Below are 55871 nucleotides of genomic sequence, written 5' to 3'. Positions count from 1 at the left end.
TGTTCCAGTACGAGATGGCCCTGTACGGTTAGATTAGCGCCCCGGGAGGAACGGTCCAGCAATTGACAGTTCAATGTCCGCTCCAAGGCCTGTAAACTGCGTGATAATGCAGGCTGGGTGATATTGACGATCTCTGCTGCGCGGGCAAAGTTACAGCTTTCAGCAATAGCAACAAAGTGTCGAAGTTGACGAAGATCGTGCATTTCTGTGCTTCCATTATGTCATGGCCCTTGGAGTAATAGAGCGAAGTGCTTAGCGCTATATTGCGTGTAAGCACTTGTATGTCTATCTCCAGTGAGTTTTTAGGTTATAGACGCTGACTAAGGATATTATTGTTGTGTTAGCTCACAGGTTGGTGGTTTTGCGAGTCGCTGGCATGATCTATGCTGTGTGTTGAGTCTGCTTTTACTTGTGGTACTCACACCGGGTTAAAGTTTGGTTGGGTGGCCTCTGTGAAGTAGAATTGGCCATCCATAGTAGTAAGAAAATTTGAAAAGTTTCTGTAATTACAGTGTTATCCCCTCCGATAGAATTGCGCCGAATTTATGATGCGGGTTGAACGATTTGACAGAATAAATGTTCTAGTATGAACTATGAGTGTGAGTCTATTTTTTAGCTCTAATGGTGTGTGCTGTAAAGTCTGTCTTAACGTTTTCATAATTTAATTGTTTACTGGATATGTACGGCATGGATCTTCCGTCGATCCGCACTTTATTTCGCTCGGCTCTATGTTAAGCGGCCTTGGAGCGATGCTATGCATGCCTTGCAAGACCCAGGGAAGGCATTACGTTTCTGTAGACTCAGCCGGATCAGAGTCTGGTTTTCCGCTCCATATTTAGTAAAAGCACCGCTCATTGAGCGGCGTTTTTGATCACGCGCTATTTGTGATACCTGTCAACTCGACGATAGAAAAGACCCACCAGTCTGACTGGACGGTCCTTTTACGTTATGTTTCGTCTTACATGGACAGAATCAGGCGTCCCGCAAACAGAATCAGGATCACCCCCATGGTTCGCTCGAACCAGTGGCCCATACGCATGAACATCAGTCGCACCCGAGCGCTGGAAAAGAACAGCGCAACTATCACGAACCACAAAGCGTTCACGAAACACATCCACAACCCGTACAGCGCCTGAACCTTCAACGGTGTCGAGGCGCTGATGATGGTGGTGAAAATCGCCAGGAAGAACAGCGTGGCCTTGGGGTTGGTGGCGTTGGTCAGAAACCCCGTGGTGAATGCCTTGAGCAAGGTCTGCTGCTCACTTGGCTCTTGTGCAACCTGGTCACCTTCAATCGCCGATTTGGGTTTGCTGCGCAGCAGGCTCACGCCGAGGTAAAGAATGTAAGCGCCACCCACGACCTTGGCCACGGTCAGCAGCCAGGGAGTGGTGTGCATCAGAGCGCCGACCCCAAGCAAGGTGTATAGCACATGCACCGAAATGCCCGCGCCAATGCCAAGTGCGGTGCATATCCCGACCAGACGCCCAAATCGCACGCTCTGGCGAATAGTCACTGCAAAATCAGGCCCTGGCGCAACGACGGCGAGAAAGTGGATCGTCGCCAGTGCAAGGAATTCGCCTAGGTAGTTCGAAAGCATTTCAACTCCAGAAAGTAAGGGGTGAGGCGTTGCCGCGATAACCGACAAAAAACGACAGACTCAATCGCGGGTCGGCCACACCCGGGGTCACCGAGTGCATGCACCGCGAGTTGAACATGATGAAATCGCCAGGCTCAGGGCGAATTTCCAAAGTGGGAGGGCCGAGCAGGGCGGGGTCGATGCCATAACTGTTGCCGCGCATTTCGTCAAACTGGTCCGGCGAGATGTCGTGGTCCCACATCTGTAGCGCGCCACCTTCGGTTGGCATATTCAGGTAAACGTTGCAGGCAAATTGCGCCTCCAGGCTTTTGGCCTGAAAGCTGTCGGGGGCGTCCTTGGCGAAAATGTCGTGATGGGCGAGAAAGCACACCCCGGGTTTGACCACGCGAGACAGGCCGACGTACATCTTGCGGCCGTAGAGGTTTTCCAGGTGAGCGCCCGCCGGCCAGGACTCGTCGAGCATGCAGCGCAGGGTGTCGACAGGTGAGGAGTAAGGCGCGCAACGGGCCCGCAGTTCGGCGATGTTGGAGGTGGCTCGCTCGAAATAGTCTTCGATCAGCAGGGGCTGGTTTTCCGCCTCATAGAACGCCATGCCGATACGACCGATGCTGGGGGCGTTGATGTAGCCTTCAAAGCCGGGGGCAAGAATCTTGTCGCCGATCTGGATAGCGAGCGGTTCTGCAATAAAGTTCTTTAGCCGAATGGCGAGTACTTCTTCGTTGGCCAGCTTTTGTATGCACGTCTCATCGAGACGCTCGACGTCAAGCATCATGTCTTAGGTCCATCTATCAGATTGTCGTCGATCCCGCGAGCGCGGGCTCCCCAGGCTTCAGTCCACGTCGTAGCGAACTGAAAGCGTGCCCTTCTTCTGCGAGAGGGACGCGATCGTGACCGTGCCTAATTCCTGTAGGCGCCGTACATGAGTGCCGCCGCAGCCATAGGCGGGCAACTCGCCGAAACCGATTTCCCGCGCGCCTTCACGCAGCGAAGTCAGGCGCGGCAGGTCGTCGGCAATCCACTGTGCGAGGGCATTTTGCATCACCTCGGCGTCGAGCTCTTGCGACGTTTCCCCTGGCTGGAACGTAACCCGGCCTTCGCCTGGCCAGTGGTGCGCCTTGATCGGCGTCCAGCCCTGGGTTTCGGCGAAGTGACCGATCAAGTGGCCGGCTGAATGCAAACGACTGTTGAGCTGACGGCGCTCTTCGTCGACCTTGATCGAAGTCATTCCCGGTTTTACCGGTTGGTCGACGTAGTGCACGATTCGCTCCGGCTCCTGGGCTACCCGCAGCACCTGGCTTTCACCGATCCAGCCGGTATCACAAGGCTGACCACCGCCCTGTGGGTGAAACAATGTGGCGCGCAGTACCACGGCGAACTCGTTCTCACAGGGCGTGCAATCCAGGACTTCCACATTGGCTTTGAGGTCATCACTATGGAAAAAGAGGCGAAGCGTCATATTCCATGCCCTTATTAAAGTTTCTATTTTTATTATATGAAGGCTGGAATAGCGTGATAATCCGTTCAAACATCAAAGGACTGTTGCGCTGTGAGCATAAATCTACCGCTGCCGTTGCTGGGTGAAATGGCGATTTTCGTCAAGGTTGTCGAGACCGGAAGCTTCTCGGAGGCCGCTCGACAACTGGGCTCGTCGCCTTCGGCGGTGAGTCGCAGCATCTCGCGCCTGGAGAAGGCGCTGGCCACGCGGTTGTTGCAGCGGACCACGCGCAAGTTACGTCTGAGTGACGGTGGCGAAGAGGTGTTCAAGCGCTGTCAGGAAATGGTCAGCGCCGCCCGGTCAGTGATGGAAATCAGTGGCCAGTTCACCCATGAAGCTGAAGGACTGGTGCGGGTCAGCGTGCCGAAGGCGGTGGGACGATTCGTGATTCATCCGCATATGCCGGAATTTCTGCGTCGTTATCCCAAAGTCGATGTAGAGCTGCTACTTGAGGATCGTCAGGTCGATTTGATCGACGATCATGTCGACCTGGCGATTCGCATTACTGATCGCCCACCGGCCGGGCTGGTCGGCCGGCAGTTGCTGACCATCGATCATTTGCTCTGCGCAACCCCGCAATACCTGGCTGAACACGGAACGCCGAGCCATCCCCATGACTTGCTCAATCACAGCTGTATCTATCTGGGCGAAACGCCGAGCGATGCCCGCTGGAAATTCAAGAAAGGCACCCAGGCGGTGACCGTCGGTGTCCGTGGCCGGTACGCTGCCAATCACACGGGCGTGCGGCTGGGGGCGGTTCTGCAACACATCGGGATTGGTAGCTTGCCGTACTTCACGGCGCGTTATGCGCTTGAACAAGGATTGATTGTGCAAGTCCTGCCGGACTGGACCTTTCTGGCGTCTTATCATGGCGGCGCCTGGCTGCTGCATTCGCCGACACGCTATTTACCGCCCAAGCTTCGAGTGTTTATCGATTATCTGGTGGCGTGCCTGGAGAAGGAGCCGACACTGAGCAAGCCGGGAAAGTTCAGTGGTTCGGGCAAGGTCGCGGCGGCGTATGAGTTGCCGGAGAGTGATGGATTGCTCTGATGTCCGGACACAATAAAAAGGCCCGCCGGGATAACCGTGCGGGCCTTTTGCATATCTGATCGGGGATCAGTGCTTGCTGTCCTGGTTCGACAGGGCCAGCAGTTGTTTTTCCTGGTTCCAGTCGAACGGTTCGTCATTCTGTTCGGCTTCGTAACGACGTTCTTCCAGTGCCTGGTACAGAGCAATTTCATCGTCGGGCATGTAGTGCAGGCAGTCGCCGGCGAAATACCACAACAGGTCGCGGGGGACCAGGTGGGCAATTTGCGGATAACGGGTGATGACCTGACAAAGAATGTCCTGACCCAGGTATTGGCTTTCGATCGGATCGATTGGCAGCGACGCACGCAGTTCGTCGAAGCGCTCCAGGAACAGGGCATGGCTTTCGTCTGGAACCTGCTCGGCTTCACCGACAGCGACCAGGATACTGCGCAGGAGGTCGAGCTGGACGAGAGTTTGGTCGAGCATAACGGGAGTCCTCTAGAACTAAAGCAAAACGGGCGCCGGAGTATATAGCTCCAGCGCCCGCTTTTCACCCTTGACCCGCCGGACGAGCCACCGCGTTAGCGGGTCTTGCCCTTCGCCAGCTCAAGCTGTTCCTTGGAAAAGTCATCGACGTCAATCACTTTGCGCCGCGCGGCTTCGGCCTCACGCAAGGTATGCGCTTCTGCTGCTTGCAGCACGCCGGCCTCCAGGGCGGCGTCGATGACAGGCTCCCCGGCACTCGGTTTGAACTGCCCGCTCTTGAGCGCAAAGTGCATTTTTTTCTGTAGCGGCTGTGCGGCACTCAGCAGGTCGCAGGCATGTTGCAGGGCGCCGACCGGGTCCTCGACCGATTGCGGACGGTAGCAACCCCCCAGCAACTCTTCGAGCGTCGGGTCGCCCTTGGCCCGGCCAATGACCGCAGCCACCTCGGCACCGAGTTTGTCCGACGGCCCTTTGTGACGGCGACCGAACGGGAACACGATCACCCGCATCAGGCAACCCAGCACCTTGCTCGGGAAGTTGTTCAGTAGTTCATCTAGCGCCCGTTCCGACTGGCCGAGACTCTCTTCCATGGCCCAGGTAAACAGCGGCGCCATGTGCTCTGGTGAATCGAGGTCGTGGTAACGCTTGAGGGCGGCAGAGGCCAGGTACAGGTTGCTCAGTACATCGCCGAGTCGGGCCGACAGACGCTCGTGACGTTTCAGTTCACCACCCAGCAACATCATGCTCAGGTCGGCGAGCAGGGCGAATGCTGCTGCCTGACGGTTGAGGGCACGGAAGTAGCCCTGGCTGGGTTTGTCTCCCGGGAGGTGTTCGAAATGCCCGACGCCGAGGTTCAGCACCAAGGTGCTGGCGGCGTTGCTCACGGCGAAACCGATGTGCTTGAGCAGCAGGCCGTCGAATTCCTTCAGTGCCTGATCCTTGTCTTCACGGCCGGCGAGGGCCATTTCCTTGAGTACGAACGGATGGCAACGGATCGCGCCTTGACCAAAAATCATCAAATTGCGTGAAAGGATGTTCGCGCCTTCCACCGTGATGAAGATCGGCGCGCCTTGCCAGCTGCGCCCGAGGTAGTTGTTGGGGCCCATGATGATCGCCTTGCCACCATGCACATCCATCGCATGGCTGATGCACTCGCGACCACGTTCGGTGAGGTGATACTTGAGAATCGCCGAGAGCACCGACGGTTTCTCGCCGAGATCCACTGCGTTGGCGGTGAGCATGCGCGCGGCGTCCATCATCCAGGCGTTGCCGCCAATACGGGCCAGCGCTTCCTGAATCCCTTCGAAGGCAGACAGCGGCACATTGAATTGCTCGCGAACCTGAGCGTATTGACCGGTCACCAGGCTGGTGAACTTGGCCGCGCCGGTGCCGACTGCCGGCAGCGAGATCGAACGCCCGACCGACAGGCAATTCATCAGCATCATCCAGCCTTTGCCGAGCATCTCCTGGCCGCCGATGAGGAAATCCAGCGGTACAAACACGTCCTTGCCGCCGTTTGGGCCATTCATGAAGGCGGCGCCGAGGGGCAGGTGGCGTCGGCCGATTTCGACCCCCGCGGTGTCGGTCGGAATCAACGCGAGGCTGATGCCAAGGTCCTCTTGGTCACCCAGCAGATGGTCCGGGTCATACGCCTTGAACGCCAGGCCAAGCAGGGTGGCGACCGGACCCAGGGTGATGTAGCGTTTTTCCCAATTCAGTCGAAGACCCAGGGTTTCCTGGCCTTCCCATTCACCTTTGCAGATCACCCCGGTGTCGGGCATGGCGCCCGCATCGGAGCCGGCGAGTGGGCCGGTCAGCGCGAAACACGGGATGTCGTCGCCGCGTGCCAGGCGTGGCAGGTAATGGTTGCGTTGTTCATCGGTGCCGTAATGCAGCAACAGCTCGGCCGGACCGAGGGAATTGGGCACCATCACTGTCGATGCCAGGTCGCCGCTGCGGGTGGCCAGTTTCATCGCTACTTGCGAGTGGGCGTAGGCGGAAAACCCCTTGCCACCGAATTCCTTGGGAATGATCAGGGCAAAAAAACCATTCTGCTTGATGTGCGCCCAGGCCTCTGCCGGCAGGTCCATCGTCTGGCCGATCTGCCAGTCGCTGACCATGGCACAGAGCTCTTCGGTCGGGCCGTCGATGAACGCCTGTTCTTCTTCGCTCAATTGCGCTTTGGGGTAGGACAGCAGTTTGTTCCAGTCCGGACGCCCGCTGAACAGCTCGCCATCCCACCAGACGGTGCCCGCATCGATAGCGTCGCGTTCGGTTTGCGACATCGGCGGCAGGGTTTTCTGAAACCAGTTGAACAGTGGGGCACTGAAGTATTTGCGTCGCAGGTCGGGCAGCAGCAGGGGCGCCGCCACGGCGGCCAGCGCGATCCAGAAAATCAGCAGCAGCCAGCCTCGAGCATGGCTGAAGACACCCATCGCCAGCAGATACACAGCCACAATGCCCAGGGCGGGCAGGGGCGCGATGCGGCGGTGAGCCAGCCAGGCAATCCCGACCACCAGAACCAGTATCCACAACAGCAGCATATTCAATCCTCCGTGAAGCCAGGGTCAAACCACCTTCAGAGCTTAGACGGCATCTGCAAAACAGGGTGGTCAGAGCAATGTGTTTGAAATCGTGGGAAACAGTGGTGAATTTCGTGAGTGATAGCGCTGACGGACGTTGTAAAAAAGCTTTGTTGCACGTACGACAAGCTCTCGAATTTGGCCGAAACGTCGTTATCTCTGTGCTAGGTCTGTCGATAGACTCATGGCTTCCCCAGGAGATTCTTCTCATGCATGAGTATCTGAGTCCCGGCCGCTTCATCGATAGTGACCACCCTGCGGTGGTGGAGTTCGCTGAACGGTATCGTGGCAACAGCCGTGATCCGGTCGAGCAGGCAGTGAGTCTGTATTACGCTGTGCGTGAAGCGGTGCGCTACAACCCCTACACTTTCAGCCGTGATCCCGCGACCTTGCGTGGCAGTTATGCGCTGGCCACTGGCGAGAGCTACTGCGTGCCCAAAGCCACGTTATTGGCCGGGTGCGCGCGGCACTGTGGAATCGCGGCGCGGATTGGTCTTGCGGATGTGCGCAATCACCTGTCGACCCCACGCTTGATCGAGTTGCTCAAGAGCGACGTATTCGCCATGCACGGTTACACCGAGTTGTATTTGCAGGGGCGCTGGGTCAAGGCCACGCCGGCGTTCAACCAGAAACTTTGCGAGTTGTTCGATGTGCCGGCGCTGGAGTTCGACGGGATCAACGACAGCGTCTTCCACCCGTTCAATCGCCAGGGGCAACAGTCAATGGAGTACCTGGTCGACCATGGCCAGTTCGCCGATGTACCTGAGGTGTTCTTCTTCGAGTACCTGGAAAAGCTCTACCCACACTTATTCAACGATCAGTCACCGGCATTGCTGGGGGATATGCAGAGCGATTTGAGTCGTGCCTGATCCGGCGTAGACTGCCCCGGCATTCATCCATTGAGGAGCGGTCATGCTGAAGATCTGGGGTCGGAAAAATTCGTCGAATGTCAGAAAGGCACTGTGGTGCGCCGAGGAACTCGGGCTGACTTACCAAACGCAGGATGCGGGCGGGGCTTTTGGTGTGGTCGACACGCCGGAATACCGGGCGATGAACCCCAATGGCCGCATTCCGGTGATTGAAGACGACGGATTTGTGCTGTGGGAGTCCAATACCATCGTGCGTTACCTGGCTGCCCGTCACGCGGCGGGTTCGAACTGGTCCCCGTCCGATGTGCAGGCCCGGGCGAGTGCGGAAAAGTGGATGGACTGGACCACTTCGTCGTTTGCCGAACCTTTTCGCCACGTGTTCTGGGGCGTATTGCGCACCCCGGCAGATCAGCAGGATTGGGTCGCGATCAACGCGGCGCAGAAAATCTGCGAGCAATTGCTGTCGATGGTCGACCAGGCATTGGCGCAGAAGCCGTATTTGTCCGGCGACGAGATCGGCGTGGGCGATATTCCGTTGGGTAGCTTTATCTATGCCTGGTTCGAGATGCCCATCGAGCGAGCGCCAATGCCTCATCTGCAAGCCTGGTATGCGCGCCTGAAACAACGCCCGGCTTATCAAAAAGCGGTCATGACCGCGTTGACTTAATACTGACTATCAACACACTTGACTGTACTTGTGCGGCATCGCCAAGCACCATTGCGTTCATGCGCCGCGGTGGCATGGGTCGCCGCTCGCCCTTATTCATTCCTGACTTCCCTTCTTGGTGCGTAAATCCGATATGAGTTCTGCTCTGTCCATCCGGCAGCTAACCAAAACCTACGGCAACGGTTTCCAGGCCTTGAGTGGTATCGATCTGGATGTCGCCGAAGGTGACTTTTTCGCCTTGCTCGGCCCCAACGGTGCCGGCAAATCCACGACCATCGGCATTCTCTCGACCCTGGTGAACAAGACCAGCGGAACGGTGAATATCTTTGGACATGACCTGGACCGCAACCCGGCCGCGCTCAAGCGCTGCATCGGTGTGGTGCCGCAGGAATTCAATTTCAACCAGTTCGAAAAGACCTTCGACATTGTCGTGACTCAGGCCGGTTACTACGGTATCCCGCCCAAAGTCGCCAAGGAACGCGCAGAGCAATACCTGACTCAGCTCGGCCTGTGGGACAAGCGCGATGTGCCGTCACGTTCACTGTCGGGTGGCATGAAGCGTCGACTGATGATCGCGCGTGCGTTGGTGCATGAGCCGCGTCTGCTGATTCTCGACGAACCGACTGCTGGCGTGGACATCGAACTGCGCCGCTCGATGTGGAGCTTCCTCACCGAGTTGAACCAGAAAGGCATCACCATCATCCTCACCACGCATTACCTGGAAGAAGCTGAGCAGTTGTGCCGCAACATCGGCATCATCGACCACGGCACCATCGTCGAAAACACCAGCATGCGTAACCTGCTCAGCCAACTGCATGTCGAGACGTTCCTGCTGGACCTGAAGAACGACATGGCGATAGCCCCGCAGTTGAACGGCTATCCGACCCGCTTGCTCGACAGCCGCACCCTGGAAATCCAGGTCGACAAAGCCGTTGGTATTACCGCGTTGTTCGGTCAGTTGGCCATGCAGAACATTGAAGTATTGAGTCTGCGTAACAAAACCAATCGCCTCGAGGAGTTGTTCGTGTCTCTGGTGGAGAAAAATCTGGCGAAGGTGGCCGTATGAGTTCCGAACTGAAACCCAACCTCGTCGCGCTCAATACCATTGTTTATCGTGAGGTCCGGCGTTTTACCCGGATCTGGCCGCAGACCCTGCTGCCGCCAGCCATCACCATGGTTCTGTACTTTGTGATCTTCGGTAATCTGATCGGCCGGCAAATCGGTGACATGGGTGGCTTCACCTATATGGAATACATTGTGCCGGGCTTGATCATGATGTCGGTGATCACCAACGCCTACGGCAACGTGGTCTCGAGCTTCTTCGGCAGCAAATTCCAGCGCTCCATCGAGGAGCTGATGGTTTCGCCGGTGTCGCCGCACACCATTCTGATCGGCTACACCGTGGGCGGGGTGCTGCGCGGTCTGGCGGTGGGCGTGATTGTGACGCTGCTTTCGCTGTTCTTCACTCACCTGCAAGTTCACCATTTGGGGATTACCGTGCTGGTGGTGGTGCTGACGGCAACGATCTTTTCGCTACTGGGCTTCATCAACGCGGTGTTTGCACGCAACTTCGACGATATTTCGATTATCCCGACGTTTGTGCTGACACCGTTGACCTACCTGGGCGGGGTGTTCTACTCGATCAGTCTGCTGCCACCCTTCTGGCAGACCGTATCGTTGGCCAACCCGGTGTTGCACATGGTCAACGCTTTCCGTTACGGCATCCTCGGCGTTTCGGACATCAAGATCAGCGTCGCCATTACCTTCATGCTGGTGGCAACCGTGGTGCTGTATATCGGTTGTGCGCGACTGCTGGTCAGCGGGCGCGGAATGCGCACCTAAACGCACATCTGCTCCAGCGCCTACGAATCAATAACGGCACCTAAAAGGTGCCGTTATTGCATTTCTACATCCGTCTTTGCTTGCGCCGCTTCCATAGCCGACTGACCCACCAGCGCCAGTAGGTCATGGTCAGGCAGTAGGCCAACGCGCCGAGCAGCAGGCCAACCACCACCGAGCCCAGCAGGAACGGTTGCCAAAGGGTCGACAGCTCACCGCTGATCCAATCCCAGGTCAGCTCATCCGGCAGGCTGCGGGCGGGTATATCCATCAGCCAGGCGCCGGCTTGATAGGTGAAGAAAAACACCACGGGCATGGTGATCGGGTTGGTCAGCCAGACCAGACTCACCGCGATCGGAATATTGCCGCGCACCCAAATGGCAAGCATTGCCGCCACCAGCATTTGCAACGGAATCGGTAGAAAAGCGGCGAACACCCCAATGGCCATGGCGCGCGCAACCGAATGCCGATTGAGGTGCCAGAGGTTCGGGTCATGCAGCAGCGTGCCGAGAAAGCGTAAGGATTTGTGTTCTCGAATGCGGGTCGGGTCTGGCATGTAACGTTTGAATAAGCGCCGGGGCATAAGGCTTCTCGGTCAGTTCAAGCGGCAAGTATGCCCGGATTCTACTGAGCGCCAATTCAGACTTTGTGACAATTAATAAACGCGGACTTTTGTAACTCGGCTAATCCAAGAGAGGGGACTCTCAAGGACGAGCTAATGCGCACAGGGATGTTGGCGCTCGCGTCGGGTCTGTTGACCTTGCGTTTTTTACCGGTGCTGCCACCGGTCGGGTTACTGCTGTTGTTACCCGTACTGGCATTGATGCTGTTGCCGTTTCGCACATACCCGCTGGCGTTTTTTCTGTTCGGCTTCAGCTGGGCGTGCGCCAGTGCGCACTGGGCGTTGAATGATCGTTTGGCATCGGGCCTCGACGGGCAAACCCGCTGGGTCGAGGGGCGAGTTGTCGGCTTGCCGCAGAACACTCAAGGTGTGGTGCGTTTCGAGTTGGCTGATAGCGAGTCGCGGCGCACACGATTGCCGGGTTTGATGCGGTTGGCCTGGTACGACGGTCCGGCTGTCAACAGTGGCGAGCGTTGGCGACTGGCGGTGAAATTGAAGCGCCCCACGGGGTTGCTCAATCCGCAGGGCTTTGATTACGACGCCTGGCTGTTGGCGCAACGCATCGGTGCCACAGGCAGCGTCAAAGATGGACAGTTACTCCGACCTGCGCAAGGGGCCTGGCGTGATGCTGTTCGCCAGCGCTTGCTGGCGGTCGATGCTCAAGGGCGCGCGGGAGCGTTGGCGGCGCTGGTGCTGGGTGACGGGTCCGGCCTGAGCAGCGAAGACTGGCGCGTATTGCAAGACACCGGCACCGTGCATTTACTGGTGATTTCCGGGCAGCACATTGGATTGCTGGCCGGGATGGTTTATCTGCTGATTGCCGGATTGGCGCGTTACGGGCTGTGGCCGCAGACGTTGCCCTGGCTGCCGTGGGCCTGCGGCATGGCATTCGCCGCAGCGCTCGGCTATGGGCTGCTGGCTGGTTTCGAGGTGCCGGTGCGCAGAGCCTGCGTGATGATCGGTCTGGTGCTGTTATGGCGCCTGTGGTTTCGCCATCTGGGTGCCTGGTGGCCCTTGCTGCTGGCGTTGAATACGGTGTTGTTGCTTGAGCCGCTGGCCAGTTTGCAACCGGGGTTCTGGCTGTCATTTGCAGCAGTGGCGGTGCTGATCTTTACCTTCGGCGGCCGCCTGGGCGCCTGGCGCTGGTGGCAAACCTGGACGCGCGCGCAATGGCTGATCGCGATAGGTTTGTGTCCGCTGCTGACGCTGCTGGGTTTGCCCATCAGCCTCAGTGGTCCGCTGACGAATCTGTTGGCGGTGCCCTGGATCAGCCTGATGGTGTTGCCCCCGGCCTTGCTGGGGACGTTGCTGCTGCCGCTGCCTTATGTCGGCGAGGGGCTGTTGTGGCTCGCCGGCGGTTTGCTCGACGTTCTGTTCAGCGGTCTGGCATGGGTGGCCGGGCGGCTACCGGCATGGGTTGCCCCGGTGATTCCCCTTTGGGTCTGGGGGATAAGTACTTTCGGCGCTTTTCTACTGTTGCTGCCCAAAGGCCTGCCCATGCGGTTGTTGGGCTGGCCGATGCTCCTGTTGATCGTGTTCCCGCCGCTCAGAACCGTACCTGACGGCATGGCTGAAATCTGGCAGCTGGACGTCGGCCAGGGCCTGGCCATCGTGGTCCGCACTCGCCATCACGCGTTGCTCTACGACGCCGGCCCGCGCTTCGGTGATTTCGATCTGGGCGAGCGGGTGGTGTTGCCATCGTTGCGCAAGCTCGGTATGCACAAGCTGGATGTGATGCTGATCAGTCATGCCGATGCCGATCACGCGGGTGGCGCACGCTCGGTCTCAAATGGATTGCCGGTGGCGCAGGTACTCAGCGGTGATCCCGAAGCGCTGCCGGCCGAGTTGCACGCGCAAGCCTGTGAGAGCGGTCAGCGCTGGGAGTGGGATGGTGTGAGTTTTGCGCTCTGGCAATGGTCCGAGGCGAGCGAAAGCAATCAGAAATCCTGCGTCCTGCAGATCGAAGCCAACGGCGAGCGTCTGTTGTTGACGGGCGACATCGACGCCCGAGCCGAGCAGGCGTTGCTCGAAACTCCGCTGGCGGTCGCGACCGACTGGCTACAGGCGCCGCATCACGGCAGTCACAGCTCATCGTCTATGGCCTTTCTCATGGCATTGGCACCCAAAGCCGTGCTGATTTCCCGCGGGCACGACAACTCGTTCGGTCATCCCCATCCGCAAGTGCTGGCGCGCTATCGCCGGTTGGGCATGCAGGTATATGACAGCGCCGAGCAGGGCGCCTTGCGGTTGCGTCTGGGGGCGTTTGAGCTGCCCGAATCGCTGCGCCAGCAACCCCGTTTCTGGCGCGACCCGCCGTCCATCAAATAGCCGCCACTCATCAACGCGGCCCGCCATGCGACGCACGGTCTGCGGTGTGCCGGGCCTCTATGTCGAGTCTGTATGTTAAAGTGGCGGACTTTTTCGAGGGGACTGTCACTGTGTGGGAATTGGTCAAATCCGGCGGCTGGATGATGCTGCCGATCATTCTGAGTTCCATCGCGGCAATGGCGATCGTTGCCGAGCGTCTGTGGACCCTGCGGGCCAGCCGTGTGACCCCGGAGCACTTGCTCGGGCAGGTCTGGGTCTGGATCAAGGACAAGCAACTCAACAAAGAAAAACTCAAGGAACTGCGCGCCAACTCGCCGTTGGGCGAGATCCTCGCGGCGGGCCTGGCCAACTCCAGGCATGGTCGCGAGATCATGAAAGAGTGCATCGAAGAGGCCGCTGCCCGGGTGATCCACGAGCTGGAACGCTACATCAACGCGCTGGGCACCATCGCCGCCATGGCGCCGTTGCTGGGGCTGCTCGGCACGGTGTTGGGCATGATCGATATCTTCAGTTCGTTCATGGGCACGGGCATGACCACCAACGCTGCGGTGCTGGCCGGCGGTATTTCCAAAGCCTTGATCACCACGGCTTCGGGTCTGATTGTCGGTATCCCGTCGGTGTTCTTCCACCGGTTCCTGCAACGACGGATCGATGAACTTGTTGTGGGCATGGAGCAGGAAGCCATCAAGTTGGTTGAAGTGGTGCAGGGCGACCGTGACGTCGATCTGGCTGAGGGCAAAGCGTGAAATTCCGCCGCAAGCAACGGGAGAACGTGGACATCAACCTCGTGTCGCTGATCGACGTGGTGTTTGTCCTGCTGCTGTTTTTCGTCGTGACTACCACCTTTACCCGTGAAACCCAGCTGCGCGTCGATCTGCCGGAAGCCGTCAGCGGGTCGCCCGCCGAAGATCAGCAGATCAAGCAACTGGATATCGCCATCAGCGCCGACGGGGTGTTCTCGGTCAACAACCAGTTGTTGCCGAAGAACGATCTGGCCAGCCTGATCGACGCCTTGAAGAAAGAGTCGAATGGTGACACTAACGCGCCGCTGTCCATCAGCGCCGATGGCAAAACCCAGCACCAGGCGGTCATCACCGCGATGGATGCCGCGGGCAAGCTGGGTTTCACGCACTTGCGCATGACCACCGTTGAGGCGGCGCCGACGCCCTGATGGCCATGTCCGATCGTTTGCTCGCCGCCTGGTACGCCGGTCATCCGGCACTGAAACTATTGCAGCCACTGGAATGGCTGTACCGGCGCGTGGTCACGGCCAAGCGCGAACGGTTTCTGGCTGGCGAGGGCGGGATCTACCAGCCGCCCGTCCCGCTGATCGTCGTCGGTAACATTACCGTCGGCGGTACCGGCAAGACGCCGTTGATTCTGTGGATGATCGAACACTGCCAGCGCCGCGGCCTGCGGGTTGGCGTGGTCAGCCGTGGTTATGGCGCCAAACCGCCGCAACTGCCCTGGCGGGTCGACGCCGGGCAGAGCGCAGCCATCGCTGGCGACGAACCGCTGTTGATCGTCCAGCGAACTGGCGTGCCGTTGATGATCGATCCGGATCGCAGTCGAGCCGTGCAGGCACTGCTGGCCGCCGAGCCGCTGGATCTGATTCTGTCTGACGATGGCATGCAACATTACCGTCTGGCACGCGATCTTGAGCTGGTGCTGATCGATGCCGCACGCGGACTGGGCAATAAACGCTGCCTGCCGGCGGGCCCTCTGCGAGAGCCGGTCGAACGCCTGCAAAGCGTTGATGCGCTGCTCTACAACGGCGCCACGGCAGATCGAGACGACGGCTTTGCCTTCCAGCTGCAACCGACCGCGCTGGTCAACCTGCTGACGGGCGAACGCCGCTCGCTTGAGCATTTCCCCGCTGGCCAGGCCCTGCACGCGGTGGCCGGAATCGGTAATCCGCAACGTTTCTTCAACACCCTTGAAACGCTACACTGGCAGCCTGTTGCACATGCTTTTGCCGACCACGCCGAGTACAGCGCGGCGGCCTTGAATTTCACACCGCCACTGCCGTTGGTGATGACCGAGAAGGATGCGGTGAAATGCCGAACCTTCGCGGCCGCCGACTGGTGGTATCTGGCGGTCGATGCGGCGCCATCGCCGGCCTTCGTGGCCTGGTTCGATACGCAGTTGATGCGGCTGTTGCCCGCGCGTCTTTTGCCTTAAAACGCTTTTATCCAGGGAATGCTCATGGACACCAAATTGCTCGACATCCTCGCTTGCCCGATCTGCAAAGGTCCGCTCAAGCTCAGCGCCGATAAAACCGAGCTGATCAGCAAAGGCGCCGGTCTGGCTTATCCGATTCGTGATGGCATTCCGGTGATGCTCGAAAGCGAAGCGCGCACCCTGACTGCCGACGAGCGTCTGGATAAATGAGCACTGCCTTCACCGTTGTGATTCCGTCGCGTTTTGCTTCCACCCGTCTGCCGGGCAAGCCTCTGCAAATGATTGCCGGCAAGCCGATGATCCAGCACGTTTGGGAACAGGCGAGCAAAAGCAGCGCGCAACGGGTGGTGGTCGCCACTGACGATGCGCGCATTGTCGAGGCCTGCAAGGCGTTTGGCGCTGAAGTGCTGATGACCCGCGAGGACCATAACTCCGGGACCGACCGTCTGGCTGAAGTGGCTAGCCAACTGGGCCTGGCAGCGGACGCTATCGTGGTCAACGTGCAGGGCGACGAGCCGTTGATTCCGCCGAGTGTGATCGATCAGGTTGCGGCCAACCTGGCGGCTCATACCGAAGCGCGCATGGCGACCCTGGCCGAGCCGATCGAAGACATTGAAACCCTGTTCAACCCTAACGTGGTCAAGGTTGTCAGCGATCTGAATGGCCTGGCGCTGACGTTCAGTCGCGCAACCTTGCCATGGGCGCGGGACGATTTCGCCAAGAGCTGCGAGCAACTGCCGGCTGGCGTACCTTACCGCCGCCACATCGGCATCTATGCCTATCGCGCCGGTTTCCTGCATGACTTCGTCAGCTGGGGCCCGTGCTGGCTGGAAAACACCGAGTGTCTGGAGCAGCTGCGTGCGCTCTGGCACGGGGTGCGGATTCACGTTGCCGATGCGCTGATTGCACCGCCTCCGGGTGTCGACACGGCTGAAGACCTCGAACGGGTTCGTCGCCTGCTGGAGGCCTGATGCGGGTTCTGTTCGTCTGCCTGGGCAACATCTGCCGTTCACCTACGGCTGAAGGCGTGCTGCGGCACAAACTGCGTGAAGCCGGTTTGGCCGAACAGGTCGAAGTGGCTTCGGCGGGCACGGGTGACTGGCACGTCGGCAAAGCGCCGGACAAACGCAGCCAGGCCGCCGCCCTGCGCCGTGGCTATGACCTGTCAGCGCAGCGCGCCCAACAGGTCACGCGTGCCGACTTTTCCAGCTACGACCTGATCCTCGCCATGGATCACAGCAACTTGCGCAACCTCAAGGCGTTGCAACCGGCCAAGGGCAAGGCAGAGCTGGATCTATTCCTGCGCCGCTATGCATCGAGCGTGGATGAAGTGCCGGATCCTTATTACGACGGCGATCAAGGCTTCGAGCAGGTGCTGGGCCTGATCGAACGCGCCAGCGATTTGCTGGTGATTGAATTGAAGGGACGCTTATGACTTTGCAGCTGCAATCGCAGGTTTCGCTGAAGCCGTTCAACAGCTTTGGCGTGGACGTCCGTGCGCAACTGTTTGCCGAAGCGCACAGCGACGCCGATGTGCGCGAGGCGCTGGCTTATTCGGCCGAGCACGCCGTGCCGCTGCTGGTGATCGGCGGTGGCAGCAACCTGCTGCTGACGGCGGACATTGCAGCGCTGGTGCTGCGCATGGCCACTCGTGGCATTCGAGTGTTGAGTGACAACGGCCGTCAGGTCGTGATCGAGGCCGAGGCCGGCGAAAGCTGGCACCCGTTTGTTCAATGGACCTTGGCACAGGGCCTGTCGGGCCTTGAGAACCTCAGCCTGATCCCCGGCACGGTCGGTGCCGCGCCGATGCAGAACATCGGGGCCTACGGGGTCGAGATCAAGGATGTGTTCGCCGGTCTGACCGCGCTGGACCGCCAGACCGGCGAGCTGCGCGATTTCACTCTGGCCGAGTGCAACTTTGCCTACCGTGACAGCCTGTTCAAGCAGCAAGTCGGCCGCTGGTTGATCCTGCGGGTGCGTTTTGCCGTGGACCGCGTCGAGCATTTGCATCTGGAATACGGCCCGGTTCGTCAGCGCCTGACCGAGCAAGGCATCGATCATCCAACCGCGACCGATGTCAGTCAGGCGATTTGCAGCATTCGCAACGAGAAGCTCCCCGACCCGGCGGTGCTCGGCAATGCCGGCAGCTTCTTCAAGAACCCGCTGGTATCAAACGTGCTGGCAGCGCAAATCCGCCTTGAGCATCCGGGGCTGGTCGGTTATCCACAAGCGGATGGCCGGGTCAAATTGGCGGCCGGCTGGTTGATCGAGCAGGCGGGCTGGAAGGGCTTTCGTGATGGTGACGCCGGCGTGCATCATTTGCAGTCGTTGGTGCTGGTCAACTACGGTACGGCCACCGGGCTTGAGCTGCTCAACCTGGCACAGCGGATCCAGAAAGACATCGCCGAGCGCTTCAATGTCGAGCTGGAGATGGAGCCGAATCAGTATTGAGCTACGCTCCTCTGCTGAATTCAGAGCCCTGCAGACCTACCTTGGTTGCAGGGCTTTTTTGTTAATGCTGAGTTAACTTAGCCTGCTAACGATGCAATCATTTGCTCCATAACCCTACCCATATGCGGGCGTGCCCATGATTACCCTGAAGCTCAATGGTCAAGATCATCAGCTCGACGTCACCGAGGACATGCCGCTGCTCTGGGCGATCCGCGATGTGGCCGGTTACAGCGGCACCAAATTCGGTTGCGGCATGGGCCTGTGTGGCGCCTGCACGATCCATATTGATGGCGCCCCGGCGCGCAGCTGCATCACACCCATCGGTTCGGTGATCGGGCAGGGCGTCAGCACCATCGACAATCTGCACAGCGATCCGGTCGGCCAGGTCGTCCAGCAAGCCTGGCTCGACACGGCGGTTGCCCAGTGCGGCTTTTGCCAGGGCGGGCAGATCATGTCGGCCACCGCGCTGCTCAAGACCAACCCCAATCCCAGCGATGAGCAGATAGAACAAGCGGTGGTCGGCAATATCTGCCGCTGCGGCACGTACAATCGCATCAAGACCGCGATCCGTCAGGCCTCCACTCATTTGCAGGAGAGCACGGCATGAGCCAGTTACCACATGATTTCGTGCTGAGTAATCTCAGCCGTCGTGGTTTTCTCAAAGGTATTGGCGCCACCGGTGCACTGGTGCTGGCGGCCAGTTGGGGCTGGCAGGACGCGTTCGCCGAAGAGAAGAAGTTCGGCGCCGCCGGCATGCCCAACGGCTGGATCGATGATCCCAAGGTCTACGTGAGTATTGCCGCCGACGGCAGTGTGACAGTGGTCTGCAACCGTTCGGAAATGGGCCAGGGTGTGCGCACCAGTTTGAGCATGGTGGTTGCCGATGAGCTGGACGCCGATTGGGCGATGGTCAAAGTCCAGCAGGCGCCGGGTGATGAAGTGCGCTTCGGCAACCAGGACACCGACGGCTCGCGCAGCATGCGCCATTGGTACGAGCCGATGCGCCGTTGCGGTGCTGCCGCACGGACGATGCTTGAACAAGCTGCGGCCGATCAGTGGAAAGTCCCTGTTGGCGAGTGCCGCGCCCAATTGCACAAAGTCATTCACTCGCCAACCGGGCGTGAGCTCGGTTACGGCCAGCTCGCCGTCGCTGCGGGTGCGCTGGCAGTGCCTGCCCGTGACAGCCTGCGGCTCAAGCAGCCGTCGGAATTCCGTTATATCGGTAAGGAAGGAACCAAGGCTATCGACGGTGCGGACATTGTCAATGGTCGCGCGGTCTACGGTGCCGACGTGCATTTTGACGGCATGCTGTTCGCCACCGTGGCGCGGCCGGCGGTGTATGGCGGCAAGGTCAAATCCTTCGATGCCAGCGCGGCGCTGAAAGTCCCGGGAGTGGTCAAGGTCATCCAGATTGAAAGTCGCCCATTGCCTTCGGAGTTCCAGCCGTTGGGCGGGCTGGCGGTGATTGCCAGCAATACCTGGGCGGCGATTAAAGGGCGTGAGGCATTGAAGATCGAGTGGGATGACGGCGCCAATGCCGGTTACGACTCGATTGCCTACCGCAAAGAGCTGGAAGCCGCAGCCCTGAAACCGGGCAAAGTGGTGCGCAGCACCGGCAACATCGAAGAGGCCATGAACAGCGCCGACAGCAGTCTGGAGGCGGCCTATTACTTGCCGCATCTGGCGCAGTCGCCGATGGAACCGATGGTCGCCATTGCGCGTTTCAAGGACGGTCATTGCGAAGCCTGGGCGCCGAGTCAGGCCCCGCAAGTGACCCGCGAGCGCATCGCCGAACGCCTGGGCATTCCGTTCGACAAGGTCACGGTCAACGTCACCTTGTTGGGCGGTGGTTTCGGTCGCAAGTCCAAGCCGGATTTCATTCTGGAAGCAGCGATCCTGGCCAAGGAATTTCCCGGCAAGGCTGTGCGCGTGCAATGGACTCGCGAAGACGACATTCACTGTTCGTACTTTCATACCGTCTCGGCGGAATACCTCAAGGCCAGCCTGAACAAGGACGGCATGCCGTCCGGTTGGTTGCACCGTACCGTGGCACCGAGCATCACCGCGTTGTTCGCGCCAGGCATGAATCACGAAGCGGCCTTCGAGTTGGGCATGGGCTTTACCAACATGGCCTACGCGATTCCCAACGTGCGCCTGGAAAACCCTGACGCGGCGGCCCATACCCGGGTCGGTTGGTATCGTTCGGTGTCGAACATCCCTCACGGTTTCGCGATTCAGAGTTTTGTCGACGAGTTGGCGCACAAAGCCGGACAAGACCCGCTGAAGTACCAGATCAAGCTCTTGGGACCGGACCGTCAGATCGATCCGCGAACCCTGAGTGAAGAGTGGAATTACGGCGAATCCCCTGAGTACTATCCAATCGATACGGCGCGCCTGCGTGGCGTTCTGGAAGCGGCGGCCAAGGGCGCCGGTTGGGGGCGCAAACTGCCCAAAGGGCGCGGGTTGGGCCTGGCGGTGCATTACAGCTTTGTCACCTACGTGGCGGCGGTGATCGAAGTTGAAGTCAAAGACGACGGCACGTTGATCGTGCACAAGGCTGATATCGCGGTGGATTGCGGCCCGCAGATCAATCCGGAACGGATTCGCTCGCAGTTTGAAGGCGCCTGCGTGATGGGCCTGGGTAATGCGGTGCTGGGGGAAATCAGCTTCAAGGATGGCAAGGTCCAGCAGGACAACTTCCACATGTACGAAGTGGCGCGCATGTCCCTGGCGCCGAAAGAGGTGGCGGTGCATTTGGTCACGCCACCGGGCAACGTGCCGCTGGGCGGTGTCGGTGAACCGGGCGTGCCGCCCATCGCTCCGGCGCTGTGCAATGCGATCTTCGCCGCCACCGGCAAGCGTATTCGCAGTTTGCCGGTGCGCTACCAGTTGCAGGGCTGGCAGCAGGCCAAAGCCTGATGAGTCGCGTTGACCGGAAGGTGGGCGCGATCATTCTCGCGGCTGGGCAGGGCAGTCGTTATCGGCAAGTGGCCGGTGCCGATCAGGACAAGTTGATGGCCCTGTGCGAAGGGCGTGACGGTGTTGCGCAGCCGGTGATCGAACAGGTGCTGCGCAATCTGCCGGCGTGTGTCGAAACACGGTTGTTGGTAACCACTTCAGATCGTCCAGAGGTTGCACGGCTGGCCCGGGCTTATGGCTGCCAGGTGCTGCTGTTGGCGTCGGCGGGCATGGGGGACAGCATTGCAGCAGCGGTCGCTGCGTGTGCGGCGCTTGATGGCTGGCTGGTGGTGCTGGGGGATATGCCGTTTATCCTGCCGTCGAGCATTGAGCGGATTGTTGAGGCGATTGAGGTCGATACCATCAGCGTGCCAGTGCAGGGCGGCGTGTTTGGGCATCCGGTGGGGTTTGGGCGTTCGTTTGGTGCGGCGCTGATGGCGTTGTCCGGTGATCGTGGGGCCAAGCCGTTGTTTGCGTCGGCGAAAGTTGTTGAGGTGTCGGTGGAGGATCCAGGAGTGTTGTGGGATGTGGATGTGCCAGAGGCGTTGAAATTTGCGTAACGATTACAAGGTTGCAGCCTGCGGCAGCTTCTACAGGATGTTTGTATGCCTGCGACGTACCCTCGTAGGCGCCGCCGAAGGCTGCGATCTGTTGATCTTGTTTTGAACAAAAAAAAGCCCCGCCTGGGTTACCAGGCGGGGCTTTTTAGTGGCTGATGGAATCAGACGAGGGGTTTAGGCTCGTGTTCTTTTTCCAGGGCCTCAGGTTTTTGCTCTACCACTTCTTCGACGGAACGCAGGTTTTCGTCGATGGTTGGGGTAGCAGGCTCGGCAGCAACAGCCGGTGCAGCAGTGGCAGCCAGTTCGGCTTCCTTCTGCAGACGTTCGGCTTCACGCTTGCGGCGGCGCACTTCACGTGGGTCGTTCGGCGCACGACCGTTTTCGGTCAGGGCGCTGACAGGCGCTGCTTCAACAACCGGTACTACCACTTCGGCAACCACTGGCGCGGCTACTGGAGCAGGTTCGGCAGCCACAATGACAGGGGCAACCACTTCAGCAACGGGGGCTGGAGCTTCGACAGCCGCAGTCTCTGCAACCCAGTTGAACGCGGTTTGCTCTTCGCGAACCTCTGGCGCTTTTTCAGTGACCGGAGCTTCAGCCACAGGCTCGGCAGCGACTACTGGCTGTTGTTCTACAACAACGGCTGGTTCAGCAGTCGCGTGAACTTCAGGCTGTGCTTCACGAACCGGAGCCACTTCTACGGCAGGAACGACTGGCGCTTCAACCGGGGTAGTGGCTTCCACGACTGGGGCTTCAACCTGAGCAACTTCCTGAGCGGCGTCTTGAGCCACGGCGGTAGCGCGTTCAGCTTGCTGGTGAGCCTGGGCTTCAGCTGGAGCGCTGATCACAGTGCTGGCAACAGCGGCGGTAACGGCCAGGCCGGCAGCCAGTTCAGCGCCTGTTGGCTCTTCGCCGGTTTCGGACTCTTCCGAGCCTTCGATCACGTTGCCGTTGGCATCGCGTTGACGCTCGCGACGGTTGCTGCGACGACGCTGACCACGGGAGCGGCGGCGTGGACGATCGCCTTCGGCGTTGTCCTGACCGTCTTCCAGCAGTTGTTCTTCGCTGGTCGGCAGTTCTTCTTCGGCGACGGCAGCAGCGGCTTGCTCGGCACGTGGTTGACGTTCTTCACGCGGTGGGCGTGGAGCGCGCTCTTCACGTGGCTGACGAGCCGGACGCTCTTCAGCAACGGCAACAGTGACAGCAGCGGCAGCGGCTGGAGCAGTATCCAGTGGTTCACGCAGTTCACGAACCGGGCGCTCTTCGCGCTCGCCACGTGGCTTGCGATCTTCACGAGGCGCGCGTGGTGCGCGTTCTTCACGCGGTGCACGTGGTGCGCGTTCTTCGCGAGCTACCGCCGGGGTCTCTTCACGGGCTTCGCGTGGTTGGCGCTCTTCACGCGGTTCGCGTGGTGCGCGTTCTTCACGAGGGGCGCGTTCTTCGCGTGGCTTGCGTTCTTCATCGCGGCGACCGTTACGGTTGCGGCTCTGCTGACGACCATTGCGACGCTCTTCGTTGCGTGCCGGACGCTCGGTAGCTGGTTTTTCAACCACAACTGGAGCGGCTGGCTCTTCCTTGGTGGCGAACAGGCTGACCAGAGACTTCACCAGGCCTTTGAACAGGCTTGGCTCGGGGGCGGCGACCGGAGCAGCAACCGGGGCGACAGCGACTTCGGTCGGAACCGGAGCGTTGGCGCGGGCTGGAGCAGTTTTTACGGCAGCTTCCTGGCGAACCAGAGTGCGGGTGGCGGCGGCCGGTTGAACTTCTTCCACTTCAGCAGCGGCAGCAGCGATTTCGTAGCTGGACTGGTTGGTGTGAGCTTCCGGGCTGTCATCGCGCAGACGCTGAACTTCGAAGTGCGGCGTTTCGAGGTGATCGTTCGGCAGGATGACGATGCGGGCACGGGTGCGCAGTTCGATCTTGGTAATCGAGTTGCGTTTTTCGTTCAGCAGGAACGCAGCGACTGGAATAGGCACTTGTGCGCGAACTTCGGCGGTGCGGTCTTTCAGGGCTTCTTCTTCGATCAGGCGCAGAATTGCCAGCGACAGCGATTCAACGTCACGGATGATGCCGGTGCCGTTGCAGCGTGGGCAGACGATGCCGCTGCTTTCGCCCAGCGATGGACGCAGGCGCTGACGGGACATTTCCAGCAGGCCGAAGCGCGAGATGCGACCGACTTGCACGCGAGCGCGGTCGGCTTCCAGGCATTCGCGGACTTTCTCTTCCACGGCGCGCTGGTTCTTGGCCGGGGTCATGTCGATGAAGTCGATGACGATCAGGCCGCCGATGTCGCGCAGGCGCAACTGACGGGCGATTTCTTCGGCGGCTTCAAGGTTGGTCTGCAGAGCGGTTTCTTCGATGTCGCTGCCTTTGGTGGCGCGCGCCGAGTTGATGTCGATAGACACCAGGGCTTCGGTCGGATCGATAACGATGGAGCCGCCGGAAGGCAGTTCAACGACGCGCTGAAAGGCGGTCTCGATCTGGCTTTCGATCTGGAAGCGGTTGAACAGCGGAACGCTGTCTTCGTACAGCTTGATCTTGCTGGCGTACTGCGGCATCACCTGGCGGATGAAGGTCAGGGCTTCGTCCTGGGCTTCAACGCTGTCGATCAGCACTTCGCCGATGTCCTGGCGCAGGTAGTCGCGGATCGCACGGATGATCACGTTGCTTTCCTGGTAGATCAGGAATGGCGCGGAACGGTCCAGCGAGGCTTCTTTGATGGCGGTCCACAGTTGCAGCAGGTAGTCGAGGTCCCACTGCATTTCTTCGCTGCTGCGGCCAAGGCCGGCAGTGCGCACGATCAGACCCATGTCAGCCGGGGCAACCAGGCCGTTCAGGGCTTCACGCAGTTCATTGCGCTCTTCACCTTCGATGCGACGGGAGATACCGCCGGCACGCGGGTTGTTCGGCATCAATACCAGGTAACGACCGGCCAGGCTGATGAAGGTGGTCAGGGCGGCGCCCTTGTTGCCACGTTCTTCTTTTTCGACCTGAACGATGACTTCCTGGCCTTCGCTCAGAACGTCCTTGATGTTGACGCGGCCTTCAGGAGCTTTCTTGAAGTATTCGCGGGAGATTTCTTTAAGGGGCAGGAAGCCGTGGCGCTCAGAGCCGAAATCGACAAAGGCAGCCTCAAGGCTTGGTTCGATACGAGTAATCCGGCCTTTATAGATGTTGGCCTTCTTCTGCTCGCGTGCACCGGATTCGATATCCAGGTCGTAGAGGCGCTGGCCGTCTACCAGTGCAACACGCAACTCTTCGGGTTGAGTTGCGTTAATCAGCATTCTTTTCATGTAGTACCGTCGGTTTCCGGGCTGCCGGAAACGGCGTTCGGCACACACGACTTCTCACGGTCGGTGTCAGGTGCGTCAGGAGTGGTTGGCCACTCCCGTGTCTAGCGAGGTTCGACCAATTGGGTCGGCGTCGCGACGTACGCGTCCTGCTTGCTGTGGCTACTTAAGCACTCAGTCAGGAGGAGGAATCAACCGGCGACTGTGGACGAGATGAAGCGTCTAAATATAAGCCTAGTGCTACACAGTCCGACGGTTGTGCATCTCCACCCTACACGTATCCCTGATAATTCGGGTGCTGCCGCGCGCAGAATCCGCAGCGGGTTGGCATTTACCGTGTTCTCCAATGGGGAGTTCACGCTCATGGCTACACAAGACTGGGTGAGAGCTGTTTTGCTAGCACTCAGCTTGTAACAGGCGTTGTTTCCGAAGCATTCGCTCAAGGGCTGGTTCGGGACTGACTGCACTTTGTGAACTGGCCGTAAATATCGGCGCATCAGACGAGTGGTTACTCTGTTGCTGCGCTCGCTTCAGGCCTCATGTCACCTGCGCTTGTTACAATCACGAACCTTCCAATCGTTGCGAAAGCCCCGTAGGACGGCCTCGCGTCCTGATGAATTGCGTTGGTCAGGGCCGGCAATCTGCCGTTTGTCCTCTGTCCAGGCCGCTTTTGGCGGCGTTCGCGACTATAGCAGCAATGATTAAGTGCTTCAATTCCATAAAAAATTGTTATCATTCGCGGCATGACGACTACTGCCCCCTCGACTCCAAGCGTACAACTGCTTGAGGTCTCGCCGGAATATGCCGGCCAACGTATTGATAACTTCCTTCTTGCTCGGCTCAAAGGCGTGCCCAAGACCTTGATTTATCGCATTTTGCGTAAAGGCGAAGTGCGAGTGAACAAAGGTCGGATCAAGCCCGAGTACAAGCTGCAGGCGGGCGACATTGTGCGCGTGCCGCCGGTGCGTGTGCCGGAGCGCGACGAGCCTGTGCCATTGGCGCAAGGTTTGTTGCAGCGCCTCGAGGCCTCGATTGTTTTCGAAGACAAGGCGCTGATCGTGATCAACAAGCCCGCCGGGATTGCTGTGCACGGTGGTAGCGGCCTGAACTACGGGGTGATCGAAGCCTTTCGTCAATTGCGCCCGGACGCCAAGGAGCTGGAGCTGGTTCATCGGCTGGACCGCGATACCTCCGGTCTGCTGATGATCGCGAAGAAGCGCAGCATGCTGCGCCATCTGCACGCCGCCTTGCGTGGCGATGGTGTTGACAAGCGCTACATGGCGCTGGTTCGCGGCAATTGGGCTACTTCCATCAAGAGCGTTCGAGCGCCGTTGCAGAAGAGTAATCTGCGTTCCGGCGAGCGAATGGTGGAAGTGGACGAGGAGGGCAAGGAAGCGCTGACCCTGTTCAAGGTGCTGCGCCGCTTTGGCGACTTCGCAACCATGGTCGAAGCCAAGCCTGTGACCGGCCGTACTCACCAGATTCGCGTCCATACCCTGCACGCCGGTCATTGTATCGCCGGCGATACCAAGTACGGCGACGAGGGCTTCTCCAAGGAAATTCGTGATCTGGGTGGCAAGCGCCTGTTCCTGCACGCTTACATGCTCACCGTACCGCTGCCTGATGGTGGCGAGTTGAAGCTTCAGGCTCCTGTCGATGAAATGTGGGCCAAGACCGTGGAGCGCCTGAGTGTCGCACCCTGAGTACAAGCTGCTGATCTTCGATTGGGATGGCACGCTTGCTGATTCCATTGGTCGGATTGTCGAGGCGATGCATGTGGCGTCGCAGCGGTCCGGTTTTCAGTTGCGCGATGATTTTGCCGTCAAAGGCATTATAGGTCTGGGGTTGCCGGAAGCGATTCGCACCCTGTACCCGAAGATCGGCGATGACGAGCTAGTGGCGTTTCGTCAGCACTATGCGGATCACTACATCGCGTCGGAGGCCGTGCCTTCGCCGTTGTTTGAGGGTGTGGTCGAGTCGCTTGCGGCGTTTCGTGCTGAGGGTTATCACCTGGCTGTGGCAACCGGCAAAGCGCGTCGCGGGCTGGACCGCGTGCTCAAGTCCCATGGCTGGGAAGATTATTTTGATATCACTCGCGCCGCCGATGAAACCGCCAGCAAGCCGCACCCGTTGATGCTCGAGCAGATTCTGGCCCATTGCGACGTCCGCCCGGAGCAGGCGTTGATGGTGGGGGATTCGTCGTTCGATCTGCAGATGGCGCGCAACGCCGGGATGGATTCGGTTGCCGTCAGCTATGGTGCTCAGTCGATGGAAGCCTTGCGCGTGTTCGAGCCGCGCCTGGCCATTGATCATTTTTCGCAATTGCACGCCTGGCTGGGTCAGCGGGCCAATTAAGTTTTTGCCGGGGTGGATGGAATGACCGACGAATGGAAAGCGCCAGCCAAGGCCAGTGCTGAAGGCGGCGACGACAAGAGCTGGAAGCTGCTTGAGAAAACCCTGCTGGCTGGTGTGCAGGAGCAGCGTCGTTCGCGGCGTTGGGGGATATTCTTCAAGCTGCTGACCTTTGTTTACCTGTTTATCGCGCTGATTCTCTTTACGCCGCTGATGGATATTGAAAAAAGCGCGACTCGCGGGTCGGGCTACACCGCGTTGATCGAAGTCACCGGGATGATTGCCGACAAGGAGTCGGCCAGTGCTGACAACATTGTCGGCGGTTTGCGCGCGGCGTTCGAAGATCCGAAGGTCAAGGGCATCGTGCTGCGAATCAACAGTCCGGGCGGCAGTCCGGTGCAATCGGGTTATGTCTACGATGAGATTGGCCGTCTGCGTGCCCTGCATCCGGGTATCAAGGTTTATGCGGTGATTTCCGATCTCGGTGCTTCGGGGGCTTACTACATCGCGAGTGCGGCAGACCAGATCTACGCCGACAAGGCCAGTCTGGTGGGCTCAATTGGCGTGACGGCGGCCGGTTACGGGTTTGTCGGCACCATGGAGAAGCTCGGTGTCGAGCGTCGGACCTACACGTCGGGCGAGCATAAGTCGTTCCTCGATCCTTTCCAGCCGCAAAAGCCTGAAGAGACCAGGTTCTGGCAGGGTGTACTGGATACCACTCACCAGCAATTCATCGCCAGCGTCAAAAAAGGCCGTGGCGATCGCCTGAAAGACAAGGAACATCCAGAGTTGTTCTCCGGGCTGGTCTGGTCGGGCGAGCAGGCGCTGCCATTGGGCTTGATCGATGGTCTGGGCAGTGCCAGTTCGGTGGCGCGTGACGTGATCGGCGAGAAAGAGCTGGTCGACTTCACGATTCAAGAGTCGACGTTCGACCGCTTCTCGAAGAGGCTCGGCGCCAGCGTGGCTGAACAGTTGGCCATGTGGATGGGTTTTCAAGGCCCGGCATTGCGATAAATCTCTTTGATGCAAAAAAAGAACCGGCCTTCGTGGCCGGTTTTTTTAAGTCAAAAGATCGCAGCCTTCGGCAGCTCCTACGGTTGTACGCGATCCCATGTAGGCGCTGCCGAAGGCTGCGATCTTTTGATCTTCAGGGGATCTGCACGCCTTCTGCCAGCAGCATATCCACCAGGCGAATCAGCGGCAGGCCGACCAGGCTGGTGGCGTCCGGGCCTTCGGTGCGTTGAAACAGGCTCACGCCCAATCCTTCGGCCTTGAAGCTGCCAGCGCAGTCGTAGGGCTGTTCGGCGTGCAGATAGCGTTCAATGCTCGCCTGATCCAGTGTGCGCATGTGTACGGTGAAGGGGATGCAGTCGAGCTGGCAGTGGCCAGTCTGGCTGTTGAGCACTGCCAGGCCGGTCAGGAAGGTCACGCTGGCGCCACTGGCGGCCAATAATTGCTCGCGAGCCTTCTCGAAAGTGTGGGGTTTGCCAATAACGCGCCCGTCGAGCACGGCGACCTGATCCGAGCCAATAATCAAATGGGCAGTATGGCTGCTGGCCAGAGCCTGGGCTTTTTCATGGGCCAGGCGTTTTACCAGTTCGATGGCCGACTCTCCCGGCTGGTGGCTTTCGTCGATATCCGGTGAGCTGCAGGTAAATGGCAGTTGCAAGCGGGTCAGTAATTCGCGGCGATAGACCGAGCTTGAAGCAAGTAATAAAGGCAGCATGCGGCTCTCCAAAAGTCAGTCGTAAATTCTAGCGGGGCTTCCAAGTGACGGACAGGGCTGAATTTCCTTTGACATGGCTGGGTGCATCCCTATAATGCTGCGCCTATGTTGAATGACCCGATTCCACCTCACGTTGACCCGCGCAAATTGGCTGATCGTGGCACCACCCTTCAAGGTGAAATGCTGCTAGCCGATTTGGAGAGACTCTGCGACCCGCTTTCCGACACTGTCGGTACGGTGCAGGCTAAATTCGTTTTTGAGCGAGATGAACGTAAATCTGTGGTGATCCACAGTTTTATCGACACCGAAGTCAAAATGGTTTGCCAGCGTTGTCTTGAGCTGGTCACCCTGCCGATTCACAGCGAATGCAGTTATGCTGTGGTGAAGGAGGGTGCGAATACCCAGTCGTTGCCGAAAGGTTATGACGTGCTGGAACTGGGCGAAGATCCTTTGGATCTGCAGTCACTGATCGAGGAGGAGCTTTTGCTCGCCTTGCCCATTGTGCCTGCTCATCATCCGGAAGAATGCCAGCAGCCGGCGGGTCTCGATGAGCCCGAACCGAGCGAGGACGAGGTAACGCGGTCCAACCCGTTCAGTGTATTGGCGCAGTTAAAGCGTGACCCAAACGTTTAGGAGTTAATCAATTATGGCTGTTCAGCAGAACAAAAAATCCCGCTCCGCCCGTGACATGCGTCGTTCGCACGATGCTCTCGAGGCAAGCACCCTGTCCGTAGAAAAGACCACTGGTGAAGTTCACCTGCGTCACCACGTATCGCCAGAAGGCGTATACCGTGGCCGTAAAGTGATCGACAAGGGCGCTGACGAGTAATCCTTGTCCGCTCAAGTCATCGCGATTGACGCAATGGGCGGGGACTTCGGTCCCCGCAGCATTGTTCAGGCCAGCCTTGCTTGCCTGTCTGCTACGCCCTCGCTGCACCTGACCCTCGTCGGTCAACCCTCCCTTTTAGAAGAATTGATTGCCAGCCAGTCGGCTGTGGATCGCGCGCGCCTGACCATTGCGCCGGCCAGCGACGTCATTGGCATGGACGAAAAACCTTCCCAGGCCTTGCGTGGCAAACCGGACTCCTCGATGCGGGTTGCGCTTGAGCTGTTGCGCGATGGCAAGGTTCAGGCGTGTGTCAGTGCTGGCAATACCGGCGCACTGATGGCGTTGTCGCGTTATGTGCTCAAGACCTTGCCGGGTATCGATCGGCCGGCCATGGTGGCGGCGATCCCGACACAGCGCGGTTTTTGCCAGTTGCTCGATCTGGGGGCGAATGTCGATTGCAGTGCCGAGCACCTGTTCCAGTTCGCGGTGATGGGGTCGGTGGCGGCAGAAGCCTTGGGTATTGCTCGTCCGAAGGTCGCGTTGCTGAACATCGGCACGGAAGATATCAAGGGCAATCAACAGGTCAAGCTGGCGGCCACGCTCCTTCAAAACGCTCGCGGTCTGAATTACATCGGCTTCGTCGAGGGGGATGGCTTGTACCGTGGCGAGGCTGATGTGGTGGTCTGCGACGGTTTTGTCGGCAATATCCTGCTTAAATCCAGCGAAGGATTGGCGACCATGATTGCCGGGCGGATCGAGGCGTTGTTCAAGCGGAACCTGGCATCGAGAATGGTCGGGGCTTTGGCGTTGCCGCTGATGAGGCGCTTGCAGGCCGATCTGGCGCCTGCGCGACATAATGGCGCAAGCTTCCTCGGTTTGCAGGGGATCGTCGTTAAAAGTCACGGTTCGGCCGGTGTGCAGGGTTTTCAGAGTGCCATTCAGCGCGCCTTGATCGAGATTCAGGAGAACCTGCCGCAGCGGCTTCACGGTCGCCTCGAGGATTTGTTGCTTTAGGCATTTTCGCTCGACAATGCTTAAATGTGACCGCTCAGTTCAATTAGCCATCCAACTGTCAGTTTCTTGCGTCCAGCCGTACAGGACGTTAATTCTCCGACGACAAGATCATTAGGGGCTTGTTACATGTCTGCTTCCCTCGCATTCGTCTTTCCAGGACAGGGTTCGCAGTCCCTCGGCATGCTGGCCGAGTTGGGCGCACAACATCCGTTGATCCTCGAAACGTTCAAAGAAGCTTCCGATGCTCTGGGTTACGACCTGTGGGCACTGACCCAGCAAGGGCCGGAAGAGCAACTCAATCAAACCGACAAAACCCAACCGGCGATTCTCACCGCTTCGATTGCCCTGTGGCGTCTGTGGCTGGCTGAGGGCGGTGCGCGTCCGGCTTACGTTGCCGGTCATAGCCTGGGTGAGTACAGCGCGTTGGTCGCGGCCGGCAGCCTGAGTCTGGGCGACGCTGTGAAGCTGGTAGAGCGTCGCGGTCAGCTGATGCAAGAAGCGGTGCCGGCCGGGCAGGGCGGTATGGCCGCCATTCTCGGGCTGGACGACGCTGATGTGCTGGCTGCTTGTGCCGAAGCGGCGCAAGGGGATGTGGTCAGTGCGGTCAACTTCAACTCGCCGGGCCAGGTGGTGATCGCGGGTGCCAAGGCCGCTGTCGAGCGCGCCATCGAAGGTTGCAAGTCGCGTGGTGCCAAGCGCGCCATGCCGCTGCCGGTCAGCGTGCCGTCGCACTGCGAGCTGATGCGCCCGGCTGCCGAGCGTTTCGCCGAGTCGATTGCTGCGATCAACTGGCAGGCTCCGCAAATCCCGCTGGTACAGAACGTCAGTGCTGATGTGGCGCCGGATCTGGAAACCCTCACGCGCGATCTGCTCGAGCAGCTCTACAAGCCGGTTCGCTGGGTTGAGTCGGTCCAGGCGCTGGCCGCCAAAGGCGCTACTCAACTGGTTGAATGCGGTCCGGGCAAAGTCCTGGCTGGCCTGAACAAGCGCTGCGCCGAAGGCGTGTCGACCTCTAACCTGAACACCCCGGATGCTTTCGCTGCTGCTCGTGCAGCGTTGGCCTGAACTTAGGAGAAGCCTGCATGAGTCTGCAAGGTAAAGTTGCACTGGTTACCGGCGCGAGCCGTGGTATTGGCCAGGCTATCGCACTGGAACTGGGTCGTCAGGGCGCTATCGTGGTGGGTACCGCGACTTCCGCTTCGGGCGCTGAGCGCATCGCGGCAACCCTGAAAGAAAACGGCATTCAAGGCACTGGCCTTGAGCTCAATGTCACCAGCGACGAGTCCGTAGCGGCCGTGTTGGCAAGCATTCAGGAGCAGTTCGGTGCGCCGGCGATTCTGGTAAATAACGCCGGTATCACCCGCGATAACCTGATGATGCGCATGAAAGATGACGAGTGGCATGACGTCGTCGACACCAATCTGAACAGTCTGTTTCGCCTGTCCAAGGGTGTTTTGCGTGGCATGACCAAGGCGCGTTGGGGTCGAATTATCAGTATTGGTTCGGTTGTGGGTGCCATGGGCAACGCAGGCCAAGTAAACTATGCAGCCGCCAAGGCAGGTCTGGAAGGTTTCAGCCGGGCTCTGGCGCGTGAAGTGGGTTCGCGCTCGATTACGGTCAACTCGGTGGCCCCAGGGTTCATCGATACCGATATGACCCGCGAACTGCCGGAGGCGCAGCGTGAAGCCTTGCAGACGCAAATTCCGCTGGGCCGTCTGGGGCAAGCTCAAGAGATCGCGTCCGTGGTCGCTTTTCTTGCGTCGGACGGTGCGGCTTACGTGACTGGGGCTACAATCCCGGTGAACGGCGGGATGTACATGAGTTAAATGTGACGGATTGCTTCAAAAAAATGTCATACGAGCTGTCTAAAATCCGTTATAAAGCTGCAATCTATTTATAGGCAGAGGGTCGTCAGGGTTTGAGGAGTGAAGCTTTCAGTTGAAAAACTGAAAAGCCTTTCTATACACTTACCCACTGGCCAGCTGCCTGAATTTGTCCATTAGGAGTGAAAACAAGGTATGAGCACCATCGAAGAGCGCGTCAAGAAAATCGTTGCTGAGCAACTGGGCGTTAAAGAAGAAGAAGTCGTGAACACTGCTTCCTTCGTTGAAGACCTGGGTGCCGACTCCCTTGACACCGTTGAGCTGGTGATGGCTCTGGAAGAGGAATTCGAGACCGAAATTCCTGACGAAGAAGCTGAGAAGATCACTACTGTACAAGCTGCCATCGACTACGTTACTAACCATCAAGCGTAATAGTTTGTAGTCGTTGTTAGCTGTCATGGAAAAACCGCACTGCCATCACGGCGTGCGGTTTTTTCTTTAGGCCTGATGCAAAGTCGTCATTTGAAAAAAGGAGAGTGCTGTGTCGCGTAGACGCGTCGTAGTCACCGGTATGGGTATGTTGTCGCCACTGGGCACGGATGTGCCGAGCAGCTGGCAGGGCATTCTGGCTGGCCGCAGTGGCATTGGTCTGATCGAACACACCGACCTTTCTGCCTATTCCACCCGTTTTGGCGGCTCGGTAAAGGGCTTCAATGTCGAGGAATACCTGTCGGTCAAGGAAGCTCGCAAACTCGACCTGTTCATTCAATACGGTCTGGCAGCAGGGTTTCAGGCAGTGCGTAACGCTGGCCTGGAAGTCACCGACGCCAATCGTGAACGCATCGGCGTGGCCATGGGCTCGGGTATTGGCGGTCTGACCAATATCGAAGAAACCAGCCGCACGCTGCATGATTCGGGGCCACGGAGGATTTCTCCGTTTTTCGTGCCGGGCTCGATCATCAATATGATTTCCGGTTTCCTGTCCATCCATTTGGGTGCGCAGGGGCCTAACTATGCCATCGCCACCGCGTGTACCACCGGTACGCACTGCATCGGTATGGCGGCGCGCAACATTGCCTACGGCGAAGCCGACGTGATGATTGCCGGTGGTGCCGAGATGGCCGCTTGCGGTCTTGGTATGGGTGGCTTTGGCGCTGCTCGTGCGTTGTCGACCCGCAATGACGAGCCGACCCGCGCCAGCCGTCCGTGGGACAAGGGCCGTGATGGCTTCGTGCTGTCCGACGGTGCCGGTGCGTTGGTGCTGGAAGAGCTGGAGCACGCCAAGGCGCGTGGTGCGACCATTTACGCCGAGCTGATTGGCTTTGGTACCAGTGGCGATGCCTACCACATGACTTCGCCTCCCGCCGATGGCGCCGGTGCCGCACGTTGCATCACCAATGCCTTGCGCGACGCCAAGATCAATGGCGATCAGGTTCAGTACATCAATGCCCACGGCACATCCACCTCGGCCGGTGACCTCGCCGAAGCCTGTGCGATCAAGTCGGTGTTCGGTGATCACGCCTACAAACTGGCGGTCAGTTCGACCAAGTCCATGACCGGTCACCTGTTGGGTGCAGCTGGCGCCGTCGAGGCGATCTTCAGTGTGCTGGCAATCAACGGCCAGGTGGCGCCACCGACCATCAACCTCGATGAGCCGGATGAAGGTTGCGACCTCGACTTCGTGCCGCACACTGCGCGCGACATGAACATCGATGTGGTGCTGTCCAACTCGTTCGGTTTTGGCGGTACCAATGGCTCGCTGGTGTTCCGCCGGTTCGCCGATTGATGGAAAGCTGGGTCGACGGTCAGCCGGCTGACGCACTGTCGCTAAAAGACCGCGGCCTGGCGTATGGCGATGGTCTGTTCGAGACCATCGGCGTCAAGGGCGGGCAGCCACTGCTGCTGGATCGACATTTGAGTCGCCTGGCCGATGGTTGCTCGCGTTTGGCGATTAACGCGGATCACGCATTGATTCGCAGTGAGCTACTGACGTACGCCGCCGCCCTTGGCGAAGGTGTGCTCAAGCTGATGTTGACCCGTGGCGACAGCCAGCGTGGTTACGCGGCCGATCTTTCGGTGTCGCCGCGACGTATTCTGCAAGGCAATCCTCCCGCTGCTTATCCTGCTGTGCACGCGCAGCAAGGTATTCGGCTGTTTCCCTGCACCACCCGACTTTCCGAGCAGCCGCTACTGGCCGGCCTCAAGCACCTGAATCGTCTCGAGCAAGTCATTGCCCGTTCCGAATGGAAGGATACCGGGCACGCCGAAGGTTTGATGCTGGATCTTCAGGGGCGAGTGATCGAAGGTGTTTTCAGTAACCTGTTCCTGGTGTGTGATGGCGTGTTGTTGACGGCTGATCTGAGACGTTGCGGCGTCGCCGGAGTGATGCGCGCCGAACTCTTGTCCCAGGCCGAGAGGCTGGGGATTGCCACACAGATCACTGACATCAGCCTTGATCAGTTGCAACGGGCTGATGAAGTTTTCGTCTGCAACAGCGTGTACGGCATCTGGCCGGTATGCGCTTATGCTGCACTGAGCTGGCCGGTTGGGTCGCTCACCCGTAAACTGCAAGGCATTGCCCGCGCGCTACTGGATGCTTGATTCGTGAGACGTAAACTCTTGGTGCTGCTGGAAACCGGACTGGTTCTGGCAGGGCTACTGCTGGGCGCTTCGGCCTGGAAGATCAACTCGGCGCTGGAGCAGCCACTCAACATTACTCAGGAAGAGTTACTGGATGTGCTGAGCGGCTCGACACCGTCCGGGACCTTCAATCGCCTCGAAGCCGACGGCGTGCTTCAGGACACCTTTTGGCTGCGGCTGTATTGGCGCTTCAATCTTGCCGCGCAGCCGCTGCACAGCGGTGAATACCGCATGCTGCCGGGCATGAGCGCGCAGGGGTTGATTGGTCTTTGGCAGCGCGGCGAAGTGGTTCAGTACAGTCTAACCCTGGTCGAGGGCTGGAACTTCCGTCAGGTCCGTGCGGCGCTGGCAAAAAATGACAAGCTCGAACAAACCCTTGCGGGGCTGAGCGACAGCGACGTGATGAACAAGCTCGGTCACGCCGGAGTGTTTCCGGAAGGCCGGTTTTTTCCGGATACCTATCGTTTTGTGCGTGGCATGACCGATGCCGATCTGCTGGAAAAAGCCTACGAGCGCCTCGACGACGTCCTTGCGAAAGAGTGGAGTAAGCGTTCTCCTGACGCGCCCTACACCGAACCCTATCAGGCGCTGATCATGGCCTCGCTGGTGGAGAAGGAAACCGGTGTGCCGCAAGAGCGAGGGCAGATTGCCGGGGTGTTCGTGCGGCGCATGCAGATCGGTATGTTGCTGCAAACCGATCCGACCGTGATTTATGGCCTGGGCGAGCGCTACAACGGCAAGTTGACCCGCGCCCATCTGAAAGAACCGACGCCCTACAACACCTATATGATCGCCGGACTGCCGCCGACGCCGATTGCCATGGTCGGCCGTGAAGCGATTCATGCGGCGCTGAATCCGGTGTCCGGCAGCAGTTTGTATTTCGTGGCGCGCGGTGACGGCAGTCACGTGTTCTCCGACGATCTGGATGCCCACAACAGTGCTGTGCGCGAGTTTCAGATCAAACGACGCGCCGATTACCGTTCCAGCCCGGCGCCGGCCAATGGCGCTGCGACGCCTGATACGCAGGCACCGATTGCTCCTGCGTCGCCCGACACCGCTCCAGAGGCGAGGCCGCAACTGCTGCCATCGCAACCGGCTCCAGCTCCGGCACCGAGTGCCGATGAGCCGCAAAGCTCGCAATGACTCTGACTAAGGACTGCCTGTGACTGGTTTGTTTATTACCCTGGAAGGCCCGGAAGGCGCGGGCAAAAGCACCAATCGCGAATACCTGGCCGAGCGTTTGCGGGCCAAGGGTATCGAAGTCGTGTTGACTCGAGAGCCGGGTGGTACGCCGCTGGCCGAGCGAATCCGCGACGTGCTGCTGGCCCCGGTCGACGAAGTCATGAACGCGGATACCGAGCTGTTGCTGGTGTTCGCGGCGCGAGCGCAGCATTTGGCCGCGGTCATTCGCCCGGCGCTGGCGAGGGGGGCGGTGGTGTTGTGCGACCGCTTTACCGATTCGACTTATGCCTATCAGGGTGGTGGTCGCGGATTGTCGCTTGAGCGTATCGCGACCCTGGAAACTTTCGTTCAGGGCGATCTGCGCCCGGACCTGACGCTGGTGTTCGACTTGCCGATTGAAATCGGCATGGCGCGTGCCAGCGCTCGCGGTCGACTGGACCGTTTCGAGCTTGAGGGGCGAGTGTTTTTCGAGGCGGTGCGCGGTGCGTTCTTGAAGCGCGCTGAGGCTGATCCGGCGCGTTACCTGTTGGTGGACGCCTCGCAGCCGTTGGCACAGGTTCAGCAGTCGCTGGATGCCTTGCTGCCGCGTTTGCTGGAGCTGGCCCGTGGCTGAAGCCTATCCGTGGCAAGACAGCCTTTGGCAGCAACTGGCCGGTCGCGCCCAACACGCCCACGCCTATTTGCTCCACGGCCCGATGGGCATCGGTAAGCGTGCCTTGGCCGAGCGTCTGATGGCGCGCCTGTTGTGTCAGCGTCCTGAAGGTCTGGACGCGTGTGGTCAGTGCAAGTCCTGCCTGCTGCTCAAGGCCGGCAGTCACCCGGATAATTACATCCTGGAACCTGAAGAGGCCGACAAGGCGATCAAGGTCGATCAGGTCCGAGAGCTGGTCAGCTTCGTGGTCCAGACCGCGCAGTTGGGCGGGCGCAAGGTGGTGTTGATCGAGCCGGTCGAGTCGATGAACATCAACGCGGCCAACGCCTTGTTGAAAAGTCTCGAAGAACCGTCGGGCGATACGGTGTTGCTGCTGGTCAGTCACCAGACCAGCCGCTTGTTGCCGACCATCAAGAGCCGTTGTGTGCAGCAGGCCTGTCCGTTGCCGAGCGAAGCCATGAGCCTGCAATGGCTGGCCAAGGCCCTGCCCGATTGCGCTGAAGAAGAGCGTATCGAGCTGTTGACCCTGGCCGCGGGTTCTCCGCTGGCGGCGGTGAGCTTGCAGGCTCAGGGCGTGCGCGAGCAGCGTGCGTTGGTGGTTGACGGGGTGAAGAAGTTGCTCAAGCAACAGCAATCGCCGACGCAGTTGGCCGAAAGCTGGAATGCGATCCCGTTACTGCTGTTGTTCGATTGGTTCTGCGACTGGTCGAGCCTGATTCTGCGTTATCAGCTGACTCAGGACGAAGCCGGGCTTGGCCTTGCCGACATGCGCAAGGTTGTGCAATACCTGGCGCAGAAATCTTCGCAAGGCAAAGTCTTGAGCATTCAGGACTGGATTCTCGCCCAGCGGCAAAAAGTTCTGAGCAAAGCCAACCTCAATCGGGTGCTGTTGCTTGAGGCCTTGCTGGTGCAGTGGGTGGGCTTGCCTACCCAAAATTGATCGGTGGCGCCTAGACTCTGGTATTCAGCAGCGGAGGTCAGCATGAACGAATCTGTCAGCCCGGGGCCGCGCAATGGCATCTTGTCCCTGACCATCAAGGAAAAGTCCGTGCTCTATGCGGCTTATATGCCGTTCATCAAGAACGGCGGCCTGTTTATCCCGACCAACAAAAGCTACAAGTTGGGCGACGAGGTATTCATGCTGCTGTACTTGATGGATGAACCGGAAAAAATTCCGGTGGCCGGTAAAGTGACCTGGATTACCCCCAAGGGTGCTCAGGGGAATCGCGCCGCCGGTGTCGGCGTGCAGTTCAATGAAGGCGACGACACCGCCCGAAGCCGAATCGAAACCTATCTGGTCGGAGTCCTGAAGTCTGACCGTCCCACTCATACGATGTAGTTGCAGCCTTTTATGCTCGTAGATTCCCATTGTCACCTTGACCGTCTCGACCTCGCCGCACACGACGGCTCGCTGGATGCGGCGCTTGCCGCCGCTCGTCAGCGCGGGGTGGGGCACTTCCTCTGTATCGGCGTCAGTGTCGACAACGCCAAGGACGTCAAAGCCCTTGCCGAACGTTACGACGACGTTGATTGTTCGGTGGGCGTGCATCCGCTGGATGTTCAGCCAGGCGCTGCGCCAGCGCTGGACTGGCTGCTGCAGGAGCTCAATCACCCGCGGGTGGTGGCGATCGGCGAAACCGGTCTGGACTACCACTACGAGCCAGAAGCCGCTGAGTTGCAGCAGGAGTCCTTCCGTTTGCACCTGCAAGCGGCCCAGCAGACCAGCATGCCGGTGATTGTCCACACCCGTGGCGCCCGGGCCGATACACTGACGTTACTGCGTGAGGCGGCATTGCCGCAGGCCGGGGTGTTGCATTGCTTCACCGAAGACTGGGACATGGCCAAGGCTGCGCTGGATCTGGGGTTCTACATTTCGTTGTCGGGGATCGTGACTTTTCGCAATGCTGACGCCTTGCGTGATGTGGCCCGGCAAGTGCCGGCGGACCGCCTGCTGGTGGAAACCGATTCGCCGTACCTGGCGCCGATCCCTCATCGAGGCAAACCGAACCTTCCGCAGTACGTGCGGGATGTCGCGGAGTTTCTGGCCATGTTGCGTGGCGAATCCTACGAGCGCTTTGCCGAGCAGACTACGGAGAACTTCAAGCGGCTGTTCCCGTTGGCGCACGTCAGGGAGTCTGTGTGATTCCCAAAAGATCGTCCGAACGCGGCCCGAACCTGCGGTAGCTCCTACGGGCTTGCGCCCTTAAATCGCAGGCAAAAAAAACCCGGGTTCTGGGGGGTGAATCCGGGTTAAGACCATTAGGAGTAAAACAAAGGTACGCGGTCCGTTGGTACCTTCATCGGCGCAACACTTGGGGGAGATGCCACGCCGACAGTTCAAGTATTGATCACTATCGCGCCGAGTCCAGTTGGCCCCACCTGTTTCTTAAACATATTTGGAATACAGGCGCTTCGCTTGAGTTCTCACTGCCTGGCGATCGACGCGACGATGGCGACAGTTTCGTCGATCACGCGCTTTTCGGTGTAGAAATGCGGTGAAAAACGAACGCCAGGGCCGCGCGGGATGCAGACCACCTGCTGGGCTTTCAGGGCCTCGTAAACGGTCTGATTATCGATGCCGTCGATACTGAACGAAAAAATCCCCCCGCGCCGGGCTGGATTCAGCGGGCTATGCAGTATGACGCCGGGAATTGCGCTCAGGCCGTCTTGCAGCCATTTCACTCGCTCGGCGATCAGTGCAGCGACTTGCTCCATGCCGACTTCTTCCAATAACGACAGGCTGGCTTCCAGCGCCATCGCCCCGAGCATGTTCGGGCTGCCGCATTCAAAGCGTCGTGCACTCTTGGCCGGTTCCCACTCGGTGCGAGTGTAATCGCCCATGTGTTCGAGCATGTGCCAGCCGAATTCATGCAGTTTCAGCTGTTCACGCAGTTCGCTGCGCACATAGAACACCCCCAGGCCTTCTGGTCCGAGCAGCCATTTGTGGCCGTCTGCCATGGCGAAGTCGCATTGATAGCTCTGGACGTCGAAGGGCAGGGCGCCCAGTTGCTGGATGGCGTCGATGCAGAACAGCACGTTCTGTTGTTTGCAGCCGGCACCCAGGCGTTGCAGGTCGAGGCGCAGACCGCTGGCGAATTGCACCGCGCTCACCGACATCAAGCGGGTGTTAGGTCCGCAGGCTGCCAGCAGGGCGCCTTCCGGATCATCGCCTGTGAGGCTGACCTGAACCACTTCCACGCCTTGTGCAGCCAATGCTTCCCAGACGATGCGATTGGAAGGGAATTCTTCATCGCTGATGACGATCTGGTCACCGCTTTGCCATGGCAGTCCGAAGGCGACAAAGGACAATGCCTCAGAAGTATTTTTGACCAGCGCTACGTCATCCGTCGATGGTGCGTTAAGCAGGCGCATCAGCCGTTCACGCAGCCGTTGTTCAAGTGCCATCCAGTCCGAATAGTCCCGCGCGCCCAGTAAAACGTTCTCTTGAGCGAAGCGTGTCACCGCTGTGGCAGCGCGATTTGGCCAGGGTGCAACGGCCGCATGATTCAAATAACGCAGGCCCGGAGCCTGTACAAATTCATCAAGAAACATAGTCATGGTCGGATGATCCGTGCAATTTGGCGCAAGTTAGGCATAATACGCGGCTTCGAATTTTGACCCCTACAGACCTTTTCTTATGCATAAAGAACCTCGTAAGGTCCGTGAGTTTCGTCGCCGCGAGCAAGAAATTCTCGACACCGCGCTCAAGCTGTTCCTCGAACAAGGTGAAGACAGTGTCACCGTCGAGATGATCGCTGATGCCGTGGGTATCGGCAAAGGCACCATCTACAAGCACTTCAAGTCCAAGGCGGAGATCTATCTGCGCCTGATGCTCGATTACGAGCGTGACTTGAACGAGCTGCTGCACTCTGCCGATGTCGATAAGGATAAGGAAGCCCTGTCACGGGCCTACTTCGAATTTCGCATGCGCGACCCACAACGTTATCGGTTGTTCGATCGCCTCGAAGAGAAGGTGGTCAAGGGCAATCAGGTGCCGGAGATGGTCGAGGAGTTGCACAAGATTCGCGCCTCCAACTTCGAACGCCTGACTTTGTTGATCAAGGGCCGCATCAGCGAAGGCAAGCTTGAAGATGTGCCGCCGTACTTCCACTACTGTGCGTCCTGGGCGCTGGTGCACGGCGCTGTCGCGCTGTATCACTCGCCGTTCTGGAGCAACGTGCTGGAAGATCAGGAAGGTTTCTTCCAGTTCCTGATGGACATCGGCGTGCGCATGGGCAACAAGCGCAAGCGCGATACCGACACGCCGAGCCGCTGAGCCATTCAGTTGCTTTATTGCGCCAGGTTTCTCTACATGGCGCAGTGCCCCAGGAATATACTCAGGCTTAGGTATTGCTAAAACTTGATTTGTGAGTCAAGTTTTAGCGCTTCCGAATCTACTTCCGCCGGAGTGATCCATGATCGTTGACCGACAAGGCAGACGTTTCCGCAATTTGCGGGTTAGTCTGACCTCCGCCTGCAACTACGCCTGTACCTACTGCGTGCCCAATGGCAAGCGACTGGTGGCTGCGCAGGATGAACTGTCGGCCGAGGCCATGGCGCGTGGCGTTGCCTACCTGATCGAAGCCGCGGGCATCGAGCGTTTGCGTATCACGGGTGGCGAGCCGCTGGTGAGCCCGAAGCTGGAAGCCTTCATGACGGCTGTCGGGCAGATGGGCCTTGCCGACATCAGTCTGACCACCAACGGCCAGCTGCTGGCGAAGAAACTGCCCTTGCTGGTGGACGCCGGCATTCGGCGGATCAACGTTTCCCTCGATACCCTGGACGCCAATGCGTTCCGCAGCATTGCGCGTGGTGGCGATCTGGCGACCGTGCTCGACGGCATGGACCAGGCCCGCACCGCGGGCATCAAGATCAAGGTCAATATGGTGCCGTTGCGCGGGCAGAACCTCGATCAAGTGATGCCGTTGCTCGATTATTGCCTGGAGCGCGGTTATGAATTGCGCTTCATCGAGCTGATGCGCATGGGCCATCTGGCCAGCGATTCGAACGCATTCCTGCAGCAGTTTGTCAGCCTCAAGCAGTTGCTGAGCCTGATCGGTGAACGCTACGAGTACCTGCAGGCTGACGCGCCGGTGGATGCTACGGCGGTGCGTTACGAAATTTCGGGGCGCGGCTATTTCGGCGTGATCGCCAATGAAAGCGTACCGTTCTGCCGCACCTGCTCACGCTTGCGTCTGTCCTCCACTGGCTGGCTGCATGGCTGCCTGTCGTCGAGTAACCGCCACTATGTCGGCGACTTGCTGGACAAGCCGCGTCATCAAGCGTTGCCGGCGCTCCAGCGGCTGCTGGTGAAAGCTCTGGGAGACAAGCAGGAAGTGGCATTTTCCGGCGGCGCCACCGTGATGAAAATCATCGGCGGCTAGCCTGGTCTCATCGTGGGTGGCGTTCCGTTTGCCTGCGATAGCAATCTCCTGATCCCCTGACACACCACCGTTCATGAGCTGGCGCGGAAGCTGCATCCTGCGGACATTCGCCGGTTTTCCGTCACCGGCCTCTGGAGGGTAGGATGCGTAGCCTGGTTTTGCTGCTGGCCTTTTTGGCGCTTGGCGGCTGCATGAATGTCAGCGATATGGGCGAAGGGGTTCGCTACCACATGAGCGACGTAGGTCTGCTCGATCACAGTGACAGTCGTCGTGTGAATAATCTGCGCATTCAGCCGGACTCGTTTATCTACATCGCTCAAGGCGCTTTTGCACCGCCGGGTGGTGTCTATCCGCGTCCGAATGTGGTCGCTGAAGAAGCCTTCAACGGCTTCATCGAATATTTCCCGATGGTTCGCCGTGCTCGCGCCCCCGAAGGTCTCGACACTGCCATGGGTGAGGCGCGTGCGGCTGGCGCGCATTACCTGCTCTACACCCGTTTTGCCAAGGCCGACGACCGTATCGGCAACTCGGATGAGTTGCTCGATCAGGGAGCCGTGGATCGCTTGGGGCTCGACAGTGGAGTGATTCAGATCATGCTGATCGAGACCAGCACCCAGTATTTGATCGATACTGCACGAATCAAGAGCCGTGGCGGTTTACTGACGTTCCACGACAACAAGCCAGAAGACCAGATCGCTCAGCCGCTTGCGCAATACGCTCGTAGCCTGCTGGGCATGAGCGATCAGTAATTCACCAGGAGAGCAGCATGAGTGGTCCGCAAAAAGCTAACGATCTGTTGGGGCAAATCCCCAAATCCAAAGGCTTGCCACCGGTCCATTTGTGGAACCCTGACTTTTGCGGCGATATCGACATGCGCATCGCCCGCGACGGTACCTGGTACTACCTGGGTACGCCGATCGGGCGCAAGCCGATGGTTAAGCTGTTCTCCACCATCATTCGCCGCGACGGCGATGATTACTTCCTGATTACTCCAGTCGAGAAGGTCGGAATCAAAGTCGATGACGCGCCGTTTGTGGCGGTTGCGCTGGAGGTTGAAGGCGAGGGCGAAGCCCAGTTGTTGCGCTTCACCACCAATGTTGATGAGCAGGCCGAGGCGGGAGCCGAGCATCCGTTGCGGGTGTTGATTGATCCGCTGACCCAGGAGCCTGCGCCCTACGTGCACGTACGCACCAACCTTGAAGCGCTGATCCATCGCAACGTGTTTTATCAACTGGTCGAACTGGCCGTGACCCGCGAAATCGACGGGCAGCGTTGGTTAGGTGTCTGGAGTGGCGGAGAGTTTTTCCCTATCGGTCTTGAGCCGTAACGCGCTGTGCTTCTGTGCTCTGGAAAATGGCCCGGTATTTGAACCGGGCCATGGCCGACGAGCCCGTCGTTGGCGTCTTTCTCTTTATAAAATAACGTCGACAGCACGATACAGTTGATAGGGGTCGGATCGAGTAGTTGCGGGGTTTGAACGTTCTGCAGGATCCCGCTCCAGGAGTAGTAATACACGCCGTTTTCAATTTCGTTGCCTTCACCGCCCCAGTGTTTCGGCACCCCTTGCGGGTGGCCGCTGATCAATGAAATGAAGGTGCCGACTGCGCTCAACAGCGCCAGTACGAACGCTTCGGGCAACTCTCCGGGCGTCAGTGCCTTATGCAATTGGTCGGCAATCTCGGAGCCGTGATTGGGGTAGCTGACAGAGGTGACCGACGCGACCTTTTCCGGGTGCAGTGCTGCTACATAGCGTGCGGCCAGCGGGCCTTGGCCATGGCCGATCAGATTGACCTTGGCGGCGCCCGTTTCCTGCAAAATGCGGTTGACCTGTTCGAGCAGTTTTTCACCGCGTTCTTGATCTGTCGCGGCTAACCGTAGTTTACAAGGCAGGTTGCTACAAATCGCTTCACCCAGCGCTAGAGTGGTCGCCCCCGCGTAATCATCCCGTTCAACACCGCTAATGTCTGCACCGTCATCAGTTTCTGGGTTAGCAGAAAGCGGAGTAGTCACCTCAGGCGATGCCGGGCGGTCAACCGATCTCGTCGATGAATTCGTCCATGAAGCGCTTCAGGCGTTCATCGCGTAGTTGCGCCAGATGCTTGCCGGTCGGCGTCTGGAAGCCGTTGGCGAGGTGCAACAACTTGGTCTGGAAGTGGTCGAGGCAGAAACGCTTGTCGTCGTACTCGCGGGATGTCGCCGTGGGATCCTGAGGATCATAGAGCGTGCTACCCATGCGTCCGGCGATGTAAAACGTGCGGGCAACGCCGAGCATGCCGAGGGAGTCGAGTCGGTCGGCGTCCTGGAGGATTTGCGCTTCCAGGGTTGTAGGCTGAATATTCGCCGAAAAACTATGGGCCTCGATGGCGTGAGCGACTGCTGCGCTTTTGTGCTTGGGCCAATTCAACTGGTTGAGGATTGCCAAGGCTTTTTCCGCCGCCAGCCTCGATGCCTGAGAACGCAGCGGTGAGTTCTTTTCCACCGCCACGCAGTCGTGCAGTAACACCGCTGCGAGCAGCACTTCAAGGTCACCGCCTTCCTCGGTTTGAATCCGCTGAACGTTGCGCCACACCCGTTGCAAGTGCGACAGATCGTGAGCACCGTCCTCGGACGGCTCCAGCGCATAGGGTAGCAAGGTCGAGGCGAGGGTCTGGAGTGGGGCGAAGGCGGCGAGGTTCATAAAAATCCTTTTGTGCAGAACACTTTTGTGGCGGCGCCCGTAGATTAAGTTTTGAAGAGGCATGTGACGAGCGCTGATCGCCGACATAGTATGGCGGTTTCAACTGTTCACAAGGCGCGTCCATGTCGATCGAAATCCGCCCGGCCACCCCCAGCGATGCGCCACAAATTCTCGCGTTCATCACCGAACTCGCCGACTACGAACGCGCCCGGCATGAAGTCATCGCCAGTGTCGCCGACATCGAGCGCAGCCTGTTCAGTGAAGGCGCCACAGCCCATGGCCTGATCTGCCTGCGCGACGGGTTGCCGATCGGCTTCGCGGTGTTTTTCTTCAGCTACTCGACCTGGCTGGGCAGCAACTGCCTGTACCTCGAAGACCTCTACATCACCCCCGAACAACGCGGTGGCGGCGCCGGTAAACAACTGCTGCGCCACCTCGCAAAAATTGCCTGCGCCAACGACTGCGGCCGCTTCGAATGGAGCGTGCTGGAATGGAACACCCCGGCCATCGACTTTTACAAATCCCTCGGGGCCCAGCCGCAGGAAGAGTGGGTGCGCTATCGCATGGATGGCAATGTGTTGCGTGAGTTTGCCGAAGGCTATTGATCAAAGGTGGTTCAGTTGGCTGAGACCATCGCGAAAAACTTGTAAAAAGTGGCGAGCCGGTTCCTTTGGTCTGGGAGAACACGGCTCGGCGCTCTGCTCGATTGGCTTCAGGTTTTGATCAGACTTTCAACGTCGCCATGTCGATGACGAAGCGGTACTTCACGTCACCGGCGATCATGCGGGTGTAAGCCTCGTTGATCTGGCGGATGTCGAGCATTTCGATGTCACAGGTGATGTTGTGCTCGGCGCAGAAGTCCAGGACTTCCTGGGTTTCGGCGATACCACCAATCAACGAGCCTGCCAGCACCCGGCGACCCAGCACCAGTTTGGCGGCGTGGATGGGTGGATCGATCGGCTCGATCAGGCCGACCAGGATGTGCACGCCGTCGAAGCGCAGCGTATCGAGGTACGGGTTGAGGTCGTGCTGTACCGGAATGGTGTCGAGCAAAAAGTTGAACTGTCCAGCAGCGGCCTTCATCTGCTCGGCGTCGGTGGAGACGATCACGTGGTCCGCGCCCTGGCGGCGACCTTCTTCGGCCTTGCTGGCCGAGCGGGTGAACAGCGTCACTTCAGCACCCATGGCCTTGGCGAATTTGATGCCCATGTGACCAAGGCCGCCCATGCCGAGAATGCCGACTTTGTCGCCAGCCTTCACGCCATAGTGTTTGAGCGGCGAGTAGGTGGTGATGCCCGCGCAGAGAATCGGCGCAGCGCTGGCTGGGTCGAGTTTCTCGGGGATACGTACGACGAAGTGCTCGCTGACTACGATGCTGTCAGAGTAACCGCCCATGGTGTTGCTGCCGTCGACCCGGTCCGGGGTCGCGTAGGTCAAGGTCGGACCTTCGAGGCAATATTGCTCAAGGTCGGCCTGGCAGGCTTCGCAGTGGCGGCACGAATCGACCATGCAACCGACGCCGACCAGATCACCCACCTTGTGGGCGGTGACATTGGCGCCAATGGCGGTGACTTTGCCGACAATCTCATGGCCTGGCATGAGCGGGTAAACCGCGATGCCCCATTCGTTGCGAGCCTGGTGGATGTCGGAATGGCAGACGCCGCAGTAGAGGATTTCGATCGCAACGTCGTCGGCGCGCGGGCTGCGACGTTCGAAGCTCATCGGGGCGAGGGGAGTGGTGGCCGACTGGGCGGCGTAACCGATGGCGGTGTACATGGTGAACCTCGCAAAGCAGTGACGGGTGAGGAGGGCCATTTTCCGCACCGTCCGCTTCACCGGCCATGACGATTCCTCCGCGTCTTATGCCTATTCCTCCGGCATCTTCAGTGAGCTGGTCGCATTGGCGCTCAGACCTGCGATGATGCTTTCATCCCTTTTTGCGTGAAGTTTTTGCCATGCTGTTGACCCGTCATCTCGATGCCAATGCCGCGCTGGTTGCGCTGATTCAGCCGTTGGCGACCCGTGATGGTTTCGTGCCGACGCGCTTGCCTGGCGTGCATGTGCTCAGAGCCAGTTGCGATGTGGCGCGCGGCCCGCAGATCTATGAGCCGAGCCTGATGATCATTGCCCAGGGCAGTAAAGTCGCCTATCTGGGGGCGCGCACTCTGGAATATGGTGCCGGGAATTACCTGATTCAGGCGCTGCCGGTGCCTTTCGAATGCGAAACTTTTGCCATGGCTGATGCGCCATTGCTGGGGATTTCCATTGCCATCGATCGCGCGCTTTTGGGCGAACTGGTGTTGGCCATGGGGCTGGCGTCTGGCCGGAATACACCTGCGCAAACACCCGAATCCATGAGCTCGGCGGTACTCGATGACAGCATGCGCGGCTGTGTGGAGCGCTTGTTGCACTGCCTGCACGATCCGCTGGAGTGTCAGGTCATGGGGCAGGCGCGGTTGCGTGAGTTGCTGTTCGTGGCGTTGCGCGGTCCGCAGGTTGATGTGCTGCGGGCGTTGGTCGAGCAACAGGGGCAATTTGCCCGGATTGCGGCATCCTTGAGTCATTTGCACGCGCACTTTACCGAACCACTGAACGTCGAGACCCTGGCCAGTTGCGCGAACATGAGTACGTCGACTTTTCACGAGCATTTCAAGCGCAGCACCTTGTTGTCGCCGGTGCAGTATTTGAAGCGCTTGCGATTGCTCAAGGCGCAGCAGTTGTTGCTGTCAGAAGGGCTGGGAGTGGCGCAGGTCGCGCATCGTGTGGGGTATCAGAGCACGTCGCAGTTCAGTCGTGAGTACAAACGCTACTTCGAGCGCAACCCGGGGGATGAGCGGGAGGCTTAGATTTCAGGCGCTGCGTGGTCTTTGTAGTCGCTGGCGGTGTCGTTTTCTTCAGGAAACAAAAAGGCCCCCATTTCGGGAGCCTTGATGTTTAGCGAGATGACTTACATGTTCGGGTAAGTCGGGCCGCCAGCACCTTCCGGTGTGACCCAAGTGATGTTCTGCGCAGGGTCCTTGATATCACAGGTCTTGCAGTGCACGCAGTTCTGGGCGTTGATCTGGAAGCGTTTCTCGCCGTCTTCCTTGGTAACCACTTCATACACGCCAGCCGGGCAGTAACGCTGAGCGGGCTCATCGTACAGCGGCAGGTTCTTGCTGATAGGGACGCTCGCGTCGGCCAGCTTCAGGTGGCAAGGCTGTTCTTCTTCGTGGTTGGTACCGGAGATGAACACCGAGCTGAGTTTGTCGAAGCTGAGTTTGCCGTCCGGTTTCGGGTAGTCGATCTTCTTGCAGTCGGCCGCCAGCTTGAGGCAGGCGTAGTCCGGCTTGGTGTCATGCAAGGTGAACGGCAGTTTGCCGCCGAAAATGTTTTGGTCGAGCCAGTTGAAACCGCCGCCGACGATAGCGCCGTACTTGTGGATTGCCGGGCCGAAGTTGCGGCTGGCAAACAGTTCTTCGTAGAGCCAGCTGGCTTTGAACGATTCAACGTAGCTGTTCAGTTCATCGGCGCCTTCGGAACCTGCGAACAGGGCGTCCGCCACGGCGTCAGCGGCGAGCATGCCGGACTTCATAGCGGTGTGGCTACCTTTGATCTTGGCGAAGTTCAGGGTGCCGAGGTCGCAACCGATCAGCGCGCCACCCTTGAAGACCATCTTCGGCAGCGAGTTCAAGCCACCTTTACAGATGGCGCGCGCGCCGTAGCTGATGCGCTTGCCGCCTTCCAGGTACTGCTTGAGCACCGGGTGATGCTTGAGGCGCTGAAACTCGTCGAACGGCGACAGGTAGGTGTTGCTGTAGGACAGATCAACGATCAGACCGACTACCACCTGGTTATTTTCCAGGTGATAGAGGAACGAGCCCCCCGTGTTTTCGGTGCCCATGATGTCCAGCGGCCAACCGGCAGTGTGCACCACCAAGCCAGGTTGATGTTTGGCCGGGTCGATTTCCCAGATTTCCTTCAGACCAATGCCGTAATGCTGGGCGTCGGCATCGGTGTCGAGGTTGAAGCGCTTGATCAGTTGCTTGCCGATGTGGCCACGGCAGCCTTCGGCGAACAGCGTGTACTTGCCACGCAATTCCATGCCGGGGGTGTACAAGCCTTCTTTCGGATTGCCTTCACGGTCGACGCCGAGGTCGCCGGTGATGATCCCGCGAACCACGCCATTTTCGTCGAACAGCGCTTCCTGAGCGGCGAAGCCTGGGTAAATCTCTACGCCCAGGTTCTCGGCCTGCTGGGCCAGCCAGCGGCACAGGTTGCCCAGGGAGATGATGTAGTTGCCTTCGTTGTGCATGGTCTTGGGCACAAAGAGGTCTGGAATCTTGATCGCGCCATCGGCGTTCTTCAGAACGAAGATATCATCGCGAGTAACCGGAGTGTTCAGCGGAGCGCCGAGTTCTTTCCAGTCCGGGAACAATTCGTTCAGGGCCCGAGGCTCGAACACCGCGCCAGACAGAATGTGAGCGCCGACTTCGGAGCCTTTTTCGACCACGCAGACGCTAATTTCCTTACCGGCTTCGGCGGCCTTCTGCTTCAATCGGCAGGCGGCGGAAAGACCAGCGGGGCCGGCACCGACGATGACCACGTCGAATTCCATGTATTCGCGTTCCACAGGTTATCTCCTACTCAAGGCTCAACAGTTTTTTTTCTAATTGGAGGTTTGGTGTCGCATCCATGAACCCCTGCGCAACGCTGGGAGAGGACAATCGATGAACCACCTTTCTCTCTAGGTGGCGCATTATATCTACACCACTCTCAGCGTCCAATACAAACGTTTGTTTGAATTTGCTCCAGGCCAGAGAAATCAAAGAAGCGCGGCTTATGACTGGCCATTTTGGCGTATTGACCGGAATAGGTGTTCCGGTCAAGATACGGGCGGTTTTGCGCTCGCCGTAGGCTGACTGTTGGTTTCAAGAGCACCTCTAAAAACAGGGCGAAGGCAGTACAAGGTGACGCGCAGCGCAGGGTTGGCGCGAAGTTTACACGCCACGACAAAGAATGACTCGTTAGTCACTGCTGACGAACGGTCATCACTCCCGTGAGCAGGTCATCTGTCTGCTGTTAAAAGAGTCAGCGTCGACGTTTTTAGAGGTGCCCTTGTACCCGATGAGCATCAACCGCCAGGTTCGCCTAGGCGACTTTCTTTTCACCGGAGAGTAACGAGGAATCCATGAAGGTTCTTGTAGCTGTCAAACGCGTTGTGGATTACAACGTCAAGGTTCGCGTCAAGGCGGACAATTCCGGCGTCGACCTCGCCAACGTCAAAATGTCGATGAACCCATTCTGCGAAATCGCAGTGGAAGAAGCCGTACGCCTGAAAGAAAAAGGTGTTGCGACTGAAATCGTCGTCGTCTCCATCGGCCCGACCACCGCTCAAGAGCAACTGCGCACCGCGCTGGCTCTGGGTGCCGACCGCGCCATCCTCGTCGAATCCGCCGAAGACCTGACTTCCCTGGCTGTGGCCAAACTGTTGAAAGCCGTCGTCGACAAGGAACAGCCTCAGCTGGTGATCCTTGGCAAACAAGCCATCGACAGCGACAACAACCAGACTGGCCAGATGCTGGCTGCACTGAGCGGTTACGGTCAGGGCACCTTCGCCTCGAAAGTCGAAGTCACTGGCGACAAAGTGGCCGTGACCCGCGAAATCGACGGCGGCGCGCAGACGGTTTCGCTGAAACTGCCGGCCATCGTCACCACCGACCTGCGTTTGAACGAGCCGCGCTATGCGTCCCTGCCAAACATCATGAAAGCCAAGAAGAAGCCTCTTGAAGTGCTGACTCCTGATGCTTTGGGCGTTTCCACCGCCTCTACCAACAAAACCCTGAAAGTCGAAGCGCCGGCTGCACGCAGCGCAGGCATCAAGGTCAAGTCGGTGGCTGAACTGGTCGAGAAACTGAAAAACGAAGCGAAGGTAATCTAATCATGACTATCTTGGTAATCGCTGAACACGACAACAAAGTGGTGGCCCCGGCCACGCTGAACACTGTGGCGGCTGCCGCGAAAATCGGCGGCGACATTCATGTGCTGGTTGCTGGCCAAGGTGTTGGCGCTGTGGCTGAAGCCGCTGCGAAAATCGCTGGCGTGACCAAAGTGCTGGTAGCCGACAACGCTGCTTACGCACACCAACTGCCAGAAAACGTAGCGCCTCTGGTTGCCGAGCTGGGCGCTGGCTACGGCCACATCCTGGCTGCCGCCACCTCCAACGGCAAAAACATCCTGCCGCGCGTTGCCGCTCAGTTGGACGTTGACCAGATCTCCGAGATCATCTCGGTAGAAAGCGCTGACACGTTCAAGCGTCCGATCTATGCCGGTAACGCCATCGCAACCGTTCAGTCGAACGCTTCGGTAAAAGTCATCACCGTGCGTGCTACCGGTTTCGACCCGGTTGCAGCTGAAGGTGGTTCGGCTGCCGTTGAAGCGGTGGCTGCTGCTCACGACGCTGGCACTTCCAGCTTCGTTGGCGAAGAGCTGGCCAAGTCCGATCGTCCGGAGCTGACCGCTGCCAAGATCGTCGTTTCCGGCGGCCGCGGCATGCAGAACGGCGATAACTTCAAACACCTGTACGCCCTGGCCGACAAGCTGGGCGCTGCCGTTGGCGCTTCCCGCGCCGCGGTTGACGCAGGTTTCGTGCCCAACGACATGCAGGTCGGTCAGACCGGCAAGATCGTTGCACCACAGCTGTACATCGCCGTCGGTATCTCCGGCGCGATTCAGCACCTGGCCGGCATGAAAGACTCCAAAGTCATCGTTGCGATCAACAAGGACGAAGAAGCGCCGATCTTCCAGGTGGCCGATTACGGCCTGGTGGCGGACTTGTTCGAAGCCATCCCCGAGTTTGAGAAGCTGGTCTAATCCAGCGGCTTAACTTATAAAGAGCCCGGCCTTTTTGGCCGGGTTTTTTTTGTCTGCGATTTGAGTGTGGGGAAATACGCCATGGATTTGCGTCGCTTGAGCGGCTTGTGGATGCTGCTGAGCCTGTCGGCTTTACCCTTGCTGTCAGTCGCTGCGGGCAAATGCGAGCGTCTGGTGGTGACTGGCAGCCCGGATGCACCACCGTATCTGTGGCAAGACCCGCAAGACCCTACGCACTTGATCGGTACCAGCGCCGACTTGTTGCAGCAGATGGCGGGGGAGTTGGGGATCAAGGTTGAGTTGCTGTACGCCGGCAATCGATCCCAGGTGCTGGAGGAAGTGCGTAGCGGGCGTATCGACATGCTGGCCGACGCGCCTCTTATGGAGAATCAACTCGATACACTGGACTACATCCAGCCGCCGCTACTGAAAAATGACTATCTGGTCTGGACTCGGAAAGGCTCGCTGTTGGTCTACAACCAGGTTCAGGACTTGCGCGGGCATGTTGGCGCAGTCTCGGCAAAAGCTCGTTTGACACAACCTTTCGAGGCGTACGCACAAGAGCAATTGACCTTGATGAGTCTGCCGAACCTGGCACAGGCTTTTCAGAAGTTACTACTGGGTGACGCGGACTATGTGCTCGCCGGGCGTTATACCGGGATGGCCATGGTGCAGACATTGGGCATGGCCAACGATGTGCAGGCGTATCCGCAGCCGATCGATCAGCCGGGGCTGTTCCTCGCCATTTCCCGCAACTCTGCCTGCAACGATCCATGGTTACGCGGACAGTTGTCGAAAAAGATGACAGAATTGCCCGCGTCCGGCCTGACGGAGGCCGTGCTGCAGCGCAATCTGGAGCGCTGGAAAGCACACATGCAGCAACCCGTCAGCACCCCAAAACAGTAGGGATTTTTAGTGACTCTTCGACCTCTTTTCGCTGCCCTGGCCGTTATGGCTCTGGCGGGTTGTGCTGCCGATCCGGCGCCGAATGAACAATTGCGTTTGACCGAGCGGGCCCTGGAACAGGCCGCCGCTGTTGGGGCAACGACTGAAGACGTGCCTGAACTGAAACTCGCGGAAGGCAAGTTCGCTCAGGCTCAGGCCGACATGACCACTCAAGCGTTCAAGGATGCGCGCATGCGGGCCGAACAGGCGGAGCTGGACGCGCGTCTGGCCGAGGCCAAGGTTCTGACGTTGAAAAGCCAGGAGAAACTGAACGTGCTCAACACCCGCATCACTCGCCTGCGCAAGCAACTGGGAGATGCCCAATGAGCCTGAAAAATTCCGTTCTGGGTGGTTTGCTGCTGGTTGGTTGCGCGGGGCTTGCCGGTTGTGCAGGTCAACACAGCGCGGCTGCGTTGCAACAAGCCAGCGCCGATTTTCAGAAGGTCAAGGAAGATTCGAATGTGCTGCGCATCGCACCCAAGGACGTGATTCGGGCGGGTGAGTCCCTTGCCCGAGCTGATCGCCTGTCGACCTACTGGGGCAGTGGCCCGGATGTTCAGCATTACGCTTATCTGAGTCAGCGTTACAGCGAAATTGCCCGAGAACACACCGAGCAAGCGCTGAATGACGAACGTGGGGCGAAGCTTGAGCTGGAGCGTCAGCGCCTGCAACTGGCGTTGCGCGAGAACAAACTGCTCAGCGTGCAACAACAGGGTAAATGGCTGGAAGAGCAAATCATCAGCCTGGCTACGACCCAGACCGATCGCGGTCTGGTCATGACCCTGGGGGATGTACTGTTCGACACCGGTGAAGCTGAGCTGAAAAATTCGGCAAACCGCACCGTACTGAAAATCGTCCAGTTCCTTCAGCTCAACCCCAAGCGTGTGGTGCGTATCGAAGGTTATACCGACAGCACGGGCGGCAAGCAGGACAACCTCAAATTGTCTCGCGATCGCGCCCAATCGGTGGCGGACATGTTGATCGATCTGGGGATTGAAGATAAGCGCATTCAGGTCGAAGGCTACGGTGATGAGTATCCGGTAGAGGCCAACGCTTCCGAGCGGGGGCGTGCGCAGAACCGCCGGGTCGAAATTGTGTTCTCCGACGAAAAAGGCCAGCTCGGCGCTGCCCGCTAAGGTCAGTGTCACTGGAAAACCCGGCCCCTCAGCGGTGCCGGGTTTTTTTATACCTGCGAAACGGCTCGCAAACAGTACAGTTTTTGCTGTCACTGCACTGTACGGTCGACTATTGTGGCAACTGTCCCAGTACACTTCTAAACTGTTCCGGTAATGTTTCACACAAGAATAAAATGCCCGTGAAATCGAGTGCTGCGTCATGACCAATCTCTTGCTCTATCAACGTATTGCTCAGCAATTGGCTGAGGATATCCGGCGTGGTGTCTATCAGCCCGGCGAGCGCGTGCCTTCTGTGCGCAAGATGAGCTCGCAGCTCAACGTCAGCCACGCGACGGTGCTTCAGGCGTATGCCAACCTCGAAGATCAGGGGCTGATTCGCGCACGTCCGCAGTCGGGTTACTACGTCCACCAGACCCCGGCACTGACCGCGCCGACGCCGGATATCGCGCGTGTCGAGCGTCCAGGTCTGGTCACGCGCAGCAGTATCATTCAGCAAGTGTTGGTCGAATCGCGTCGCGAAGGGGTGTTCCCGCTAGGCGCGGCGGTGCCCAGTGTCGACTATCTGCCGGTACGGGCACTGCACCAGCAATTGGCCAAGGTCACGCGGTTCCACAGCCCGCGGGCGTTCAGTTACATGTTCAGCCCGGGTTTTGAGCCGTTGCGTCGCCAGGTGGCGATCCGTATGCGTGATGCTGGTGTAGTGGTCGACCCATCAGAAGTGGTTATCACCCATGGTTGCGTCGATGCGCTGCAGATGTCGTTGCGCGTCCTGACGCGTCCCGGCGATCTGATTGCGGCTGAGTCGCCGACCTACTACGGCTTGTTGCAGCTCGCCGATTTGTTGGGTTTGAAAGTCATCGAGATCCCCAGTGACCCGGCGACGGGCATGAGCCTGGAAGCCTTGCAACTGGCCGCCAACCAGTGGTCGATCAAGGCGTTGGTGCTGACCACGCGCCTGAGTAACCCGCTGGGCGGCACCATGCCGGAAGAGCGGCAAAAGCAACTGCTGCGTTTGGCTTCGGATTTCGATATTCAGGTTGTCGAAGATGATATTTACGGCGAGTTGATGTTCGAGCAAGGCCGCACCAAATCGCTGAAAGCCTATGACCGACTGGATCGGGTCATCTATTGCTCAAGTTTCTCCAAGACGCTGTCACCCGGTGTGCGCATCGGCTGGATGATCGCCGGCAAGTACCAGCAGGAAATCCAGCGCCTGCAGACCTTCAGCACCCATTCGGCGTGCAGCGTGACGCAGATGGGGATCGCGGCCTATCTGGAGAACGGCGGCTACGATCGTCATTTGCGTTACATTCGTCAGGAATACCGCAAGAACCTCAGCGCCTTCCAGTTGGCGGTGCAGCAGTATTTCCCTGAGGGAACGCAGATAACCCGGCCCACGGGCGGCTTCATTCTGTGGGTTAGCCTGCCAGGGCGGGTCAATACGCAGGAACTGCATGTACGTGCGTTGCAGCAGGGCATCAGTATCGCGCCGGGGCTGATTTTCAGTAACACCGAGCAGTTCAATCACTGCATTCGCTTGAATTGCGGCACGCCGTGGAATCGTGAGGCAGAGCGGGCGCTGATGACACTCGGGATGCTGGCCACTCAGCTTTGTCAGGAGACGGCAGGCGGCTTTTGACGCGCACCAAGGGGTGGATTGCTATGCGAGCTTGTCAGGGGCCTTACAACAAGCGAGCATATGGCC

General features: G+C 59.0%; 58 protein-coding genes (1 of these 58 only partly in view). 44 read left to right on the top strand and 14 right to left on the bottom strand.

Annotated elements, in window-relative coordinates; translation table 11 throughout:
- The 4 genes from BLL42_RS05640 to BLL42_RS05625 form a co-directional block, all read right to left on the bottom strand.
- Positions 1-203 carry the 5' portion of a LysR family transcriptional regulator gene (locus BLL42_RS05640; RefSeq protein ID WP_071551162.1) on the bottom strand. Its footprint begins 466 nt before the window's first position, so 203 of the gene's 669 nt are visible here — the first part of the coding sequence; the start codon lies at positions 201-203; its stop codon lies beyond the left edge, outside the window.
- A gap of 755 nt (positions 204-958) precedes the next feature.
- Entirely contained in the window at positions 959-1597 is a 639-nt protein-coding gene (locus BLL42_RS05635; RefSeq protein WP_071551161.1) for a LysE family translocator, read from the bottom strand.
- A 1-nt stretch (position 1598) separates the two neighbouring features.
- Positions 1599-2369 (bottom strand): 2OG-Fe(II) oxygenase, encoded by a 771-nt coding sequence (locus tag BLL42_RS05630; RefSeq protein WP_071551160.1) that lies wholly within the window; start codon positions 2367-2369, stop codon positions 1599-1601.
- A gap of 57 nt (positions 2370-2426) precedes the next feature.
- Positions 2427-3053, bottom strand: a complete 627-nt coding sequence (locus tag BLL42_RS05625) for an alanyl-tRNA editing protein (RefSeq protein ID WP_071551159.1) — start codon at positions 3051-3053, stop codon at positions 2427-2429.
- A gap of 90 nt (positions 3054-3143) precedes the next feature.
- On the opposite strand from BLL42_RS05625, the gene BLL42_RS05620 reads away from it, so the two are divergent.
- A complete protein-coding gene (locus tag BLL42_RS05620; RefSeq protein ID WP_071551158.1) occupies positions 3144-4142 on the top strand; it encodes a LysR family transcriptional regulator in 999 nt (332 codons plus the stop codon).
- Positions 4143-4208: 66 nt separating this feature from the next.
- Here BLL42_RS05620 and BLL42_RS05615 read toward each other — a convergent pair whose 3' ends face one another.
- Together BLL42_RS05615 and BLL42_RS05610 are read right to left on the bottom strand one after the other, a co-directional pair.
- Positions 4209-4607 (bottom strand): PA2817 family protein, encoded by a 399-nt coding sequence (locus tag BLL42_RS05615; RefSeq protein WP_071551157.1) that lies wholly within the window; start codon positions 4605-4607, stop codon positions 4209-4211.
- A 95-nt stretch (positions 4608-4702) separates the two neighbouring features.
- Positions 4703-7150, bottom strand: a complete 2448-nt coding sequence (locus BLL42_RS05610) for an acyl-CoA dehydrogenase (protein WP_071551156.1) — start codon at positions 7148-7150, stop codon at positions 4703-4705.
- Positions 7151-7398: 248 nt separating this feature from the next.
- Here BLL42_RS05610 and BLL42_RS05605 point away from each other — a divergent pair, with 248 nt between their 5' ends.
- From BLL42_RS05605 to BLL42_RS05590, 4 genes are all read left to right on the top strand, one after another.
- Entirely contained in the window at positions 7399-8058 is a 660-nt protein-coding gene (locus BLL42_RS05605; protein ID WP_071551155.1) for a transglutaminase-like domain-containing protein, read from the top strand.
- Positions 8059-8101: 43 nt separating this feature from the next.
- The gene (locus BLL42_RS05600) at positions 8102-8725 is read left to right on the top strand and encodes a glutathione S-transferase family protein (protein ID WP_071551154.1); all 624 of its coding nucleotides are present in this window, start codon (positions 8102-8104) and stop codon (positions 8723-8725) included.
- A 133-nt stretch (positions 8726-8858) separates the two neighbouring features.
- Positions 8859-9791, top strand: a complete 933-nt coding sequence (locus BLL42_RS05595) for an ABC transporter ATP-binding protein (protein WP_071551153.1) — start codon at positions 8859-8861, stop codon at positions 9789-9791.
- On the top strand, positions 9788-10567 hold the full coding sequence (locus tag BLL42_RS05590) for an ABC transporter permease (RefSeq protein ID WP_071551152.1): 780 nt from the start codon (positions 9788-9790) through the stop codon (positions 10565-10567). The genes BLL42_RS05595 and BLL42_RS05590 overlap by 4 nt, the downstream gene beginning before the upstream one ends.
- A 64-nt stretch (positions 10568-10631) precedes the next feature.
- Here the strand turns inward: BLL42_RS05590 and BLL42_RS05585 are convergent, their stop codons facing one another.
- On the bottom strand, positions 10632-11147 hold the full coding sequence (locus BLL42_RS05585; RefSeq protein WP_071551151.1) for a DUF2062 domain-containing protein: 516 nt from the start codon (positions 11145-11147) through the stop codon (positions 10632-10634).
- Between the two features lie 135 nt (positions 11148-11282).
- Here BLL42_RS05585 and BLL42_RS05580 point away from each other — a divergent pair, with 135 nt between their 5' ends.
- From BLL42_RS05580 to BLL42_RS05530, 11 genes are all read left to right on the top strand, one after another.
- Positions 11283-13514 carry a DNA internalization-related competence protein ComEC/Rec2 gene (locus BLL42_RS05580; RefSeq protein WP_071551150.1) on the top strand — a complete coding sequence of 744 codons (2232 nt, stop codon included), beginning with the start codon at positions 11283-11285 and terminating at the stop codon, positions 13512-13514.
- A gap of 110 nt (positions 13515-13624) precedes the next feature.
- On the top strand, positions 13625-14260 hold the full coding sequence (gene pocA / locus BLL42_RS05575; RefSeq protein ID WP_167368554.1) for a flagellar polar localization protein PocA: 636 nt from the start codon (positions 13625-13627) through the stop codon (positions 14258-14260).
- Entirely contained in the window at positions 14257-14685 is a 429-nt protein-coding gene (pocB, locus tag BLL42_RS05570; protein ID WP_071551149.1) for a flagellar polar localization protein PocB, read from the top strand. The genes pocA and pocB overlap by 4 nt, the downstream gene beginning before the upstream one ends.
- Complete coding sequence (gene lpxK / locus BLL42_RS05565; protein ID WP_071551148.1) at positions 14685-15695, top strand: tetraacyldisaccharide 4'-kinase; 1011 nt, start codon at positions 14685-14687, stop codon at positions 15693-15695. Before pocB ends, lpxK begins: the two co-directional genes overlap by 1 nt.
- A gap of 24 nt (positions 15696-15719) precedes the next feature.
- Positions 15720-15905 carry a Trm112 family protein gene (locus BLL42_RS05560; protein WP_071551147.1) on the top strand — a complete coding sequence of 62 codons (186 nt, stop codon included), beginning with the start codon at positions 15720-15722 and terminating at the stop codon, positions 15903-15905.
- Positions 15902-16666, top strand: coding sequence for a 3-deoxy-manno-octulosonate cytidylyltransferase (kdsB, locus tag BLL42_RS05555; RefSeq protein WP_071551146.1), 765 nt, complete (start codon positions 15902-15904; stop codon positions 16664-16666). The genes BLL42_RS05560 and kdsB overlap by 4 nt, the downstream gene beginning before the upstream one ends.
- A complete protein-coding gene (locus BLL42_RS05550) occupies positions 16666-17130 on the top strand; it encodes a low molecular weight protein-tyrosine-phosphatase (RefSeq protein ID WP_071551145.1) in 465 nt (154 codons plus the stop codon). The genes kdsB and BLL42_RS05550 overlap by 1 nt, the downstream gene beginning before the upstream one ends.
- Positions 17127-18146, top strand: coding sequence for a UDP-N-acetylmuramate dehydrogenase (gene murB / locus BLL42_RS05545; RefSeq protein WP_071551144.1), 1020 nt, complete (start codon positions 17127-17129; stop codon positions 18144-18146). The genes BLL42_RS05550 and murB overlap by 4 nt, the downstream gene beginning before the upstream one ends.
- 136 nt (positions 18147-18282) lie before the next feature.
- A complete protein-coding gene (locus BLL42_RS05540) occupies positions 18283-18753 on the top strand; it encodes a (2Fe-2S)-binding protein (protein WP_071551143.1) in 471 nt (156 codons plus the stop codon).
- Positions 18750-21065 (top strand): xanthine dehydrogenase family protein molybdopterin-binding subunit, encoded by a 2316-nt coding sequence (locus tag BLL42_RS05535; RefSeq protein WP_071551142.1) that lies wholly within the window; start codon positions 18750-18752, stop codon positions 21063-21065. Before BLL42_RS05540 ends, BLL42_RS05535 begins: the two co-directional genes overlap by 4 nt.
- Positions 21065-21664: a nucleotidyltransferase family protein gene (locus BLL42_RS05530; protein ID WP_071551141.1), complete on the top strand. Its 600-nt coding sequence runs from the start codon at positions 21065-21067 to the stop codon at positions 21662-21664. The genes BLL42_RS05535 and BLL42_RS05530 overlap by 1 nt, the downstream gene beginning before the upstream one ends.
- Positions 21665-21825: 161 nt before the next feature.
- On the opposite strand, the gene rne is transcribed toward BLL42_RS05530, so the two are convergent.
- The gene (gene rne / locus BLL42_RS05525; RefSeq protein ID WP_071551140.1) at positions 21826-24957 is read right to left on the bottom strand and encodes a ribonuclease E; all 3132 of its coding nucleotides are present in this window, start codon (positions 24955-24957) and stop codon (positions 21826-21828) included.
- A gap of 740 nt (positions 24958-25697) precedes the next feature.
- Here rne and rluC point away from each other — a divergent pair.
- The 3 genes from rluC to BLL42_RS05510 are packed head-to-tail and all read left to right on the top strand — an operon-like array spanning position 25698 to position 28320.
- A complete protein-coding gene (rluC, locus tag BLL42_RS05520; protein WP_071551139.1) occupies positions 25698-26657 on the top strand; it encodes a 23S rRNA pseudouridine(955/2504/2580) synthase RluC in 960 nt (319 codons plus the stop codon).
- Positions 26644-27309, top strand: a complete 666-nt coding sequence (locus tag BLL42_RS05515) for an HAD-IA family hydrolase (protein ID WP_071551138.1) — start codon at positions 26644-26646, stop codon at positions 27307-27309. Before rluC ends, BLL42_RS05515 begins: the two co-directional genes overlap by 14 nt.
- Before the next feature lie 21 nt (positions 27310-27330).
- On the top strand, positions 27331-28320 hold the full coding sequence (locus BLL42_RS05510; RefSeq protein ID WP_071551137.1) for a S49 family peptidase: 990 nt from the start codon (positions 27331-27333) through the stop codon (positions 28318-28320).
- A gap of 133 nt (positions 28321-28453) precedes the next feature.
- On the opposite strand, the gene BLL42_RS05505 is transcribed toward BLL42_RS05510, so the two are convergent.
- Positions 28454-29032 (bottom strand): Maf family protein, encoded by a 579-nt coding sequence (locus BLL42_RS05505; protein ID WP_071551136.1) that lies wholly within the window; start codon positions 29030-29032, stop codon positions 28454-28456.
- Positions 29033-29137: 105 nt separating this feature from the next.
- On the opposite strand from BLL42_RS05505, the gene BLL42_RS05500 reads away from it, so the two are divergent.
- From BLL42_RS05500 to BLL42_RS05440, 13 genes are all read left to right on the top strand, one after another.
- Positions 29138-29665 carry a YceD family protein gene (locus BLL42_RS05500; RefSeq protein WP_008152342.1) on the top strand — a complete coding sequence of 176 codons (528 nt, stop codon included), beginning with the start codon at positions 29138-29140 and terminating at the stop codon, positions 29663-29665.
- A gap of 13 nt (positions 29666-29678) precedes the next feature.
- The gene (gene rpmF, locus BLL42_RS05495) at positions 29679-29861 is read left to right on the top strand and encodes a 50S ribosomal protein L32 (RefSeq protein ID WP_003179396.1); all 183 of its coding nucleotides are present in this window, start codon (positions 29679-29681) and stop codon (positions 29859-29861) included.
- 3 nt (positions 29862-29864) lie between these two features.
- Positions 29865-30875: a phosphate acyltransferase PlsX gene (gene plsX, locus BLL42_RS05490; protein WP_071551135.1), complete on the top strand. Its 1011-nt coding sequence runs from the start codon at positions 29865-29867 to the stop codon at positions 30873-30875.
- A gap of 126 nt (positions 30876-31001) precedes the next feature.
- Positions 31002-31940, top strand: a complete 939-nt coding sequence (fabD, locus tag BLL42_RS05485) for an ACP S-malonyltransferase (protein WP_071551134.1) — start codon at positions 31002-31004, stop codon at positions 31938-31940.
- Positions 31941-31957: 17 nt separating this feature from the next.
- Complete coding sequence (gene fabG / locus BLL42_RS05480) at positions 31958-32701, top strand: 3-oxoacyl-ACP reductase FabG (protein ID WP_007942004.1); 744 nt, start codon at positions 31958-31960, stop codon at positions 32699-32701.
- 192 nt (positions 32702-32893) lie between these two features.
- Positions 32894-33130 (top strand): acyl carrier protein, encoded by a 237-nt coding sequence (gene acpP, locus BLL42_RS05475; protein ID WP_003442511.1) that lies wholly within the window; start codon positions 32894-32896, stop codon positions 33128-33130.
- Between the two features lie 109 nt (positions 33131-33239).
- Complete coding sequence (fabF, locus tag BLL42_RS05470; RefSeq protein ID WP_071551133.1) at positions 33240-34484, top strand: beta-ketoacyl-ACP synthase II; 1245 nt, start codon at positions 33240-33242, stop codon at positions 34482-34484.
- Complete coding sequence (gene pabC / locus BLL42_RS05465; protein ID WP_071551132.1) at positions 34484-35299, top strand: aminodeoxychorismate lyase; 816 nt, start codon at positions 34484-34486, stop codon at positions 35297-35299. Before fabF ends, pabC begins: the two co-directional genes overlap by 1 nt.
- Positions 35300-35302: 3 nt before the next feature.
- Complete coding sequence (gene mltG / locus BLL42_RS05460) at positions 35303-36481, top strand: endolytic transglycosylase MltG (protein WP_071551131.1); 1179 nt, start codon at positions 35303-35305, stop codon at positions 36479-36481.
- A gap of 19 nt (positions 36482-36500) precedes the next feature.
- Positions 36501-37133 (top strand): dTMP kinase, encoded by a 633-nt coding sequence (tmk, locus tag BLL42_RS05455; RefSeq protein WP_071551130.1) that lies wholly within the window; start codon positions 36501-36503, stop codon positions 37131-37133.
- Positions 37126-38112, top strand: a complete 987-nt coding sequence (locus BLL42_RS05450; protein ID WP_071551129.1) for a DNA polymerase III subunit delta' — start codon at positions 37126-37128, stop codon at positions 38110-38112. Before tmk ends, BLL42_RS05450 begins: the two co-directional genes overlap by 8 nt.
- Positions 38113-38154: 42 nt before the next feature.
- Positions 38155-38511: a PilZ domain-containing protein gene (locus BLL42_RS05445; RefSeq protein WP_071551128.1), complete on the top strand. Its 357-nt coding sequence runs from the start codon at positions 38155-38157 to the stop codon at positions 38509-38511.
- A 12-nt stretch (positions 38512-38523) separates the two neighbouring features.
- Complete coding sequence (locus tag BLL42_RS05440; RefSeq protein WP_071551127.1) at positions 38524-39315, top strand: TatD family hydrolase; 792 nt, start codon at positions 38524-38526, stop codon at positions 39313-39315.
- A 281-nt stretch (positions 39316-39596) separates the two neighbouring features.
- Here BLL42_RS05440 and BLL42_RS05435 read toward each other — a convergent pair whose 3' ends face one another.
- Positions 39597-40730: an aminotransferase class V-fold PLP-dependent enzyme gene (locus BLL42_RS05435; protein WP_071551126.1), complete on the bottom strand. Its 1134-nt coding sequence runs from the start codon at positions 40728-40730 to the stop codon at positions 39597-39599.
- Positions 40731-40809: 79 nt separating this feature from the next.
- Between BLL42_RS05435 and BLL42_RS05430 the strand changes: the two genes are divergently transcribed.
- From BLL42_RS05430 to BLL42_RS05415, 4 genes are all read left to right on the top strand, one after another.
- A complete protein-coding gene (locus BLL42_RS05430; RefSeq protein WP_071551125.1) occupies positions 40810-41448 on the top strand; it encodes a TetR/AcrR family transcriptional regulator in 639 nt (212 codons plus the stop codon).
- Positions 41449-41587: 139 nt separating this feature from the next.
- Positions 41588-42556 carry a GTP 3',8-cyclase MoaA gene (locus BLL42_RS05425; protein WP_071551124.1) on the top strand — a complete coding sequence of 323 codons (969 nt, stop codon included), beginning with the start codon at positions 41588-41590 and terminating at the stop codon, positions 42554-42556.
- A 143-nt stretch (positions 42557-42699) separates the two neighbouring features.
- Positions 42700-43305: a DUF4823 domain-containing protein gene (locus tag BLL42_RS05420; protein ID WP_071551123.1), complete on the top strand. Its 606-nt coding sequence runs from the start codon at positions 42700-42702 to the stop codon at positions 43303-43305.
- A gap of 17 nt (positions 43306-43322) precedes the next feature.
- Positions 43323-43883: a DUF1285 domain-containing protein gene (locus BLL42_RS05415; RefSeq protein ID WP_071551122.1), complete on the top strand. Its 561-nt coding sequence runs from the start codon at positions 43323-43325 to the stop codon at positions 43881-43883.
- Here the strand turns inward: BLL42_RS05415 and BLL42_RS30425 are convergent.
- Entirely contained in the window at positions 43784-44566 is a 783-nt protein-coding gene (locus BLL42_RS30425) for an esterase/lipase family protein (protein ID WP_236721970.1), read from the bottom strand. The two genes, BLL42_RS05415 and BLL42_RS30425, sit on opposite strands and share 100 nt — an antisense overlap.
- Before the next feature lie 19 nt (positions 44567-44585).
- Positions 44586-45233, bottom strand: coding sequence for an HD domain-containing protein (locus tag BLL42_RS05405; RefSeq protein ID WP_071551121.1), 648 nt, complete (start codon positions 45231-45233; stop codon positions 44586-44588).
- A 122-nt stretch (positions 45234-45355) separates the two neighbouring features.
- On the opposite strand from BLL42_RS05405, the gene BLL42_RS05400 reads away from it, so the two are divergent.
- Positions 45356-45838: a GNAT family N-acetyltransferase gene (locus BLL42_RS05400; RefSeq protein WP_071551120.1), complete on the top strand. Its 483-nt coding sequence runs from the start codon at positions 45356-45358 to the stop codon at positions 45836-45838.
- A gap of 118 nt (positions 45839-45956) precedes the next feature.
- On the opposite strand, the gene BLL42_RS05395 is transcribed toward BLL42_RS05400, so the two are convergent.
- Positions 45957-47009, bottom strand: a complete 1053-nt coding sequence (locus BLL42_RS05395; protein WP_071555705.1) for an NAD(P)-dependent alcohol dehydrogenase — start codon at positions 47007-47009, stop codon at positions 45957-45959.
- A 179-nt stretch (positions 47010-47188) separates the two neighbouring features.
- Here BLL42_RS05395 and BLL42_RS05390 point away from each other — a divergent pair, with 179 nt between their 5' ends.
- Positions 47189-48079: an AraC family transcriptional regulator gene (locus tag BLL42_RS05390; protein WP_071551119.1), complete on the top strand. Its 891-nt coding sequence runs from the start codon at positions 47189-47191 to the stop codon at positions 48077-48079.
- Between the two features lie 101 nt (positions 48080-48180).
- Here BLL42_RS05390 and BLL42_RS05385 read toward each other — a convergent pair whose 3' ends face one another.
- The gene (locus BLL42_RS05385; RefSeq protein ID WP_071551118.1) at positions 48181-49845 is read right to left on the bottom strand and encodes an electron transfer flavoprotein-ubiquinone oxidoreductase; all 1665 of its coding nucleotides are present in this window, start codon (positions 49843-49845) and stop codon (positions 48181-48183) included.
- A 558-nt stretch (positions 49846-50403) separates the two neighbouring features.
- Here BLL42_RS05385 and BLL42_RS05380 point away from each other — a divergent pair.
- The 6 genes from BLL42_RS05380 (at position 50404) to BLL42_RS05355 (ending at position 55805) form a co-directional block, all read left to right on the top strand.
- A complete protein-coding gene (locus BLL42_RS05380; protein ID WP_071551117.1) occupies positions 50404-51153 on the top strand; it encodes an electron transfer flavoprotein subunit beta/FixA family protein in 750 nt (249 codons plus the stop codon).
- A 2-nt stretch (positions 51154-51155) separates the two neighbouring features.
- Positions 51156-52085: an electron transfer flavoprotein subunit alpha/FixB family protein gene (locus tag BLL42_RS05375; protein WP_071551116.1), complete on the top strand. Its 930-nt coding sequence runs from the start codon at positions 51156-51158 to the stop codon at positions 52083-52085.
- A gap of 81 nt (positions 52086-52166) precedes the next feature.
- Positions 52167-52991, top strand: a complete 825-nt coding sequence (locus BLL42_RS05370) for a substrate-binding periplasmic protein (RefSeq protein ID WP_071551115.1) — start codon at positions 52167-52169, stop codon at positions 52989-52991.
- Between the two features lie 9 nt (positions 52992-53000).
- Complete coding sequence (locus tag BLL42_RS05365; protein WP_071551114.1) at positions 53001-53357, top strand: DUF4398 domain-containing protein; 357 nt, start codon at positions 53001-53003, stop codon at positions 53355-53357.
- Entirely contained in the window at positions 53354-54166 is an 813-nt protein-coding gene (locus BLL42_RS05360; RefSeq protein ID WP_071551113.1) for an OmpA family protein, read from the top strand. Before BLL42_RS05365 ends, BLL42_RS05360 begins: the two co-directional genes overlap by 4 nt.
- A gap of 199 nt (positions 54167-54365) precedes the next feature.
- On the top strand, positions 54366-55805 hold the full coding sequence (locus BLL42_RS05355; protein ID WP_054593319.1) for an aminotransferase-like domain-containing protein: 1440 nt from the start codon (positions 54366-54368) through the stop codon (positions 55803-55805).
- Positions 55806-55871 lie beyond the last annotated feature (66 nt).

The sequence above is a fragment of the Pseudomonas frederiksbergensis genome (assembly GCF_001874645.1).
GTDB lineage: Bacteria > Pseudomonadota > Gammaproteobacteria > Pseudomonadales > Pseudomonadaceae > Aquipseudomonas > Aquipseudomonas frederiksbergensis_B.
This window is presented reverse-complemented; position numbering and strand designations above follow the sequence as displayed.

Excerpts from the sequence above, each read along its gene's own strand:
- BLL42_RS05580 (WP_071551150.1), top strand. The coding sequence starts at position 11,283 with ATGCGCACAGGGATGTTGGCGCTCGCGTCGGGTCTGTTGACCTTGCGT.
- BLL42_RS05590 (WP_071551152.1), top strand. The coding sequence starts at position 9,788 with ATGAGTTCCGAACTGAAACCCAACCTCGTCGCGCTCAATACCATTGTT.
- BLL42_RS05360 (WP_071551113.1), top strand. The coding sequence starts at position 53,354 with ATGAGCCTGAAAAATTCCGTTCTGGGTGGTTTGCTGCTGGTTGGTTGC.
- BLL42_RS05505 (WP_071551136.1), bottom strand. The coding sequence starts at position 29,032 with ATGCTGCCTTTATTACTTGCTTCAAGCTCGGTCTATCGCCGCGAATTA.
- murB (WP_071551144.1), top strand. The coding sequence starts at position 17,127 with ATGACTTTGCAGCTGCAATCGCAGGTTTCGCTGAAGCCGTTCAACAGC.
- BLL42_RS05540 (WP_071551143.1), top strand. The coding sequence starts at position 18,283 with ATGATTACCCTGAAGCTCAATGGTCAAGATCATCAGCTCGACGTCACC.
- BLL42_RS05535 (WP_071551142.1), top strand. The coding sequence starts at position 18,750 with ATGAGCCAGTTACCACATGATTTCGTGCTGAGTAATCTCAGCCGTCGT.
- BLL42_RS05435 (WP_071551126.1), bottom strand. The coding sequence starts at position 40,730 with ATGACTATGTTTCTTGATGAATTTGTACAGGCTCCGGGCCTGCGTTAT.
- BLL42_RS05585 (WP_071551151.1), bottom strand. The coding sequence starts at position 11,147 with ATGCCCCGGCGCTTATTCAAACGTTACATGCCAGACCCGACCCGCATT.
- BLL42_RS05395 (WP_071555705.1), bottom strand. The coding sequence starts at position 47,009 with ATGTACACCGCCATCGGTTACGCCGCCCAGTCGGCCACCACTCCCCTC.
- BLL42_RS05630 (WP_071551160.1), bottom strand. The coding sequence starts at position 2,369 with ATGATGCTTGACGTCGAGCGTCTCGATGAGACGTGCATACAAAAGCTG.
- rne (WP_071551140.1), bottom strand. The coding sequence starts at position 24,957 with ATGAAAAGAATGCTGATTAACGCAACTCAACCCGAAGAGTTGCGTGTT.
- lpxK (WP_071551148.1), top strand. The coding sequence starts at position 14,685 with ATGGCCATGTCCGATCGTTTGCTCGCCGCCTGGTACGCCGGTCATCCG.
- BLL42_RS05615 (WP_071551157.1), bottom strand. The coding sequence starts at position 4,607 with ATGCTCGACCAAACTCTCGTCCAGCTCGACCTCCTGCGCAGTATCCTG.
- BLL42_RS05405 (WP_071551121.1), bottom strand. The coding sequence starts at position 45,233 with ATGAACCTCGCCGCCTTCGCCCCACTCCAGACCCTCGCCTCGACCTTG.
- kdsB (WP_071551146.1), top strand. The coding sequence starts at position 15,902 with ATGAGCACTGCCTTCACCGTTGTGATTCCGTCGCGTTTTGCTTCCACC.
- BLL42_RS05375 (WP_071551116.1), top strand. The coding sequence starts at position 51,156 with ATGACTATCTTGGTAATCGCTGAACACGACAACAAAGTGGTGGCCCCG.
- BLL42_RS05390 (WP_071551119.1), top strand. The coding sequence starts at position 47,189 with ATGCTGTTGACCCGTCATCTCGATGCCAATGCCGCGCTGGTTGCGCTG.
- BLL42_RS05425 (WP_071551124.1), top strand. The coding sequence starts at position 41,588 with ATGATCGTTGACCGACAAGGCAGACGTTTCCGCAATTTGCGGGTTAGT.
- BLL42_RS05560 (WP_071551147.1), top strand. The coding sequence starts at position 15,720 with ATGGACACCAAATTGCTCGACATCCTCGCTTGCCCGATCTGCAAAGGT.
- BLL42_RS05430 (WP_071551125.1), top strand. The coding sequence starts at position 40,810 with ATGCATAAAGAACCTCGTAAGGTCCGTGAGTTTCGTCGCCGCGAGCAA.
- BLL42_RS05380 (WP_071551117.1), top strand. The coding sequence starts at position 50,404 with ATGAAGGTTCTTGTAGCTGTCAAACGCGTTGTGGATTACAACGTCAAG.
- BLL42_RS05400 (WP_071551120.1), top strand. The coding sequence starts at position 45,356 with ATGTCGATCGAAATCCGCCCGGCCACCCCCAGCGATGCGCCACAAATT.
- BLL42_RS05635 (WP_071551161.1), bottom strand. The coding sequence starts at position 1,597 with ATGCTTTCGAACTACCTAGGCGAATTCCTTGCACTGGCGACGATCCAC.
- pabC (WP_071551132.1), top strand. The coding sequence starts at position 34,484 with ATGGAAAGCTGGGTCGACGGTCAGCCGGCTGACGCACTGTCGCTAAAA.
- rpmF (WP_003179396.1), top strand. The coding sequence starts at position 29,679 with ATGGCTGTTCAGCAGAACAAAAAATCCCGCTCCGCCCGTGACATGCGT.
- BLL42_RS05370 (WP_071551115.1), top strand. The coding sequence starts at position 52,167 with ATGGATTTGCGTCGCTTGAGCGGCTTGTGGATGCTGCTGAGCCTGTCG.
- BLL42_RS05550 (WP_071551145.1), top strand. The coding sequence starts at position 16,666 with ATGCGGGTTCTGTTCGTCTGCCTGGGCAACATCTGCCGTTCACCTACG.
- BLL42_RS05420 (WP_071551123.1), top strand. The coding sequence starts at position 42,700 with ATGCGTAGCCTGGTTTTGCTGCTGGCCTTTTTGGCGCTTGGCGGCTGC.
- rluC (WP_071551139.1), top strand. The coding sequence starts at position 25,698 with ATGACGACTACTGCCCCCTCGACTCCAAGCGTACAACTGCTTGAGGTC.
- acpP (WP_003442511.1), top strand. The coding sequence starts at position 32,894 with ATGAGCACCATCGAAGAGCGCGTCAAGAAAATCGTTGCTGAGCAACTG.
- BLL42_RS05500 (WP_008152342.1), top strand. The coding sequence starts at position 29,138 with ATGTTGAATGACCCGATTCCACCTCACGTTGACCCGCGCAAATTGGCT.
- BLL42_RS05610 (WP_071551156.1), bottom strand. The coding sequence starts at position 7,150 with ATGCTGCTGTTGTGGATACTGGTTCTGGTGGTCGGGATTGCCTGGCTG.
- fabD (WP_071551134.1), top strand. The coding sequence starts at position 31,002 with ATGTCTGCTTCCCTCGCATTCGTCTTTCCAGGACAGGGTTCGCAGTCC.
- BLL42_RS05605 (WP_071551155.1), top strand. The coding sequence starts at position 7,399 with ATGCATGAGTATCTGAGTCCCGGCCGCTTCATCGATAGTGACCACCCT.
- BLL42_RS05600 (WP_071551154.1), top strand. The coding sequence starts at position 8,102 with ATGCTGAAGATCTGGGGTCGGAAAAATTCGTCGAATGTCAGAAAGGCA.
- BLL42_RS05415 (WP_071551122.1), top strand. The coding sequence starts at position 43,323 with ATGAGTGGTCCGCAAAAAGCTAACGATCTGTTGGGGCAAATCCCCAAA.
- BLL42_RS05510 (WP_071551137.1), top strand. The coding sequence starts at position 27,331 with ATGACCGACGAATGGAAAGCGCCAGCCAAGGCCAGTGCTGAAGGCGGC.
- fabG (WP_007942004.1), top strand. The coding sequence starts at position 31,958 with ATGAGTCTGCAAGGTAAAGTTGCACTGGTTACCGGCGCGAGCCGTGGT.
- BLL42_RS05445 (WP_071551128.1), top strand. The coding sequence starts at position 38,155 with ATGAACGAATCTGTCAGCCCGGGGCCGCGCAATGGCATCTTGTCCCTG.
- BLL42_RS05355 (WP_054593319.1), top strand. The coding sequence starts at position 54,366 with ATGACCAATCTCTTGCTCTATCAACGTATTGCTCAGCAATTGGCTGAG.
- BLL42_RS05530 (WP_071551141.1), top strand. The coding sequence starts at position 21,065 with ATGAGTCGCGTTGACCGGAAGGTGGGCGCGATCATTCTCGCGGCTGGG.
- BLL42_RS05595 (WP_071551153.1), top strand. The coding sequence starts at position 8,859 with ATGAGTTCTGCTCTGTCCATCCGGCAGCTAACCAAAACCTACGGCAAC.
- BLL42_RS05625 (WP_071551159.1), bottom strand. The coding sequence starts at position 3,053 with ATGACGCTTCGCCTCTTTTTCCATAGTGATGACCTCAAAGCCAATGTG.
- BLL42_RS05440 (WP_071551127.1), top strand. The coding sequence starts at position 38,524 with ATGCTCGTAGATTCCCATTGTCACCTTGACCGTCTCGACCTCGCCGCA.